We start from the raw sequence: 56,206 nt of genomic DNA, 5'->3' as shown, positions 1-56,206 counted from the left end.
GTCGGGTGCGGGCGAGTCCGTGGCCGCCGGGGGGCCGACGGGGTGGGCGGGCGCCATGGGGCTCCACGCGGCCGCCTGCGCGCGCCCGGCGGACACGGCGGAGCCACGAGGGACGGATGCGGCGGCAGTGCGGCCCTCGCCACGGCGTCCGGCAGGCACGGGCGAGCCTGCGGAGCTCCGGGGCTCCGGCGCGGCGGGTACGGACGTGGCGCGGGCGCTCCGGGGCTCGGCGGATCCGGTGACCGGCCGGAGCCGGGTCGTGGTCTCCGCGGCGGTGACCGGCCGGAGCCGGGCGGTCGTCTCCGAGGAGGTCTCCGCCGGCGCTCCCGATCGCCGGGACGCCGGGCCGGGGACCTCCCGCCCCGTGCGGGGCGGAGTGTCGGGGAACCGGGCCGAGGCGGGCGGCGGAGGCGGACTCGCGGGCTGGGCGACCTCGGGTACCACAGGCTTGCGGCCGGCCCCGCCGACACGGTCCCCCAACTCCCCGCCCGACGCCCGCCCGTCGGGCACGGCCCGCCCACCGTCCGGCACCTCACCACGCCCGAAGCCACCACCGGCCGACCGGCCGTCGCGCACCGTACGGCCGGCGGAGGGCCGATCGTCGGCGCCGCCCGCGGAGAGCGGACCGTCACCCGTCGATCGCCCGGCAGAAGCCGAACCGTGACGCGCGGACCCCGCGTCACGCGTGGGGCCGCCTCCGGTGAAGGGCGCACCCTCACGCGCGAGGTCTCCGGTAGGGCGCAAGCCGCCGCCCGCCGGACCCCGAGCAGGTGCCGAGCCATGGCCCACCGTGACCCCGTTGCCGGACGCCGCACCGCCCGCGGACGGACGGTCGAGGCGCGGTGAGCCTCCGGCAGACGGGCGGGAGGTGCGGGGTGCGAAGACCGACGGCTCGTCGTCGGGGTCCTCGGGGGGCGCAGTGACGGGGATGCGGGCGGGAGCGGGGTGCGGCGGAGCCGGGGCGGGGACCGGCCGGTGCTGGGATGTGCCCTGTGCGGGCGGCTCGACGCCGGTGTCTGCCGGGCGGCCGGGCGGAGCCGAAGGGCGCGGTGGGGCCGAGGGGCGCGGGGGGATGGGTGCGTGGCGCGCTTCCGTGCTCATGCACCCCCCGTTTCCTCGTGCCCGGGCCGTCCTCACGTACGCGGGCCGCTGCGCTGCTCGGCCGCGCCCGGGGCAACAGCTCCGTCCCGGGCACGCATACCCGTACGTCCGGACCGGCATCCCGGTTCAGCGATGCGGCCGGGGGCGTTCCGCCGTACGTGCGCGTCACTCTACGGGTTGTCCGGGCCAGAATCAGAACCAGTCCGCGGCGCCGGGGCATCTGCCCGGAACGTCCCCCTACCCTGCGGTAATCCCGTCTGGCAGGCTTCCGTCATGACTGCGCGCGCCGCCGACCGGGCCCGTTACGACCGGGCCACCGCCCATCTCGACGCCCCTCTCGCGATCGTGGACCTGGACGCCTTCGACGCCAACGCCGCCGATCTCGTCCGCCGGGCCGCAGGCAAGCCGGTCCGGGTGGCCAGCAAGTCCGTGCGCTGCCGGGCGCTGCTGGAGCGCGTCCTGGCCAGGGACGGCTTCCGGGGCATCATGTCGTTCACGCTGGCCGAGTCGCTGTGGCTCGCGCGTTCCGGATTCGACGACGTCCTGCTGGCCTATCCGTCCGCCGACCGGGCCGGATTCGCGGAGCTGGCGGCCGATCCCAAGCTCGCCGGTGCGGTGACCGTGATGGTGGACGATCCGGCGCACCTCGATCGCATCGACGCCGCCCGTGACGGTGGACGTGAAGTGGTGCGTGTCTGCCTGGAGTTGGACACCTCGCTGAGGCTGCTGGGCGGTCGTGTCCGGGTCGGGGCGCTGCGCTCTCCGCTGCGCTCCCCCGCCCAACTCGCCATGCTGGCCCGCGCGGTGGCCCGGCGGCCGGGCTTCCGGCTGGTGGGGATCATGGCGTACGAGGGGCACGTCGCCGGTGTCGGGGACGCGGTGGCCGGGCGGCCGCTGCGGTCCCGGGCGATCCGGCTGATGCAGGCCGCCGCCCGCCGTGAGCTGGCCGAGCGGCGGGCGGCGGTCGTACGCGCGGTGCGGTCCGTCGTGCCGGACCTGGAGTTCGTCAACGGCGGCGGCACGGGCAGCGTGCAGCACACCGCCGCCGAGGACGCCGTGACGGAGATAGCAGCCGGTTCGGGGCTGTACGTGCCGCGGCTCTTCGACAACTACACGTCGTTCACCGGCCGTCCGGCGGCGCTGTTCGCCCAGCCCGTCGTACGGCGGCCGGGGGTCGGGGTCGTCACCGTGCTCGGCGGTGGCTATCCGGCCTCCGGCGCCGCCGGTCCCGACCGGCTTCCGGTGCCGTACCTGCCTCAGGGACTGACGTACGACCCCCAGGAAGGCCCCGGCGAGGTGCAGACCCCGCTGCTCGGCTCGCCCGCCGACGACCTCCTCGTCGGGGACAAGGTGTGGTTCCGGCACGCGAAGGCGGGCGAGCTGTGCGAGCGGTTCGACGCCCTCCACCTGGTCGAGGGGGACACGGTCACGGCGACCGTGCCCACCTACCGGGGTGAGGGGCACACCTTCCTGTGACGCGTCCTACAGGGGTGTGACGTACGCTCCCGCGATTCCGCCGTCCACCAGGAAGTCGGTGGCGTTGACGAAGGAGGAGTCGTCGCTGGCCAGGAAGGCGACGGCGGCGGCGATCTCCTCGGCCTCGGCGAACCGCCCGACCGGGATGTGCACGAGCCGGCGCGCCGCCCGCTCCGGGTCCTTCGCGAACAGCTCCTGCAGCAAAGGGGTGTTGACCGGGCCCGGGCACAGGGCGTTGACCCGGATGCCCTCCCGGGCGAACTGCACACCCAGCTCGCGGGACATGGCCAGTACGCCGCCCTTGGAGGCGGTGTACGAGATCTGTGAGGTCGCCGCGCCCATCCGGGCCACGAAGGACGCGGTGTTGATGATGGACCCCTTGCCCTGGCGGCGCATGTAGGGGATGGCGGCCTTGCAGCACAGGTAGACGGAGGTGAGGTTGACCTCCTGGACCCGCTTCCAGGCCTCCAGGCCGGTCTCCAGGATGGAGTCGTCGTCGGGCGGGGAGATGCCGGCGTTGTTGAAGGCGACGTCGACGCTGCCGTAGGTGTCGTACGCCGTCCTGAACAGCGCCTCGACCTGCTCGGGGTCGGTGACGTCGACCTTCACGAAGAGTCCGCCGACCTCGTCGGCGACGGCCTTGCCGCGGGCTTCGTCGACGTCCGCGCAGACGACGTGGGCGCCTTCGGAGGCGAGCCTGCGGGCGGTGGCGAGGCCGATGCCGCTGCCGGCTCCGGTCACGACGGCGGTACGGCCGACCAGGCGGCGGCAAACACTGTTGTCGGTCACTGTGCGGGGCCCTCCGTGCTGGGGGAGACGTTGCTGATGAAGACGTTCTTGGTCTCGGTGAAGGCGGTCAGGGCGTCGGGGCCGAGTTCGCGGCCGAGGCCGGACTGCTTGAAGCCGCCGAACGGGGTCCAGTAGCGGACGCTGGAGTGGGAGTTGACGGACAGGTTGCCCGCGCGGACGGCCTGGGAGACGCGCAGGGCTCGGCCGAGGTCCCGGGTCCACAGGGAGCCGGAGAGGCCGTAGGGGGTGTCGTTGGCGAGGCGGATCGCGTCCTCCTCGTCGGTGAAGGGGAGCAGGACGGCGACGGGGCCGAAGATCTCCTCGCGGGCCGCCCGGCCGTCGGGCCGCTCCCCGGTCAGGACCGTCGGCGGGAACCAGAAGCCGGGGCCGTCGGGGGCGCTGCCGCGCAGGGCCGGAGCGTCGTCGGGGACGTAGGACCGTACCCGCTCCAGCTGCTGCCCGGAGATCAGCGGACCCATCTGCGTCTTCTCGTCCGCCGGGTCGCCCACGACGACGGAGGCGAGGGCGTCGGCGAGGAAGTCCCGGGCCTCCTCCAGCACCGTCTCCTGGACGAGGATGCGGGTGCGGGCGCAGCAGTCCTGGCCGGAGTTGTCCAGGAAGGAGAAGGGGTCGAGGGCGGTCTTCAGGTCGGCGTCGGCGAAGACGATGTTGGGGCTCTTGCCGCCGAGTTCGAGGGTGACCGGCTTGACGAGGCGGGCGCAGCGCTCCATGACCTCGCGGCCGGTGCGGGTGGAGCCGGTGAACACGATCTTGGCGACGTCCGGGTGGTCCACGAGCGCGCGTCCGGCGGTGTGGCCGTAGCCGGGCAGCACCTGGAAGACATGCTCGGGCAGGCCGGCCCGAAGGGCGAGTTCGGCGAGGCGGAGCGCGGTGAGCGGGGTGGTCTCGGCGGGTTTGAGGACGACCGCGTTGCCGGCCGCGAGCGCCGGGAAGGAGCCCCAGGCGGCGATCGGCATCGGGAAGTTCCAGGGGGCGATGACGCCGACGACACCGAGGGGCTCCTGGAAGGTGATGTTCCAGCCGCCGGGCACCGGGATCTGCCGGCCGAGGAGGCGCTCGGCGCCGCCGGCCGCGTACAGCAGCAGGTCGCGGACGTTGCCGGCCTCCCAGCGGGCGTTGCCGAGGGTGTGGCCGGCCTCGCGGACCTCCAGCTGGGCCAGCTCTTCGACGTGGGCGTCGACGGTGTCGGCGAAGCGGCGCAGCAGCCGGGCCCGGTCGGCCGGGGCGAGGGCGGCCCACCCGGTCTGGGCGCGCGCGGCCCGTACGACGGCGGCGGCCACGTCCTCCTCGCTCGCGGCGGGGACGGTGGCGACGACCTCTTCGGTGGCGGGGTTGAGTACGACGAGCTCGTGCGGGTCAGTCAACGGTTGACCTTTCACAGGCGTTCGAAGGAGCGGCGCAGCTCCCAGTCGGTGACCGCGGCGTCGAAGGCGTCCAGTTCGACGCGCGCCATGTTGCGGTAGTGGGCCACGACCTCGTCGCCGAAGGCGGCCTTGGCGATGGGGCTGTTCTCCCAGAGTTCGGCGGCCTCGCGCAGTGTGGTCGGCACATGCTCGAAGTCCGCGGTGTAGGCGTTGCCGGGGCAGGGTTCGGGGAGTTCGAGCTTCTGCTCGATGCCGTACAGGCCCGCCGCGACCAGACCGGCGACGGCGAGGTACGGGTTGACGTCGCCGCCGGGGAGGCGGTTCTCGAAGCGCAGGGAGCGGCCGTGGCCGACCACGCGCAGCGCGCAGGTGCGGTTGTCGTGGCCCCAGGCGACGGCGGTGGGGGCGAAGGAGCCCGGCTGGAACCGCTTGTAGGAGTTGATGTTCGGCGCGTAGAGGAGGGAGAAGTCGCGCAGGGCTGCGAGCTGTCCGGCGAGGAAGTGCCGCATGACGTCGGACATGTCGTCCCCGTCGGCCATGGCGTTGGTGCCGTCGGCGTCGGCGAGGGAGAGGTGGATGTGGCAGGAGTTGCCCTCGCGCTCGTTGTACTTGGCCATGAAGGTGATCGAGACGCCCTCCTGGGCGGCGATCTCCTTGGCGCCTGTCTTGTACAGCGCGTGCTGGTCGCAGGTGACGAGTGCCTCGTCGTAGCGGAAGGCGATCTCGTGCTGGCCGGGGTTGCACTCGCCCTTGGCGGACTCGACGGTGAGGCCGGCGCCGGCCATGTCGTTGCGCAGCCGGCGCAGCAGGGGTTCGATGCGGCCGGTGCCGAGGACGGAGTAGTCGATGTTGTACTGGTTGGCCGGGGTGAGGCCCCGGTAGCCCGCGTCCCAGGCCGCCTCGTAGGTGTCCTTGAAGACGATGAACTCCAGCTCGGTGCCGACCTGGGCGGTGTAGCCGAGTTCGGCGAGCCGCTCCAGCTGGCGGCGCAGGATCTGGCGGGGCGCCGCGACGACCGGGGAGCCGTCGTTCCAGGCGAGGTCGGCAACGAGCAGGGCGGTGCCGGGGTGCCAGGGGATGCGGCGCAGGGTGGCGAGGTCGGGGTGCATGGCGAAGTCGCCGTAGCCGCGGTCCCAGGAGGACATCGCGTAGCCGTCGACGGTGTTCATCTCGGTGTCGACGGCGAGGAGGTAGTTGCAGCCCTCGGTGCCGTGGTGCAGGACCTCGTCGAGGAAGAAGCGGGCGGCGAACCGCTTGCCCTGGAGGCGCCCTTGCATATCGGGGAAGGCCAGGACGACAGTGTCGATCTCACCGCTCGCGACGAGGGCGTGCAGTTCCTCGACGCTGAGCGGGGGTGTGCGGTCTGCCACGGGAGAGCCTCCTTCGGCGCCTTCGCGCTTTTTCGGCCGGGCCGGGAGCCATAAGGTATTGCCAAGAACCATTGCTTGGGAAGGGGGTACGGCGGATGTCGCAGGACATCGGTACCGACGGGCTGGGTGACCGGCTCGCTCCGGTGCTGCGGCCGGTGCGGGCGGGCAACGGCTTCGAGGAGGCGTTGGAGCAGATCCTCCAGGTCGTGCGGCTCGGCCTGGTGCCGGGCGGGGAACGGCTGCCGGCCGAGCGGGAGCTGGCGGAGCGGCTCGGGATCAGCCGGGTGACACTGCGCGAGGTGCTGAAGGTGCTCCAGGACCAGGGGCTGGTGGAGGCACGGCGCGGGCGCTACGGCGGAACGTTCGTGCTGCCGCGCACGGACGCCGGCGGCGAGGACGAGCTGCGCCGCCGGATCACCGAGGTCGACATCGAGGACGTCCTGCGGTTCCGCGAGGTCCTGGAGGTGGGGGCGGCCGGGCTGTGCGCGGCGCACGGACTGACGCGGGAGCAGGCGGACCGGCTGCGCGAGGCACTGGACCGCACGCACGAGGCTCCGCTGGCCGACTACCGCCGGGCGGACACCCTGCTGCACCTGACGCTGGCCGAGCTGTGCGGCTCCCCCTCCCTGACCGCGCAGTACGCGGCGGTCCGGGCCACCGTCAACGACCTGCTCGACTGCATCCCGCTGCTGGTGCGCAACCTGGAGCACTCGCAGCGGCAGCACACCGCCATCGTGGAGGCGGTGCTGGACGCGGACGCGGACGGCGCACGGGAGATGATGCGCGAGCACTGTGCGGGCACGGCGGCACTGCTGCGGGGCTTCCTGACATGACCCCGCTCTGCAAAGGTATCGGCGGACACCTTTGGAAGACTGGGAGGGCGGCGTGACCGGACGGCCGTTGATCGGTGTGAGCACATATCTGGAGACCGGTGCCCGCTGGGGCGTGTGGGAACTGGAGGCGGCCCTGCTGCCCGCCGCCTACCCGCGGCTGGTGCAGCGGGCGGGCGGGCTGGCCGCACTGCTGCCGCCGGACGCGCCCGAGCAGGCGGCGGCGACGGTGGCCCGGCTCGACGGGCTGGTGATCGCGGGCGGCCCGGACGTGGACCCGTCCCGGTACGGCGCCGAGCGCGACCCCCGCACCGGGCCGCCCGCCCCGGCCCGCGACACCTGGGAACTCGCCCTGATCGGGGCCGCCTTGGCCGCGGGGACGCCGCTGCTGGGCATCTGCCGGGGCATGCAGCTGCTGAACGTGGCGCTCGGCGGGACGCTGGTGCAGCACCTGGAGGGGCATGCGGAGGTGGTCGGCGTGTTCGGCGGCCACCCGGTGAAGCCGGTGCCGGGCAGCCTGTACGCCGGGATCGTCCCGGAGGAGACGACCGTCCCCACCTACCACCACCAGGCCGTGGACCGGCTCGGCACGGGACTGGTGCCGTCGGCCCACGCGGCGGACGGCACGGTGGAGGCGGTCGAGCTGCCGGCGGACCGGGGCTGGGTGCTCGGCGTGCAGTGGCATCCGGAGATGGGCGAGGACCTGCGGGTGATGCGGGCGCTGGTCGCTGCCGCGGGCTGAACACGGCCGAACGGCCGGGCGCGGTCGATCTTGCGACCGTCTGCCGGCTGCGGGCACGTCGTGGCCGGTCGCGCGGCCGTCTGCCGGCTGCGGACACGTCGTGGCCGGTCACGCGGCCGTCTGCCGGCTGCGGGCACGTCGTGGCCGGTCACGCGGCCGTCTGCCGACTGCGGGCACGTCGTGGCCGGTCACGCAGTTCCTCGCGCCCCTGGGCGGGTCGCAGTAACGTCGGCTTCCGCCTCTGTGACCGCGACGCATCGCGCCTCGGGCGGCGCGGCCCGGAGGGCCGTGGTGCGCGACGTCGTCAGAGCCGTTTCCTGAGCCACTCCAGGGCCGCCTCGCCCTGGGCCCGCTGGAAGGGGCGCAGGGTGGGCAGGCCCGGGGGCGGCGGGTTCAGGGAGCTGCGCAGGAAGTAGCCCGTGAGGGCGGCCAGCGCGGCGGTCACGGCGTCCCGGTCGGCGTCCCGGCCCAGCGGGTGCGCGGTGAAGACCTCCTCCGGGTCGGGGCCGCCCTGCGCCCGCACGCACGGCAGCATGACGAGCAGGTCGAACCAGGGCGCGGCGCGCAGGGCGTGCGGCCAGTCCACGAAGGCCACGCCCCCGTCGGCCGTGAGCAGCACGTTGTCCGCGCGCAGGTCGCCATGGGCCAGCGTGTCCCCCGAGGCGCCCTCGGCCCAGTGGGCCTCCAGCGCGGCGAGTTCGGGCAGATGGTCGGCGACCCGGGCACCGAGCCGGTCGCGTACGTCACCGGCCTCGCCGTCGAGGAGCCGGCGCCAGCCGCTGAAGTCCTCGGCCAGGCTCTCGGCGACGGGCGGGACGTCGATGGGGCACGGCGTACCGGTACGGCCCAGCACGGTCACGGCGTCGAGCACCCGGCGCAACTCGTCCGGCCGCCAGGGCACGTGCGGCTGACGCCCCGCCACCTCCTCGAAGACCAGGGCCACCCAGGTGCCGTCGTCGTACGTCCCGAGCAGCCGCGGCGCGGGTACGGCGGCGGGGAGCGCGGCGGCGGTGCGTGCCTCGCGGCGGTGCAGGTGGGGGCTGTGCGGATTGGCCTCGGCGCTCACCGCCTTGACGAAGCCGGTGCCGCCCGCCGCGGTGCGCACCCGTGCGGCCACGCCGGGCGAGAAACCGCCGCGCTGTGTCTGCGACCGTACGACCGGCGCGCCGAGCACCTCGCCCACGGCGTCACGCACCGCGGCGGGGAGGTCTTCCCAGGGGGCGCGGACGCCTGCGGCGGGCGGGGCAATATGAGTCATGGGCAGCATGGTGCCGGTCCGCTGCGCGGCTTGGCCAAGGGTTTTCGGCGCGTGGGGGTCGGACGTCATGGCCGGCGTCGGCCAGGTGAAGGCGCCTAGGGGGTGCCGATGCCGGGATGGTCCAAACGACACCCTAACCCCGGGTCAGCGACAGCAACTCCCGTGCCGGTCCCGTCGGCCGGTGCCCCGTCGGCCAGACCGCTCGCAGTTCCCGGCGCAGGGAGACGCCCTCCACCGGGATGCTGACCAGGCGCCGCATCGACAGCTCCTCCCCCACCGCCAGCTCACTGAGGACCGAGGGTCCCGCGCCGCTGACCGCCGATGCCTTGACGGCCGTGGTGGAGGACAGCTCGATCAGGGGGCGGGCCAGGCCACCGAGCGCCGCGTCCAGGACCTGGCGGGTGCCGGAGCCGCGCTCACGCAGGATCAGGGGCGTGGCCGCCAGCTCCTCCGGTGTCAGGGGACGCCGGCGGCGCGCCCACGGATGGCCGGGGGCCGTGACGACGATCAGCCGGTCGTGGGCGATGACGGCGGAGTCCAGGCCGGTCGGTACCGTCAGCCCCTCCACGAAGCCGAGGTCCGCGTCGCCGGACAGCAGTAGTTCCGCGACCTTCGCCGAGTTGCCGGCGAGCAGGGACACCGCCGTGTCGGGCCGTTCGGCGTGCAGCGCGAGAAGCCAGCCGGGCAGCAGGTACTCGGCGATGGTCATGCTCGCCGCGACCCTGAGACGTGAGTCCCGCCGGTCGCGCAGCGCCCGCGCACCCGCGTCGAAGGCCGCCGCCGCCTCCACGACCCGCCGGGCCCAGTCCGTCACCAGCGCGCCGGCGTCCGTGAGCCGGGAGCCGCGCGGCGAGCGGTCGACCAGGGCCACGCCCAGCTGCCGTTCCATGGAGCGGATCCGGCTGCTGGCGGCGGGCTGGGTGATGCCCACCTCACGCGCCGCCGCCCCGAGGCTGCCCAGCCTCGCCACCGCCAGCAGCAGCTCCAGTGCGGCCAGGTCGGGCACCCGGTGGGCCAGTGATTCCATGCGCTCCCGCTCCCCCTGCACCTCACTCATAAGCCCAGCTTATGCCCCCATAGGCGGGAACCTCCTGGTCAGGGGCGAGTGGCGGCGCGACCGTTGAGGTGTGGTCACCGTAACCGAGCCCCTGTCCCTCACCTCCGCCCAGCGCGTCGCCCGGGTCCGCCATCTCGGCCCCAACTGGTACGCCTCCGTCATGGGCACCGCCATCCTCGGCTCGGCCGGCGTCGCGTTGCCCGTGCGCGGGCCAGGGTGGCGCGATCTCTTCGAGGGTGCCTGGGCACTGTCCCTGATCATGCTCACGGCCCTGCTGGCGGCCCGGGCCCTGCACTGGGCCCACCACCGCGACCAGGCCCGTGCCCATCTCCTCGATCCGGCCGCGGCGCCCTTCTACGGCTGCCTGTCCATGGCCCTGCTGTCGGTGGGCGGCGGCGCCCTGACGGCCGGGCGGGACCTGCTCGGCACCGGCACGGCCGTCGCCCTGGACACCGTGCTGTTCACCGCCGGTACCGCGGTCGGGCTCGCCGCTGCCGTGGCCGTGCCGTACCTGATGGGCGTACGGCATCGCGTCCGGCCCGCGCAGGCGACCCCGGTGTGGCTGTTGCCGCTGGTCGCGCCCATGGTGTCGGCCGCGCTCGGCCCGCTGCTGGTACCGCATCTGCCGTCGGGCCAGCCCCGCGAGACCCTGCTGCTGGGCTGCTTCGGGCTGTTCGGGCTGAGCCTGTGCGCGACGCTGCTGATGCTGCCGCTGGTCTTCGCCCGGCTGGTCACCTCCGGCCCGCTGCCGCTCGTGCTCACCCCGACCCTGTTCCTGGTCCTGGGTCCGCTCGGGCAGTCCACCACCGCGGCCGGCCGGATCGCGGACGCGGCTCCCGGGGTCGTACCGGCGCCGTACGACCGTGGCCTCGGCGTCTTCGCCGTGCTGTACGGGGTGCCGGTCATGGGGTTCGCGCTGCTGTGGCTGGCGCTGGCGACCGTGCATGTGGTGCGGGCCCGCCGGCACGGCATGGGGTTCGCGATGACCTGGTGGGCGTTCACCTTCCCGGTGGGTACATGTGTCACCGGCGCCGCGGTGCTCGCCCGGCACACCGGTCTCGCGGTCTACGACGGGCTGGCCCTCGGGCTGTACGCCGTGCTCGCGGTCGCCTGGTCGGCGGCCGCCACCGGCACCGTGCGCGGCCTGCTCAGCGGCGAGCTGCTCGCAGCGCCTCGGCCAGCACCCGCGGCGCCTCGGCCAGGGACGGGCCGTACCAGGTCAGGTGCCGCCCGCTGACCAGAGCGCAGGGCAGTCCGGGAAAGGCCTCCGGGCCGTCGTCGGCGGTGAAGCGGTAGGGCTCGTCGGGCAGGACCACCAGGTCCGGGGCCGCCGCACGCAGCTCCGCCGGCGGCACCCGGGGGTAGCGCTCGGGGTGGCCGGTGTACAGGTGGTCGACGCCGAGCCGGGTCAGGACGTCACCCGCGAAGGTGTCCCGGCCCAGGACCATCCAGGGCCGGCGCCAGATCGGTACGACGGCCGTGGCACGGGCCTGAGGCTGCGGCAGGCGGGCCCAGGCCGCCTCCGCCTCCGCCAGCCAGCGCGGGCGTCCCGGTGCGCCGCACGCGGTGAGCACCCGTTCCAGCTCGGCGAAGGCCTGCGACACGCTCCGCACCTCGGTGACCAGCACGGCACACCCTGCGGCGCGCAGCGCGTCCAGGTCGGGGGCGCGGTTCTCCTCCTCGTTGGCGACGACCAGGTCGGGGGCGAGGTCCAGGATGCGGTCGAGCTCGGGGTTCTTGGTCCCGCCGATCCGGGCGACGTCCAGGTCTCCCGGATGGCTGCACCAGTCGGTGGCACCGACGAGGGCCTTGGGCAGCGTCACCGCCACGGCCTCGGTGAGTGAGGGGACCAGGGAGACGACGCGCACTGTGCGACCCCCCGCGAGGGAACCGGTCACGCCGCTCATCGCCTCCCGCTGGACTCTCAGCGAGACCTGTCCTGGACGGCCTCGATATGTTCCGCCACCGCCACCACGATCACCCGCGTGTCCGGCACCGTCGCCCGCCATCGGTGCCGTACCCCGCCGGTCAGGTACAACGTGTCGCCGCGGCCGAGGCGATACGCGCGCCCCTCGGCCTCTATCTCCACCGCGCCGTCGGCGACATACATCAGCTCGTCGTTGCGGTGCTGGAACTCGCGGCCGGCGTCGTGGTCGCCGGTGAACTCGGAGGCGTGCAGCTGATGGTGGCCGCGCACCAGGGAGCGGGTGCGGGGCTCGAAGTCGTCCGGGTCGGCCGGGTCGGCGCGGACGACGTCCACACTGGCCGCCGGGTCGGCGGCGGCGAGGAGTTCGACGGCCGTGGTGCGCAGGGCGTCGGCCAGCTTCTCCAGTGAGGTGCGGCTGGGGCGGGCCCGGTCGTTCTCGACCTGGCTGAGGAACGGCACCGACAGACCGGTGCGCTCGGCCACGACGGCGAGGGTCAGTTCCAGGGTCCGACGGCGCCGCCGGACGGCCGCGCCCACCCGCACGGGCTGCTCTTTGTGGTCGCCCATCGCTCCGGCTCCCTCCCTCGCTCGTCGTGCCGCTGTCCGGGGGCCCGGGTCGGGGCGGACCCTCTCTGATGACTTCTCTGCACCCTACGCATGTTCGGCAAACCGTTTCACGACCCTGTCACATCCCCGACATGCCGCGAAGCGCTCACCCTCACGGTTCGCGCCACGGTGACGGGGCTCCGGGATCCCTTGGGACCGAGTACCCACAGGGGGTGAATATGCCGACCAGCTGGGCCGAGCGACTCTGCACGGGCCAACGGCCATCACGTACAGTGATTGGCCGGATTCTTGCCGTACACCGCGAACGCCGCGAGGGGCGGGCGCACCGGACGCACTGTGGCGTACGGCGGCGCCCGCCCCTCGGGGGGCGGTCCGGGCCGGTCAGGTCACCCGGCCGCCTGACTGTGGGGGTCCTTCTTGGCGACCGGGGCCCACTTGTCCACCAGGCCGGGGTGCTTGCGCAGCCAGTCGCGGACGGCGTCCTGCTCCTGGCCCTTGCCGGCCTTCTGGATCTGCGACTCCAGGCCGGTGAGCTGCTCCTCGGTCATGGAGAAGTCCTTCAGCCAGCGGCCGACCTGCGGATTGTCGCCGGTGAAGCCCTTGCGGGCCAGGGTGTGCACGCCGTCGCCCTTGCCCCAGGCACCCCGGGGGTCCTGGAGCTTCTTCAGGTCGTAGTCGCTGTAGGCCCAGTGCGGGGACCAGAGGGTGACGACGACCGGCTGGTTCCTGGTGTAGGCGCGCCTCAGCTCGGAGAGCATGGCCGACGTGGAGCCGTCGATCACGTCGTAGCTGCCCTGAAGGCCGTACTCCTTGAGGACCTTGCTCTTGAGCAGGCCCATCATGCCCGCGCTGGGCTCGATGCCGACGATCTTCCCGCCGAACTCGGAGGCATGGTCCTTGAGGTCCGCCAGGGAGTTCACGTCCTTGACATAGGACGGGACGGACAGCTCCAGGGAGGTGGGGCCGTACCACTTGCCGAGGTCGTCGAGCTGCTTGCCGTACTTCTTCCAGTACTCGGCGTGGGTCGTGGGCAGCCAGGAGTCGGTCTGGAAGTCGAGCTGGCCGGTGGCGAGGCCGGTGTAGAGGGGGCCGGCCGTGTACTGGGTGGTGGTGACCTTGAAGCCGCGTTCCTCCAGGATCTCCTTCCAGAGGAAGGTGGAGGCGATGCCCTCGTCCCAGGGGATGTAGCCGATCTTGATCTCCTTGCCCTTGCCGACGTCCGGTCCGGAGGCCTCGGAGGTGCCGGCGGACGGGCCGAAGACGGTCATCCCGCCCGCGACCAGGGCGAGCACGACCATCCCGACGACCGCGACGGCCGGACGCGGGCGGTACGACCACGCGCGCGTGCGGGCCTTCGCGGCGGCCCTGCGGCCGAGGGGTGAGAGCTGGGTGCCGAGCGCGCCGGTGACCCGGTCGAGGTAGATGGCGAGCACGACGATGCCGACGCCGGCCTCGAAGCCGTAGCCGATGTCGAGTTGGCCGATGGCCTCGTTGACGGCACCGCCGAGGCCGCCGGTGCCGACCATGCCGGCGATGACGACCATGGACAGGCCGAGCATGATCACCTGGTTGACGCCGGCCATGATCGTCGGCAGGGCGAGCGGCAGCTGGACGCGCCAGAGGATGCTGCGCGGGGTGGTGCCGAACGCCTCGGCGGCTTCCACCAGTTCGGCGTCGACCTGGCGGATGCCCAGCTCGGTCATGCGGACGCCGGGGGCGAGCGCGAAGATCAGGGTGGCGACGACGCCGGGGGCGGTGCCGAGGCCGAAGAACAGCATGGCCGGGATCAGCAGAACCATCGACGGCATGGTCTGCAGCAGGTCCAGAACGGGCCGTACGGTCGCGCTGACCGTCCTGGAGCGGGCCGCCCAGATGCCCAGCGGAACGGAGATCACCAGCGCGATCACGGTGGCCACGAGGACCAGCGAGAGCGTGGACATGGCCTCGTCCCACAGGGCGAGCGAGTCGACCAGCGCGAATCCGGCGAAGGCGAGGACACCGGCGGTGAGGCCGCGCAGCCACCAGGCGAGCACCGCGAGGATGCCGGCCATCAGCAGCGGCTGGGGCGCGCCGAGCACGGCGTCGATGCCGTTGTACATGCTCTCCATGACCGCCTTGATGGCGTCGAAGAGCCAGGAGAGGTGGTCGAGCAGCCACTTGACGCCGGAGTCGACCCAGTCGCCGAGGTGGATCCTAGGCACGGCTGATCACCTTCCCGTCCGGGTTGTCGCAGGGGGCGGGGTCGGCCGTCTCGTCGCCGAGGAGAGCGACCAGCCGCTGCCTGGGCACGACACCGATGACCCTGTTGGCCTCGTCCACCACGGAGACACGGTGGGACAGCCGGGCGCTGATCGCGCACAACTGCGCGAACGGTGTCTCGCGGGTCGCGGTCTCGCAGCCGCACAGCGGCGCGTCGGCCGTGACCGAGGTGTCCATGAGGGCGCCCGCCGTCAGCACGCGGGAGCGGTCGACGTCCTGGATGAAGGAGGCGACGTAGTCGTTCGCGGGGCGCAGCAGGATGTCCTCGGCGGTACCGGTCTGCACGATGCGGCCGTCGCGCATGACGGCGACGCGGTCGCCGAGCCGCATGGCCTCGTTGAGGTCGTGGGTGATGAAGACGATGGTCTTCTTCAGGGTCTTCTGCAGCTCCAGCAGCTGGTCCTGCATGTCCCGGCGGATCAGCGGGTCCAGGGCGCTGAAGGACTCGTCCATGAGGAGCAGGTCGGCGTCGGTGGCGAGGGCACGGGCGAGGCCGACGCGCTGCTGCATGCCGCCGGACAGCTCGTCGGGCCAGGACTTCTCCCAGCCGGCCAGGCCGCACAGGGCGAGCGCCTCGTCGGCGCGGCGTTCGCGCTCGGCGCGGGGCACGCCCTGCACTTCCAGGCCGTAGGCGGCGTTGTCGCGGACGCTGCGGTGCGGGAACAGCGCGAAGTGCTGGAAGACCATGCTGATCTTCCTGGAGCGCAGTTCGCGCAGTTCGCGGGCGGTGAGCGCGGTCAGGTCCTGGCCGTCGAAGCGGACGCTGCCCGCGGTCGGCTCCAGCAGGCCGTTGAGCATGCGCAGCAGGGTGGACTTGCCGGAGCCCGACAGGCCCATGACGACGAAGATCTCGCCGGCCTCGACGCGGAACGAGGCGTCGATCACGGCGGCGGTGGTGCCGTCGGCGCGCAGTTCCTTCCGGTCGGCGCCCTGCTGCAGGCGTGCCACCGCGTCGTCCGGTCGTCTGCCGAACACCTTGAACAGGTGCTCGGCCTCAAGCCTCGATTGCACGCGTACCTCTCGTCTCGGCGGTCGGAACAGAGGCCGCGCCTGCCCAGGTCAAGCGGGGGCAAACCCGCACGTGGCCGGGGTCACGGCACTGCGCGTCACGCAACGCGTTCCGGCGCGGAGGTGGCTGTCAGTGCCGTACGGCATGATGCGAGCGTGACCGGACGACTCATGCTCCTCGACACCGCTTCGCTGTACTTCCGCGCCTACTTCGGCGTCCCGGACTCCGTGAAGGCCCCGGACGGCACGCCCGTGAACGCCGTGCGCGGGCTGCTGGACTTCATCGACCGGCTGGTCAGGGACCACCGCCCCGAGCAGCTGGTGGCGTGCATGGACGCCGACTGGCGGCCGGGTTGGCGGGTGGACCTCATCCCCACCTACAAGGCGCACCGGGTCGCCGAGGAGCACGCGGGCGCGCCGGACGAGGAGGAGGTGCCGGACACCCTCTCCCCGCAGGTGCCGGTCATCGAGGAGGTGCTGGACGCGCTCGGCATCGCGCGGGTCGGCGTCGCGGGGTACGAGGCGGACGACGTGATCGGCACGTACAGCGCTCGCGCCACGGGCCCGGTGGACATCGTCACCGGCGACCGCGATCTGTACCAGCTGGTGGACGACGCGCGCGGGATCCGGGTGCTGTACCCGCTGAAGGGCGTCGGCACGCTGCAGCTGACCGACGAGGCCGTGCTGCGCGAGAAGTATGGGGTCGACGGGCGCGGGTACGCGGATCTCGCGCTGCTGCGCGGCGACCCCAGCGACGGCCTGCCGGGCGTGGCCGGGATCGGCGAGAAGACGGCCGCCAAGCTGCTCGCCGAGTTCGGCGACCTGGCCGGGATCATGGCGGCGGTCGACGACCCGCGGGCGAAGCTCACGCCGTCGCAGCGCAAGCGGCTCACCGAGGCCCGGCCGTATGTCGCGGTCGCGCCGAAGGTGGTGCGGGTGGCAGGCGACGTCCCGCTGCCGGACGTGGACACCGCGCTGCCGCACGCCCCGCGCGACCCGGCGGCGCTGGAGTGGCTGGCCAAGCGCTGGGGGCTCGGCGGCTCGCTGCAGCGGCTGCTGACCACGCTCGCCGAGTGACCCGGCCCGGAATATTCCGGCAAAGTGCTGTCATCCCGCGCCCAGGAAAGAGGTGTTGACTCCGAACGAGATGGTAAGTTAGGTAAACCTAACCAATCCGCAGGAGGTCGTGATGGCAGAGCGTCCGGGACGAAAGCCGCGCAAGGCCCGTATCGCCCATGTGATCCGCACCGAGCGACTGACCCCGCACATGCAGCGGGTGGTCCTCGGCGGCGAGGGCCTGGCCGACTTCACGGCGGACACCTGCACCGACCACTACGTCAAGCTGCTCTTCGGCCCCGACGGCGTGACCTACCCGGAACCCTTCGACCTGGAGCGGATCCGTGCACAGTTCCCGCGCGAGCAGTGGCCGGTGACCCGGACCTACACCGTGCGCGCCTGGGATCCCGAACACAGGGAGCTGACCCTGGACTTCGTCGTCCACGGCGACGAGGGCCTGGCCGGACCGTGGGCCACCCGGGTGCAGCCGGGCGAGACCGTGCGCTTCATGGGCCCCGGCGGCGCCTACGCCCCCGACCCGGCCGCCGACTGGCATCTGCTCGTCGGTGACGAGAGCGCGCTGCCCGCCATCGCACGGTCGCTGGAGGCGCTGCCCGCCGGCGCCCGCGCGCACGCCTTCGTGGAGGTGTCCGGCCCCGGCGAGGAGCAGAAGATCGACTCCGAGGTGGAGGTCGTCTGGCTGCACCGCGGCGACCGGCCGGTCGGCGAGGCGCTGCTTCAGGCCGTACGCGCGCTGGAGTTCCCCGACGGCCGGGTGCACGCGTTCGTGCACGGCGAGGCGGGCTTCGTGAAGGAGCTGCGCCGGCTGCTGCGGGTCGAACGGGGCATCCCGCGCGAGGACCTGTCGATCTCCGGCTACTGGCGCCTGGGGCACAACGAGGACGGCTGGCAGGCCTCCAAGCGGGAGTGGAACGCCCGCATCGAGGCCGAGCAGGAGAGCGGCGCGGCCGCGGCCTGACCGCTGCTCAGGTCGGCACCTCGTTGATCTTGCCGAACGGGATGTGGACGCTGGGCGTGGTCCGGGACGTGCTGCGCAGGTGCGTCACCTGATCGTCGAAGAAGATGTGCGGGTCCAGCACCTTCATGACCGCGCCCTTGTCTATCCCGCCGAGGAAGAAGGCGTCGTTGACCCGCACGCCCCACTGCTTGAGGCTGTTGACGGCACGCTCGTGGGCGGGGGCGTTGCGCGCGGTCACGATGGAGACGTGGACCCGGACCGCGTAGCCCGGGTCGCTCGTGCGCCGCTCCTCCTCCCGTCGCTGTATCCGGTTCACCCCGGCGAGGAAATCCCGCAGCGGCCCGGGGTCGTGCGGCGTCGCCGCGTTACGGGCCTCGTGCGCGCGGAACTCCTCCAGTCCGTCGGCCTGGTACACCTGCTCGGCGGCGTCACTGGCGAGCACCCCGTCGAAGTCGAACGCGATCCGCAGCTCCCGGTCGGCGGGGTCGTCCGGGTACGCCGCTCCGAGCACATGCCCCGCGGGCAGTCCCGCGGCGACGGCCTCCCGCACGTCGTTGCCGTTCGCCGACAGGAACAGCGACATGTTCAGCGCGGGCATGAACTTGTACGGGGACCGGCCCTGCATGAAGACCGCCCGGCTGATCGGCAGCCCGTGGGCCTGGATCGACCGCATGACCCGCAGCCCGGTGTCGGGGTCGTTGCGGGAGAGGATGATGACCTCGACGAGCGGATCTCCGGGCTCGCCGAGATCGTTCAGCGACAGCAGCCGTCGGATGAAGGCGAAGGCGATGCCCGGCCGGAGAGTGGTGTCGCGGTTCTCCTCCTGATAGGCCCGGTAGGCCTCCTCGCCCTGCTCGCGGAAGACCGCGTCCGACTCCCGCAGGTCGAACAGGGCGCTGGAGGCGATGCCGACGACGAGTCGGTTCGCGAGATCGTAGGCGGGCATGCCCTACATCTTCACACCGATGCTCAGTCGCCTTGTACGCGTGCGTGGAGGTGCATGTCGTGCCAGCCGTCGGCGTGCAGCAGCGCGCTGCGCTTGGTGCCCTCAAGGGTGAAGCCGGCCTTCACGGCAACGCGGCAGGAGGCCTCGTTGGCGGCAGCATGCAGGAGTTCGAGGCGGTGGAAACCGATCTCGTCCAAGGCCCAGTGGCTGAGCGCGGTCGCCGCGCGGGCAGCCACGCCGAGACCCCGGGCCTGTGCCACCGTCCAGTACGCGATCTCGGCACATCCGTCACCGAGCACGAGTTGGCGCAGCGCCATCCGGCCCAGCAGTTCGTCCGTCGTCTCGTGGACGACGGCCCACTGGGCGCTGTGTTCGGCGGCCCAGTACGCCTGCCACTGCTCGATCCAGCCGGCGACCTCCGCCACGGACTCGGCGGACCTCAGGTGCCACTGCTGCATGACCGGATCCTGCATGGCCGCGTACACGGCGGGCGCGTCCTCGGCCCGCCACGGGCGCAGGACCAGACCGTCACGGGTCGACAGGGTCGGCTGGGGACGACGGGCGAGGGTTCCGGCGGGCAGTACCGGAGTGGTGAGAAAGGGCATGATCCACATCCTGACGGCCACCGGCCCGTGGGCGCACCCGGTTTCCGCCTCGTACCCTTGACCCCGATGAGACGCCGTACCCCGCCCCCGCCCGCCCCGCTCCCCCAGATCGACGGTGTCGACCCCGTGCGGGTGCGGCTGCCGCACGACGGGACGTGGGCCACCGTGCGGGAGCATCTGGTGGCGCGGCTGACGGGCGCCGGACCCGGGATGGTCGAGTCGATGTTCGACGCGGGGCGGGTCGTGGGCGCCGACGGACGGGCGGTGGCGCCGGACGCGCCGTACCGGCCGGGGATGTTCGTGTGGTTCCACCGCGAGTTGCCCGCCGAGGTGCCGGTGCCGTTCCCGGTGGAGGTGGTGTACCGCGACGACCACATCGTCGTCGCCGACAAGCCGCACTTCCTCGCGACGACCCCGCGCGGCACACATGTGGCCGAGACCGCGCTGGCCCGGCTCCGCCGCGAGCTGGACATACCGACGCTGACCGCCGCGCACCGGCTGGACCGGCTCACGGCGGGGCTGGTGCTGTTCACCGTGCGCCCCGAGGAGCGCGGTGCGTACCAGACGCTGTTCCGGGACCGGCGGGTGCACAAGGAGTACGAGGCGGTCGCCCCGTACGACCCCTCGCTGGTCCTGCCCCGGACCGTGCGCAGCCGGATCGTCAAGGAACGCGGGGTGCAGCAGGCCCGGGAGGTCGAGGGCGAGCCGAACGCCGAGACCCATGTGAAGCGGACCGGGCACCGGGGCGGGCTCGCCCGGTACCGGCTCCTCCCGGCGACCGGGCAGACCCACCAGCTGCGGGTGCATCTGAACGCGCTGGGCGTCCCCATCCTCGGCGACCCGCTGTACCCGGAGGTGACCGCCCCGGTGCCGGCCGGCGACTTCCGACACCCGCTGCAACTGCTCGCCCGCAGGCTGGAGTTCACCGACCCGGTCACCGGGGCGGAGCACTCGTTCGTCAGCGAGCGAGTGCTCCGCGCCTGGGCCGACGTGGACTGAGTGCGCCCCCGAAGGAACGCGGCGCCCTTTCGATCTGCGGCTCCGCCGCGATGTGGCTCCCCGGGTGCGAACGAAGCCGGCGGATCGCTAGGTCACTCCCCGCGCCACCAGTGCAGCAGCCGCCGCCACACGCCCCGCGGCCGCGCCGCCGGCGCGGGTGCCGGACGGTAGGGCTCGGGTGCGACGGGGCGGGCAGTGGTGGTGCGCGGCTCGATCGTCGAAGGCTGCTGCTGCGGGATGGCCAGGGGCCGGGGCGGGCCGTCGACGTCCTGCTGCGGCTTCGGCTCGAAGCGCACGGGCAGGGACACCAGGTGCCGGGAGGCGATGGACGAACGCCAGCGCAACTCCTCTTCCGCGCAGTCGAGCTGGACGTCGGGCAGCCGCATCAGCAGCGCGTCGACGCCGACGTCGGCGATCGCACGGCCGATGTCCTGGCCGGGGCACTCGTGGGGGCCGCCGCCGAAGGCGAGGTGGGAACGGTTGCCCTGCATGCTCGCGGACAGGTCCGGGCGGATGCGCGGGTCGAGGTTGCCCGGGGCGGGCGCGAAGAGCAGGCCGTCGCCCTTGCGGATGCGCTGCCCGCCCAGCTCGGTGTCCTGCTTGGCGTAGTAGCCGAGGACGGTGCTGAACGGCGGCTCGTCCCACAGGGACTGCTCGATCGCCTCGGGCACGGTCATCTGTCCGCCGCTGAGCTGAGCGCGGAAGCCGGGCTCGGTGAGGACCATGCGCAGCGCGTTGGCGAGGAGGTTCGCGGTGGCCTCGTAGGCCGCGAAGAGGACGAGCCGCAGGTGTTCGCGGACCTCGTCGTCGCCGAGTCCGGCCGGGTGGGTGACGAGGTGACTGGTGAAGTCGTCCTCGGGCCGGGCGCGGCGCCGGGTGGTGAGGCGGCTGAGCGCGTCCATGACATAGGCGTGGCTCTGGATGGCGGTCTCGGTGCCCTTCAGGGCGTCCCGGGCGGCCTGCACCATCCGGTCGTTGTACTCCTCCGGCATGCCGAGGATCTCGCACATGACGGCCATCGGCAGGTGCTCGGCGAACTGGGAGACCAGGTCGGCCCGGCCGCGTTCGCAGAAGCTGTTGACCAGGCCCTGGGTGTAGCGGCCGATGTGGCGGCGCATGCTGCGGTGGTCGATGGTGGCCATGGCCGCGGTGACCGCCGCGCGCAGCCGCTGGTGCTCGTCGCCCTCGGCGTGCGAGCAGATCGGCTGCCAGGCGATGTGCGGCATGAGCGGGTGGTCGGGCTTGACCATGCCGTCGGCCAGCGGGCTCCAGATCCGGCTGTCGCGGGTGTACAGGGAGGGGCTGCGGACCATGTGCAGATTCTCGGCGTGCCCGAGGACCACCCACATGGGTACGTCGTCGTGGAGCAGTACGGGCGCCACGGAGCCGTGCTGCTCCCGCAGCCGCTCGTAGAGGTCGCCCAGGTCCTGCGCGTCGGGGCCGTAGAGCCGGTGCAGCCCGCCGGGACCGAGGCCGTGCGCGGGACAGCCCGGCGGCGGGAAGGAGGTGGGGTCGGTGTCGGTCAGGGAGGGTTCAGACGTCACGGTGTCGCTCCGGAACAAAAAGAATGCGGGGGTGGTCGGTGGGCTGCGGGTCAGGTGAGGGCGCCGGTCAGGGCGATCGAGTGCAGGAAGCGCATCAGGGTCATCAGGACGTCCTTGCTGGAGGCCCGGCGGCGCACGTCGCACTCGATGATCGGGATCTCCGGGGTCAGATCGAGTGCGGTGCGCAGTTCCTCGACGGGGTAATGGGGAGCGTCCGGGAAGGAGTTGACGGCGACGACGAAGGGCACGCCGCGTTCCTCCAGCCGGCCCATGACGTCGAAGCTGACCTCCAGACGCCGGGTGTCGACGAGGACGACCGCGCCGAGCGCGCCTTCGAACAGGCCGTTCCACAGGAACCAGAAGCGCTCCTGGCCGGGGGTGCCGAAGAGGTAGAGCACCAGCTTGTCGGTGATGCTGATGCGGCCGAAGTCCATGGCCACGGTGGTGGCGGTCTTGGATTCGGAGCCGTAGTTGTCGTCCACGCCGATACCGGCCTGGGTCATGGTCTCCTCGGTGGTCAGCGGTCTGATGTCGCTGACGGAGCCGACCATGGTGGTCTTGCCGACACCGAAGCCGCCCACGATCACGATCTTCACCGCGGCCTGGGCCGTGTGCGGCAGATGATCCTCGGTGCGCGGGCCGGGGATGGTGTCAGAGCCTTTGAAGTCCATGCATCACCGCTTCGAGGAGTGAACGGTCGGGTACGACCTGACGGACGATCGGGGCGCGTACCTGCACCAGTTCGGCCGTGATCAGCTCGGTGATCAGGACGGTCATCGCGCTGAACGGCAGGTTCAGATAGGCCGACAGCTCGGCCACGGACAGGGGGTTGGCGCACAGCCGCAGGACCGCGGCCTGCTCCGGTGAGGCGGCCGGCTGGGGGGCGTCGCGCGCCACGATCAAGGTCACGAGGTCGAGTTTGGCGCGGGCGCCGTCCTCGGATCCGGCGACGGTGTACAGCCGTTCGGGGTTCTTGGGCTCGGCCTCTGCGTCCTCCGGTTTCGGCGCGGGCGGCGGCGGAGGGGGCGGGGGCTTCGGCTCGCGCCGTTTGCGTCGTGGAGGAGTCATACGGTCTGCCCGTTCCGCCGGGGCGGACTGGTGAGATGGGCGCCGATCCGTACGACGAGGTCGCGCATCATGCCGCTCATCCGGCCCGGTTCGCAGGTCACGTCGGCGAGCACGGCGAGGTAGGCGTTGTCGCCGGCGTTCATGAGATAGAAGTAGCCGCCGTCGATCTCGAAGACGACGACCTGCATGTCGCCGGCGCCGGGGAGCTCCTTGATGATGGCGCCGGCCAGGCTCTGTACGCCCGCGCAGGCGGCGGCCACGCGGTCGGCGGCGTCGGGGTCGCCGCCGTAGCGGGCGATGCGCAGTCCGTCGGCGGAGAGGACCACGATCATCTCGATGCCCGGTACGCCGTCGTTGAGCTGCTTGAGCATCCAGTCGATGTTGCCTCGCTGCTGGATCACTTGAGGTCCCCCTCGTCGTCGGCCTCGGTGGCGCCCTCGACGGGCTCGTCCGCATAGTCGTTGAGCAGGTGCACGTACTTTTCCGGGTGCCTTGTGAAGTCGGTCAGTTCGGGCCCGGTGGCGCCCTCGGGCATGCCCTTGCGCAGGCCGTTCCAGAAGTCCTCGATCCCCTGGCCGATCGGCCGCTCCATGAGCTTCTTGCGCTCGGGGTCGATCTCGGGCTCCGGCTTCGGGGCGGTCCTGGGCTGCGACCAGACGGTGGGCCTGCCCTCGCGCTCGGCCCGCTCGACCTCCGCCTTCTCGGCGAAGCGCTGGCTCAGCGGGGTCTTCATCCGGCTGCGGCGCTGCGGCAGTCCGCCCGCCGTCCACTCCGTGACCTCGGGTACGTCGTCCTCCATGGTGATCCCGGCGGGGATCTTGGGGCTGGTGGGACGGCGCCTCTTCGGCGGGCGCTTGGGGCCCTCGACGGCGCCGAGCGCGGGCACGGGCGCGCCGGTGGCGCCGATGCCGTGGGCGGCCCCGACTCCGGGCTCGGTGGTGGTCATGACGCGCGGCACGATGAGGATCGCGCGGACGCCGCCGTAGGCGGAGGCGCGCAGCGAGACCTCCATGTCGAAGAACTTGCACAGGCGGCCGACGACGGCGAGGCCGAGGCGCGGGTTCTCGCCGAGGTTGTGGGCGTCGTCGCCGTTCTTGGCGTCCTCGATCATCTGCTCGATGCGGGCCCGGGACTCCTCGCTGAGGCTGACGCCGGCGTCCTCGATCTCGATGGCGATGCCGGCCTGCACCTCGGTGGCGTTGACGTGCACCTTGGTCGAGGGCGGCGAGTAGCGGGTGGCGTTGTCGAGGAGTTCGGCGGCGGCGTGGATGACCGGCTCGACGGCGGTGCCCTTGATGTTGATGTTGACGATCGAGTTCAGCTGGATGCGGCGGTACTCCAGGATGCGCGACATGGCGCCGCGCAGCGTGCTGTAGAGGGAGACCGGCAGGGGCCACTGGCGGCCGGGGCGGCCGCCGCCGAGGACGGCGATGGTGTCGGCGAGGCGGCCGATCAGCGAGGTGCCGTGGTCGATGCGCAGCAGGTCGTCGAAGACCTCGGGGTTGCGGCCGTGGTCCTCCTCCATCTCCCGCAGTTCATTGGACTGCTGGTGGACGATGGCCTGGACGCGGCGGGCGATGCTCACGTAGGAGCGCTCGGTGGCGTCGCGCATCGAGATCTCGTGGTCGGCGCCGCGCAGCGCGACCCGGTACATCTCGCGGTACATCTCGGGCAGACCGCGCAGTTCGGGGTCGGTGTCGTAGACGTTGACCAGTACGTCCCGCAGCGGTTCGCCGGCGCGCAGCCGCTGCAGGCCGTACGGGATGACGTCGGCGGCGAAGCGCGCGATCAGCTGGTCGTGGGCGGCGAGCCGGCGCTCCAGATACGCGGTGTGACGGGCGTACTCGGCCTGTTGCTCGCGGAGCCTGCGGCCGCGGCGGGCGGCCTCCGCACCCGTGGCGAGGACCAGCAGCAGGGCCAGCGCCCCGAGCGCGCCGACGGCCATGCGGGCCGACGCCGGCGCCAGGGCGACGGCGGCTCCGGTCGCGGCGGCCATCACTATGGCCGGGGGCAACAGCACGCGCGCATAGGGACGTTCGCGGCCGCCGGGAGGCTTCTGAACACTCACCATGGATGCCTTCTGAGACGAATCGGCTGGGTGTCGGGAGAGCTTTCGGGGGGAAGGTTCATGGAACTGTTGGGATCTGTCGCATGTTTGGGAACAAGCGCACGAATTACCTCAACTCGGTGCGCCGCGGGCGAGCTTAGTCCGACCGGATCATCGCCGTGTCATATTCGGCAAGCACCTGAAATCGCCTGCGCAACAGGAGTACGCTCGGATTATTTACACGCTGGGCTATCATTCGAACGCTTTCGGTAACGCAGCCCGGGCGTGCGAGAGCACCCCCCGTAATGAGTGAAGGGGCCGCAGAAGCAGCCCCTTCACAGCACCTCGCATCCGCGAGGCGACCGGTCACCCCACCGACGAGTAGGCGACGACCCCTCGCAGCAACTGATCCACGGCCTTGCGCGCGGCCTTCGCCACGGTCGATCCCTCGGAGGGCGCGGCGGCGGAAATCTGGCCCAGAACGTCAATGACCTGCTTGCACCACCGTACGAAGTCCCCCGCCGGCATCTCCGCCTCGCGCAGCACCTCGTCGAGCCCCTTGCCCGAGGCCCACATGTACGCGGCCCAGGCGAAGCCGAGGTCCGGCTCCCGCTGTCCGACGCCCTCGGTCTGGTTGATCCGGAAATCCTCCTCCAGACCGTCCAGCCGGCCCCAGATCCGCACCATCTCGCTGAGCGCGGCCTTCGCCTTGCCCGAGGGCAGCTTGGGCGCCATCGCGTCGTCGCCGACCCGTGCCTCGTACACCAACGCCGAGACGCAGGCCGCGAGTTCGGCCGGGCCGAGCCCTTCCCAGACTCCCTCGCGCAGGCACTCGCTGGCCAGCAGGTCGAGTTCGCCGTACAGCCGGGCGAGCCGCTTGCCGTGCTCGGTGACCTCGTTGCCGCGCAGATAGTCCAGCTCGGTCAGCAGGGCCACGATCCGGTCGAAGGTCCGCGCGATGGTGTTCGTACGGCCCTCGATCCGGCGCTCCAGCTGCGAGGTGTCGCGCAGCAGCCGGTGGTAGCGCTCGGCCCAACGGGCGTGGTCCTCACGGTCGTTGCAGCCGTGGCACGGGTGGGCGCGGATCGCGGTCCGCAGCCGGGCGATCTCGCGGTCGTCGGCGGCCTGCGAGCGCTTCTTGCGAGCCCGCTCCGGCGGGATGTGCCCGGCCTTGCTGCGCAGCGCGGAGGCCAGGTCGCGGCGGGACTGCGGCGAGCGCGGGTTGAAGGACTTCGGGATCCGCATCCGGTCCAGCGGCTCCACCGGCACCGGGAAGTCCATCGACGCCAGCCGCTTGACCTGCCGTTCGGCGGTCAGCACCAGCGGGCGCGGCCCGTCGTAGTGGTCGTAGCCGCGGTGGCCGTTGGACCGGCCGGCGGGCAGGCCGGGGTCCAGCACCAGGGCAAGACCGGCGTACTTGCCCGTGGGCACGTGGATGACGTCGCCCGGCTTGAGCCGCTCCAGGGCACTGGCGGCCTCGGCGCGCCGCTGGTTGGCGCCCTGCCGGGCCAGCTCGGTCTCCCGGTCCTTCAGCTCGCGGCGCAGCCGCGCGTACTCCTCGAAGTCGCCGAGGTGGCAGGTCATGGATGCCTTGTAGCCGGCCAGGCCTTCCTCGTTGCGCTGCACCTGGCGGGAGATCCCGACGACCGACTTGTCCGCCTGGAACTGTGCGAAGGAGGTCTCCAGCAGCTCGCGCGAGCGGTGCCGGCCGAACTGCTCGACCAGGTTGACCGCCATGTTGTACGACGGCTTGAAGCTGGAGCGCAGCGGGTACGTGCGGGTGCCCGCGAGGCCGGCGAGGTGCTCGGGGCTCATGCCGCGCTGCCACAGCACGACCGCGTGCCCCTCGACGTCGATGCCCCGGCGGCCCGCACGGCCCGTCAGCTGGGTGTACTCGCCCGGTGTGATGTCGGCGTGCTGCTCGCCGTTCCACTTGACGAGCTTCTCCAGCACCACCGAGCGGGCGGGCATGTTGATGCCGAGCGCGAGGGTCTCGGTCGCGAACACCGCCTTGACCAGGCCACGTACGAACAGCTCCTCGACGACCTCCTTGAAGGTCGGCAGCATGCCCGCGTGATGGGCGGCGATGCCCCGCTCCAGGCCCTCCAGCCATTCGTAGTACCCGAGGACGTGCAGGTCCTCCGGCGCGATGTGCGACGTGCGCTCCTCGACCAGGGCGCGGACCTGTTCCCGCGCCTCCTCGTCGTTGAGCCGCAGGCCCGCGTACAGGCACTGCTGGACGGCGGCCTCGCAGGCGGCACGGCTGAAGATGAAGGTGATGGCCGGAAGCAGGCCCTCGGCGTCCAGCCGCTCGATGACCTCGGGGCGGCCCGGCGTCCACACCCGGGCGCGCTGTCTGCGCTCCCTCTCCCGGTCGGCCTCGCGCATCGCACGGCCGCGCCGCCGGTCCTGGTACGACGGCCTCGTCGCCTCCATACGGGCCAGGCGGACCAGGTCGGGGTTGACGGCCTTCTTGTGGCCCTCGCCCTCCTCGAACAGGTCGTACATCCTGCGTCCGGCGAGCACGTGCTGGAACAGCGGCACGGGCCGGTGCTCGGAGACGATCACCTCGGTGTCGCCGCGGACGGTGTCCAGCCAGTCACCGAACTCCTCGGCGTTGGAGACGGTCGCCGACAGTGAGACCAGGGTCACCGACTCGGGCAGGTGGATGATCACCTCTTCCCAGACGGCGCCGCGGAAGCGGTCGGAGAGGTAGTGCACCTCGTCCATGACCACGTAGCCGAGGCCGAGGAGGGTCTGGGAGCCGGCGTACAGCATGTTCCGCAGGACCTCGGTGGTCATCACGACGACCGGCGCCTCGGAGTTCACGCTGTTGTCGCCGGTGAGCAGGCCGACCTTGCCGGTGCCGTAGCGACGGCACAGGTCGGCGTACTTCTGGTTCGACAGCGCCTTGATGGGTGTCGTGTAGAAGCACTTCTTGCCCTCTTGGAGGGCGAGGTGGACGGCGAACTCGCCCACGATCGTCTTGCCCGAGCCGGTGGGGGCGGCCACCAGTACACCCTTGCCCTCCTCGAGTGCCTGGCAGGCCTCGATCTGGAAGGGGTCGAGGCCGAAGTCGTACATCTCGCGGAAGGACGCGAGCGCGGTGGCCTGCTCGGCTGCCCGCCTGCGGGCTGCCGCGTACCGCTCGGCCGGTGAGAGGTCCTCTGTCATCGTGCTTCCGAGCGTACCGGGCGCCACTGACAACAGGACGATCATTATCCGGAAGTGGGCTGATCGACAAGGACGACCGGCACAGAGCGATGCCCCCGCCCTTGCAGGGCGGGGGCATCGTGCGCGGCTCGGTGCGGCGCGGGCTCAGGTCACGTCGTCGTAGCCGTTGACCCGGTCCGTGCCGGGCAGCTCGGGTGCGGTGCTCGCGGTCACCGCCTCCACATCGCCGATCTCCTCGGGCGTGAGGTCCAGTTCGGACGCCTCGTCGTCGCCAGGACCTGCGGCTTCGCGGCGGGCCCGGCGCCGGTCGTTGAGCAGCGCGATGGCCACGGCGATGAAGTAGAGCACCCAGATCGGCGCCGCCAGTGCCAGCATCATCGTCGGGTCGGGGCTGGGCGTGGCCACGGCCGCGAAGGCGGTGATGCCGACGACCATGCCGCGCCACCAGCCGAGCATGCGCCGCCCGGACAGGACGCCGGTGAGGTTGAGCATGACCAGCAGCAACGGCATCTCGAAGGCGAGGCCGAAGACGACGATCATGCGGGTGACCAGGTCCAGCAGGTCGTCCAGCGGCAGCAGGTTCTCCGCGCCGCTCGGCGTGAGGTTGATCATCACCCGCGCTGTGGTGGGCAGCACGTGGAACGCGAGGTAACCGCCGCCGAGGAAGAGCGGGAAGCCGAAACCGACGAACGCGTAGGCGTACTTCTTCTCGTGACGGTGCAGGCCCGGCGCGACGAACGCCCACAGCTGGTAGAGCCAGACCGGCGACGCGAGCACGACACCGGCCATCAGGGCGACCTTCAGGACCAGGGTGAACGGTGCCAGCAGCCCGCTGACGGTGATGTGCGCGCAGTGGACGTTCTTCGCCTTGGCCAGCTCACCGAAGGACTGGTCGCAGCCGATCTCCTTGAGCACCGGCTCGGTGATGAAGTTGACGATGTCCCTGTAGAAGAACGCCGCCACGATCGTGACGACCACGATCGCCAGGACACCCTTCGCGAGCCGGTTGCGCAGCTCACGCAAGTGATCCGCGAGCGGCATCCGCCCCTCGGGATCCCTCTCCTTGTTGCGGGCAGACTTGAGCAACCCACATCCTCATCTCGTGCAGTGGACCGGACCCCCGGCCCTCGCGTCAGCGCTGGGTCGTGTCTGTCGGCTCGTTGACCGGGCGGGAGCTGGTCACATCGCCGGGGGCGGCCTGGATCGTGCGCTGAGCCGGAGCGGGCTCCTCGGCGGACTGGGCGGTGCCGGCGGACTGCTTGCCGTCGTCCTTCATCGCCTTCGCCTCGCTCTTCAGGATGCGAGCGGACTTGCCGAGCGAGCGCGCCATGTCCGGGAGCTTCTTGGAGCCGAACACCAGGAGGATCACCAGAATCAGCAGCACCAGGTGCCACGGCTCAAGTCCGTTGCGGAACATAAATCTTCACCTTCTCACCGAGGCGGGGCGGCGGGGCATGTCCGACGGGCCGGACAAATGTCTGACCATCGTGCTGGCAGCGATCGTAACGCCCTGGGGTGAACGGTGGACAATCCCCGTGCGTACTCCTGCTCTGCGGACCGAGCCTCGTTCTCCGGGCCGCGACCAGCAGCGTACCTTCCTGGGCGGGCACGGTGACAGGGCGAAGTGCCCCAAAGCGCACAACATCACGCGATCACAGGGTGTCCACGGCCCGGGCCGCACTCACGGCCGCCCGCTCCAGGTCTTCCGCCGCCCTGTTGATACGGCTCGCGGAGTCCGCGACCTGCTGACCGAGGCGCCGCGCCTCCAGGAAGACCCGGACGGCGAGCACCCCCAGCACAGCGAGACCCAGGAAACCCAGCACTACCGCGAACATCGGCCAGAACATGACGTCGAGACTAGACGGTGGTGTGCAGCCTGAGCGTCCGGACCCCGCCGCCGGTGAGCAGCTCGACGATGCGTTCCCCGGCGGGCTTGCGGACGGCGGCACCGCACTCGGGGCAGGTGAAGGAGTAGAACGTCGTCCGTCTGCTGGCGCCGATGGCGAGACGCAGCGCGCTCGCGGCGAGCTCGAAGCGGCCCCGGCAGTCGGGGCAGCCCGCCTTGAACACCACGGGGGCCACTCTTCTCATCCCGCCGAAGGCGGCCGCCGCTGTCATCTCACCCGCACACTCGCTCACAGCCTGCTCCTCTTTCCTGCCGTGATGTGCCGTCGATCGTCTGCGGCGCCGTGGTGGCCGGTCGCTCCCCCGAGTGCCCGGCTTCGCTCGAACCCGGGCGGACCTCCAGCGCGGCGGAGCCACGTATCCGGCACAGCCCCGCGCCCTGCGGGTGCGCCCCTCGCCGGCCCTGCCGCAGCAACCCCGCCGGCTCACGCCGACGGCGCCGTGTCGTACGCCGCCAAGGCCTCCGCGGCTGCCCTCCGGGCGCTTTCGGCCAGCTCCGGCGGGGAGACGATCCGGCCGTCGCGGCCGAGCCGCAGCGCCAGCCGGCGCAGGGACGCCGGATCGGGGGTGCGCAGAGTGATACGCAGCCCGCCGTCGGGAAGCTCATCGGCGCTGTCGTGCGGGTAGTACTCCGCCACCCAGCGGCCGCCCGGGCCGACCTCGACGACGACCTCCGGATCCTCGGCGGCCGGCTGCACCAGGGCCTCGGACAGGTCCCGCAGTTCGATCTCGGGCGGCGCGGACGGCTCGTCCAGGATCCTGATCTCCGCGACCCGGTCGAGCCGGAAGGTGCGCCGGGCCTCGGAGCGGCGGCACCAGGCCTCCACATAGGTGTGGCCGACGCTGACCAGGCGGATCGGGTCGATCTCGCGCTCGGTGACCTCGTCACGGGCCGGGGAGTAGTAGCGGATCCACAGTCGGCGGCGCTCGGAGATCGCCCGGTCGACATCGGCGAAGACTCCGCCTTCGGACTCGAAGGTCACGGACAGCCGGGAACTCGCGCCGGCGGCCTCACCGGCGGCGGCCTCCACCTTGGCGGTGGCCCGCAGCAGGGCCTGCCGGTCGCCCTCACGCAGGCCCGGCAGCGTGGCCACCGCGCGGGCGGCGACCAGCAGGGCCGTGGCCTCATCGGCGGCGAGCCGCAGCGGCTCGGCCGCCTCCTCGCCGAGCGCGGCCGGATTGTGCCACCAGATCCGCTCGCCGTCGGTGTCGATGTCCAGCAGATCGCCGCCGCGGAAGCTGGTGCCGCACATGGGCAGCAGATCGAGATCGGCGACCAGTTCGTCCTCGGTGATACCGAAGGCACGCGCGACGTCCGCGATCCGCGCGCCGGGACGCTCCCGGAGATAGGTCACCAGGGAGAGCATCCGCCGGGTCTGGTCGATGGCGTTCACGGGCCTGACCGGTTTGCCTGCCACAGTCCTGCTCCCCCTCAGCCCTTCGCCACGGCACGCAGCCGGTCCACCACGTCGGCGCGCAGCTCGGCCGGCTCCAGGACCACCACGTCCGGCCCGAACTCCACCAGCCAGGCGTCCAGGCCGTGCCCGTACGGAATCTCCAACTCGTCCCAGCCGTCACCGAGTTCCCGGACCACGGCGGCCTTCGCCCGAAGGGGGTAACCGGCGCCGGAGCGCAGTCGGATCAGGGCCGTACCGTCGGCGATCTCGCCCGCCCAGCTCGCCACGGTCTCCCGGACGGTGACGACGTCGGGCACGGGAGCGGTGAAGCCCGTACCGCGCGAGCGGACCCGGCCGGTGATCCGGGAGAGCCGGAAGACGCGCTCGGCACCACGCTCCCGGTCGAAACCGGCCAGGTACCAGTGCCCGCGCCAGCACTCCAGCGCCCACGGCTCCACATGCCGGGGCTCGGGGTGGACGGCGGAGGCCTTGCGGTAGTCGAAGAGGACCGGACGGCGGTCCCGGCAGGCCAGCATCAGCGGCTCGAAGGCGGCCTCGTGCACCGGGATACGCGGTTCCAGCGCACCGTGCGCCTCGTACGGGTCGACGTCCTCGGGAAGTCCTGCCGCCCGCAGCTTCTGCAGGGCACCGCTGGCGGCACCGGCGAGGCGGGCCTGCTGCCACACCTTCGCGGCCAGCCCGAGCGCCGCGGCCTCCTCGGCGTCCAGGGTGATCGGCGGCAGGCGGTTGCTGTCACGGCGGGCCAGATAGCCGACCTCGCCGTCCAGGTTCTCCACCGTCTCGATGACCAGGCCCAGCTCACGCAGGTCGTCCTTGTCCCGCTCGAACATCCGGTTGAAGGAGTCGTCGGATCCTGCTTCGAGGTAGGCCTCGATGGACTCGCGCAGCTCGCGCTTGCTGAGCGGCCGACGGGTGCCGAGCAGACACAGCGCGAGGTTCATCAGCCGCTCGGCCTTGGCAATGGCCATCGACGCCCTTCGCCTTTCCTATGGTGCTTCCGAGCGATGACCGTACCGCTCCGCAGTGCGGTGGCAAAGCCGAGGGCCCACGCCCGAGCAGGCATGGGCCCCAGGTGATCGGATCCGGTCGCACCCGGCCGGTCGACCGGGAGCGGACCGGCGTGGATCAGACCGGCATCAGACGCCGAGCAGGTCCACCACGAAGATCAGGGTCTCGCCCGGCTTGATCGCCGGGGTCGGGCTCTGGTTGCCGTAGGCGAGGTGGGCGGGGATCGTCAGCTGGCGGCGGCCGCCGACCTTCATGCCCTGCACACCCTGGTCCCAGCCCGCGATGACACGGCCCGCACCCAGCGGGAAGCGGAACGGGGTGCCCCGGTTCCAGCTGGCGTCGAACTCCTCACCCGTGCTGAAGGCGACACCCACATAGTGGACGGTGACGGTCTGACCCGCCTGCGCCACCGGCCCGTCGCCCTCCCAGATGTCCTTGATCTCAAGGTCCGCCGGGGGCTCGCCGCCCGGGAAGTCGATCTCGGGCTTATCGATGCTCACGTCAAAAGCTCCTGCTTGTGTACGACACGAAACGTGGACAGTCTTTCATCTCCCCACGCCCGGCGCCCCCGCGGACACCGCCCGCTACAACGCCGCGAGGATGTCCACCGTGAACACCAGCGTCGCGCCCTTCTTGACCACACCACCACTCGGCGGAGTGTCGCCGTAACCCAGCTCCGGCGGCACCACGATCAGTACTCGGCTGCCCACCTTCTTGCCGGTCAGACCCTGTGCCAGACCCTTGACCGCCTGCTGCATCTGCTCCAGCGCGAACTGCGCGAGCCGACCCGAGCCATACGTCCGCTGGAAGGTTTTGCCACTGTCCCAGACCAGCCCCTGGAACTGGCACAGCACCGCCTGGTCCGCCCTCAGCTCGGGACCGTCCCCCTCCAGGACATACGTCGAGACCAGCTTCTTCGGCGGATCCGTCTTCGGTACGGTCACCTTGGGCACATTGCCGTCCGTGTTGGTGGCCACCTTCGGCAGCGCGGCGTCCGTCTGCGCGACCGGCTTGCCCTTGACCGAGCTCTTCGAGTTGAAGGCATCGATCAGATCGATGACGAACACCAGCGTGTCCGTCCCCTTGATGCCCGCCCGCGGCTCACCCGACTTGCCGTAACCCCAGGTGGGCGGCACCGCGATCTCGACCCGGCTGCCGACCTTCTTGCCCGCCAGCGCATACCGCCAGCCGTCGATGACCTGCCCCTGGGACAGCTGCAGCAACAGCGGCCGCTTCTTGTCGTAGGAGTTGTCGAAGACCTTGCCCGTGTCCCAGATCTGCCCCAGGTAGTCCGCCCGGACGAACTCGTTCTCCGCGATCGGACGGCCACTGCCCGCGATCACCGTCTTCGCCGCCAGGTTCTTCGACGGCTCACCCGGCCCCTTGGCCACGGTCGGCTTCTCCCCGAACTTCGTACCCGCCGTGATCGCCGGCAGCGGTCCTTCCACGATCTTCGGCGGAGGCGGCGCGGACACCGACGGCGACGGCGAGGCACTCGCCTTGCTGGAACCGGACGTGCCGTCACCGCAACCGGCAACAGTGACCAGTCCTGCGGGTACGGCAGCGAGGATGAGGGAGCGTCGGCGCACGGAAGAGCCTCGTAATCGGTCGGTCCTGTGATGGCGTGCGCGCAACTCTACGGCGAGAGAAGGGCGCCGTACGGGAAACGTACGACGCCCGTGTGGCGTTCCGGCATTGCACACCCGGAATGCTTGACTCGCCCGCTTTCCCCTACATTCCGGCGATCAGCTTCTCCACCCGGTCGTCCACGGAACGGAACGGGTCCTTGCACAACACGGTCCGCTGCGCCTGGTCGTTGAGCTTCAGATGCACCCAGTCGACCGTGAAGTCCCTGCGCTGTTCCTGTGCCCGCCGGATGAAGTCACCGCGCAACCGCGCACGAGTGGTCTGCGGCGGAACCGACTTGCCCTCGAAGATCTTCAAGTCGTTGCAGACCCGGGCCGCCTGACCCTTCTTCTCCAGCAGGTAGTACAGGCCACGACGACGGTGGATGTCGTGGTAGGCGAGGTCTATCTGGGCGACCCGCGGATGCGACATCGTCATGTTGTGCTTGGCCCGGTACCGCTCGATGAGCTTGTACTTCATCACCCAGTCGATCTCGGTGGCGATCCGGTCCAGTTCCTCGCTCTCGATCGCGTCCAGCGTACGGCCCCACAGCTCCAGCACCTGCGCGACCGTCCCCGTACGGATACTGCGGCGATCGCAGAAATCCACGGCCTTGTCGAAGTACTCCCGCTGCACCTCCAGCGCGGAGGCCTCCCGGCCGCTGGCCAGACGCACCTTGCGGCGGCCGGTGATGTCATGACTGACCTCGCGGATCGCCCGGATCGGGTTCTCCAGGGTCAGATCACGCATCACGGTGCCCGCCTCGATCATGCGCAGCACCAGGTCCGTGGCACCGACCTTCAGCAGCATCGTCGTCTCGGACATGTTCGAGTCACCGACGATGACATGCAGCCTGCGGTACCGCTCCGCGTCCGCATGCGGCTCGTCACGCGTGTTGATGATGGGCCTCGAACGGGTCGTCGCCGAGGACACACCCTCCCAGATGTGCTCCGCGCGCTGGCTGACGCAGTACACCGCACCGCGCGGCGTCTGCAGCACCTTCCCCGCCCCGCACAGCAGCTGCCGTGTCACCAGGAACGGGATGAGGATGTCCGCGAGCCGCGAGAACTCCCCGTGCCGGGCCACCAGATAGTTCTCGTGACAGCCGTAGGAGTTGCCCGCCGAGTCCGTGTTGTTCTTGAACAGGTAGACGTCGCCCGCGATTCCCTCCTCGTGCAGGCGTCGTTCCGCGTCCACCAGGAGTCCTTCGAGAATGCGCTCGCCGGCCTTGTCGTGGGTGACCAGTTCGATCACGTTGTCACATTCGGGTGTCGCGTATTCCGGATGTGAGCCCACGTCGAGATACAGCCGGGCACCGTTTCGCAGAAAGACATTGCTGCTGCGGCCCCATGACACGACACGGCGGAAGAGGTACCGCGCCACCTCGTCAGGAGACAGGCGCCGCTGTCCCCTGAACGTGCACGTGACGCCGTACTCGTTCTCCAGCCCGAAAATGCGGCGGTCCATGACTGAACATTACGCCCGATCCCCTGAGCTGAAACGGGGTTCGACAGCACGATTTGGATCAGTTTCCGATGAACACGCAACGACCCCGCCCCGCGCGGGAGCTGCGAGGACCCGCCCCGTGCCGAGCAGCACCAGCAACGACACCGCCCCCGCCGCACCCGGAACCGCGAAACCCCACACCGCACCACCGGCCTGGACCACCGGCCCCGCCACCCCCGTCCCCACCGAGGCACCCACCGTGAACGTCGTCACAAGCCAGGAGAAGGCCTCGGTGACCGTCCCGCTCGGCGCATGCCGGTCCACGATGATGAACGCACAGGCGATGCACGGCGCCAGGAACACCCCCGACACCACCGCCAGCAGCACCATCGCGACCGCACCCGGCGTCACCGTCAACGGCAGATAACACACCGCCAGAAGCGCCACCAGCACCCGCAGTCGCCGCTCCGGCACCCCCGCCCACTGGCGCGCCCCGTACACCGTGCCACCGACCAGCGCCCCCAGACCCAGCCCCGCCATCATCCAGCCGTACACCGCGTCACCACCATGACCGTCCGCGTACGACACCGACGCCACCGTGATCGAACCCAGCGCGATACCGACGAACAGAAACGCACCGAGCAGCGCCAGCAGCCCCGGCGAACGCAGAGCGCCCAGCCAGTGCGCCTCACGCGGAGCCGACCGCCACGCACGCGAAGGCGGCGACACCACCACCGAGAGGGCACCCAGCACCCCCAGAAGACTCAGCACCAGCAGGGCGGCCCGCTCGTCCCACAGCGACACGCACAGCGTCACCAGCAGCGGCCCCACGGTGAACATGATCTCCTGCGCGATCGCGTCCATGGCGTACGCCGTGTGCACCTGCTCCTCCCCGCGCAGCACCGACGGCCACAAGGCCCGCAGCCCCCCTTCCAGCGGCGGGGTGAACAGACCGGCCGCCGCCACCGCCGCATACGCCAGCGGCAGCGGATCAGTACCGCAGAACGCGAAGAGCGTCATCGACAGCGCCGCCAGCACGGCCGCCGGCAACTGGACCCGCGGCTGCCCGTACAGGTCGACGAGGCGCCCCAGCACCGGCTGACCCACGGCGTTCGCCACCCCGTAGACCGCCGCGAGAGCGCCTGCCAGGCTGTACGTGCCGCCCTCGGCGCGCACGAACAGCACCAGGGCGATCGCCGCGGTCGCATTGGGCAGCCGGCCCACCAACGTGCCGGTGAGCAGCCGCAGCGCGTGCCGCGCCCGGAGTATCTCCAGATATCCCGTGGCCATGTGCTGCCCTCCAGCGACTCGACCGGAACGCCTCGACGCCCCTACGTTTTACGTATAACTCCCGCTCCCATACGTACCATGTGCGCTGTTCACACGTCCACACGAAAGAGGCAGGCCCACGGTGGCACGCAGCAGCACGCGCCCGACCAGCCGGGACGTCGCCCAGGCGGCCGGAGTCTCCCAAGCCGCCGTCTCCCTCGTACTCGGCGACAAATGGCGCGGCCGCGTCTCCGAAACCACCGCCGAACGCGTCCGCGAAGCCGCACGCGACCTCGGCTACCGCCCCAACCTCGCCGCCCGAAACCTCCGCCTCGGCCGCACCCGCACCGTCCTGCTCGTCGTCCCCGCCCTCACCACCGAATTCTTCGCAGGCGTCTACACAGGCGCCGCTCGCGTCGCCGCCGAAAACGGCTTCGGCGTGGTCCTCTACCCCTCCCCCGAAGGCATCGGCCCCGCCCGCGACCCCTTCGCCTCGGCCCAGGCCGCCCTCGACGGCGTCATCGCCTCCTCCATGGCCGCCGACGCCCTCACCGCCATCCGCGGCGACCAACTCCCCCTCGTCATGCTCGACAGCGACCCCCGGGGCAGCCTGGGCGCCGCCACCGTCAACCTCGACATCACCGACGGCATCCGCCAGATCACCGAACACCTCCTCGGCCTCGGCCACCGCCGCATCCTGCACCTCGCCGCCGACGTACCCTCCTGGACCTTCGAGATCCGCGCACGCGAACTCGCAGCACGCATGGCGGCCGTACCGGGCACCGAGGTACGCACCGCCCGAGCCCCCATCTCCATCGAAGGAGCCCTCGCCGCCACCGAAACCGCACTCACCACACCCGGACCCCGACCCACGGCCGTCGTCTGCGACGACGACAAACTCGCCGCCGGCGCCTACAAGGCCCTCCGCCGCCTCGGCCTGCGCATCCCCGACGACATCTCCGTCACCGGCGTCGACGACCTCGGCCTCGCCACCGCCATCGACCCCGAACTGACGACCGTACGACTCGACGCCGAGCTGTTCGGAGAGCACGGCATGCGAGCCCTCCTCGCCGTCCTGGAGGGCCGGGAACCGGACAGCGGCGACATCCCCGTCCACCTGGTCGCCCGAGGCTCCACAGCCCCGGCACGCGCCACCTGAGGGTCCGGCCCGGCAGGCCCGCGCAAACGCCGTGTGCCCCGGCCGAGACAGACGGCCGGGGCACACAGGAGCAGGCGAACGGGCGCGTTCGGCGCGCTGACGGGTCACTCCTCCTCGGAGCTGTCCTCCTCGGCACTCTCCGCCTCGGTGGCCGCACCCTCCGCCGCCAGCAGACGAGACAGCTGACGGCCCACGATCCGCTTGAACTTACGCTTCTGCGGACGCGTACGATCCAGCACCGCGACCTCCAGACGCTCCGCCGGGATCTCCCGCTCACTGCCGTTGGTGTCACGCGACAGAGCCTGCACGGCCAGCTTCAGCGCCTCCGCGAGGCTCATCCCGTCACGGTGCCGCTGATCCAGGAAACTACTGATCTGCTCGGCATTGCCGCCCACCGCGACCGAACCGTGCTCATCCACGATCGAACCGTCGTGCGGCAACCGGTAGATCTGATCACCCTCGGGGATCTCCCCCACCTCGGCGACGACCAGCTCCACCTCGTACGGCTTCTCGGCCGCCGAAGAGAAGATCGTGCCGAGCGTCTGGGCGTAGACATTGGCGAGACCGCGAGCGGTCACGTCGTCCCGGTCGTATGTGTAGCCACGAAGATCGGCATAGCGCACACCGCCGATCCGCAGGTTCTCGTACTCGTTGTACTTGCCGGCGGCCGCGAAACCGATCCGGTCATAGATCTCGCTGAACTTGTGCAGCGCCCGGGACGGGTTCTCACCGACGAACACGATGCCGTCGGCGTACTGCATGACCACCAGACTGCGGCCACGGGCGATGCCCTTCCGGGCGTACTCCGCCCGGTCGGCCATGGCCTGCTGAGGTGAGACATAGAACGGCGTCGACACCGGTTATCCGTCCCTTTCTGTCATGGTCACTGGATCACCTTGATAAGAACCGGGGCCCGCACTCAGAGCAGCGCGGCCTTGGGACCGTCGGGCTCCTCCAAGCGGCGCTGGAGCACCGCACGGGACAGCTCGGACGACTCGTCCCCGGTGAGCCGGCGGAAACCGTCCTCGGTGATCACGGTGATGATCGGGTAGATCCGGCGGGCGACATCGGGACCACCGGTCGCCGAGTCGTCGTCAGCCGCGTCGTACAGGGCCTGCACCACGAGCGTGGTCGCCTGCTCCTCGGTCAGGTCGTCACGGAACAACTTCTTCATCGCACCACGCGCGAAGATCGAGCCGGAACCCGTCGCCGCGAAGTTGTGCTCCTCGCTGCGCCCGCCCGTGACGTCGTAGGAGAAGATCCGCCCCTTCTCCCGGTCCAGGTCATACCCCGCGAAGAGCGGCACGACCGCCAGCCCCTGCATGGCCATCCCCAGGTTCGACCGGATCATCGTCGACAACCGGTTCGCCTTGCCCTCCAACGACAGCTGCGCACCCTCGACCTTCTCGAAGTGCTCCAGCTCCAGCTGGAAGAGCTTGACCATCTCCACGGCGAGCCCGGCGGTACCGGCGATACCGACGGCCGAGTACTCGTCCGCCGGGAACACCTTCTCGATGTCCCGCTGGGCGATCACATTGCCCATGGTGGCCCGACGGTCACCGGCGAGCACCACGCCCCCCGGGAAGGTGACGGCCACGATGGTCGTCCCGTGCGGCGCCTCGATCACGCCCTGTGTGGGCGGCAGCTGCCGGTTGCCGGGCAGCAGCTCGGGCTGGTGCTCGGAGAGGAAGTCCATGAAGGAGGAGGACCCTGGCGTCAGGAAGGCAGCTGGTAGACGCCCGGTGCTACGAGTGTTGGCTTCCACAAGTTTCCTTCCAGATAGGCAACAGCCCGACGGCCAACGTCGGGGTCGTCCCTCAATTTGCCGATGGCCGAGTTGCGGTTGAAGCACAGTACGCCTCGGACCCTACCCGTCTTGTGGCAGTGATCCACATGCACGGGCGGGGCTTGCAGACAGATCGCACAGAGCCCGTACTGGGCAGCGATCATCGCGTCACGCTCGGCTTCCGTGATGCCGTGATTCCGCCGCACGGCAAGCCCTACAGCTCGTGGAGAGACCATCGGACGCCGTTGCGTTGCGATGCCACTGACTGTTCGCGCGAACGCTGCCCGCGGCTTGTGCTGCCTGCACCGCGAGCAGCGCTTCACGCCTTCTTCGCTTCCCAACTCCGCCCCCGGTAGCTACCCTCGATTTGAAGGAAGAAGCTACTCTCCACCCTTCTGAACGAAGGAGCGCACGAAGTCCTCTGCATTCTCCTCGAGGACATCGTCGATCTCGTCGAGCACCGAGTCCACGTCGTCGCTCAGCTTCTCGTGCCGTTCCTTGAGGTCCTCCGAGGCCTGCGCGTCCTGCGCCTGCTCCTCGACCTCCTCGGTGGACCGCGTCGCCTTCTGCTGGCCGCCGCCGGTGTCCTTGGTTGCCATAACCCTCACCCCGCTCAGTTCGCCTGCCGATCGGTGATGATCAGACCCTACAAGCCGGGTCCGACATCGGCCCCGCAGTTTCCACAACGTGCGGGGGCCACCTCGATGATTCCCGGGCGGGGGGATTTCCACCCTGTCCGCCCGGGTCGGGGCCGAGTACCCCCTGGCCCGCTCAGCCGCCCGACAGGACCCTGACCAGGTCTTCTGCGGTGCGGCAGCGGTCCAGCAGTTCCTTGACGTGATTTCGCGTTCCGCGTAGCGGTTCCAGGGTTGGAACGCGCTGCAACGAGTCCCGGCCGGGGAGGTCGAAGATGACCGAGTCCCAGCTGGCCGCGGCTACGTCGTCGGCGTACTGCTCCAGGCAGCGGCCGCGGAAGTAGGCGCGGGTGTCCTCCGGCGGCTTCGTACGGGCCCGGTCGACCTCGGACTCGGCCAGCAGGCGCTTCATGCGGCCGCGGGCGACGAGGCGGTTGTAGAGGCCCTTCTCGGCGCGTACGTCGGCGTACTGGAGGTCGACGAGGTGCAGGCGGGCGGCGTCCCAGTCGAGGCTGTCGCGGCGGCGGTAGCCTTCCATCAGTTCGCGCTTGGCGACCCAGTCGAGTTCGCCGGCGAGGCTCATGGGGTCGTTCTCCAGCCTGCCGAGGGTGTCCTCCCAGCGGGACAGGACGTCCTTGGTCTGCTCGTCGGCGTCCGCCCCGTAGCGTTCCTCGACGTACTTCCGCGCCAGCTCGTAGTACTCCATCTGGAGCTGGACCGCGGTCAGGGTCCTGCCGCTGCGCAGTGTGATCAGGCGCTTGAGCGAGGGGTCGTGGGAGACCTGGTGCAGGGTCCGTACCGGCTGGTCGACGGCCAGGTCGACGGCGATGAAGCCGTCCTCGATCATGGCGAGAACCAGTGAGGTCGTGCCCAGCTTGAGGTAGGTCGAGATCTCGGAGAGGTTGGCGTCGCCGATGATCACGTGGAGGCGGCGGTACTTTTCCGCGTCGGCGTGCGGCTCGTCCCTCGTGTTGATGATGGGGCGCTTCAGGGTTGTCTCCAGGCCGACCTCGACCTCGAAGTAGTCGGCGCGCTGGCTGATCTGGAAGCCGTGTTCGTGGCCGTCCTGGCCGATACCGACGCGGCCGGCGCCGGCGAAGACCTGGCGGGAGACGAAGAAGGGGGTGAGGTGGCGCACGATGTCCGAGAAGGGGGTTTCCCGCTTCATCAGGTAGTTCTCGTGCGTGCCGTAGCTGGCGCCCTTGTTGTCGGTGTTGTTCTTGTAGAGGTGGATGGGCTGGGCGCCGGGGAGCTGGGCCGCCCGCTCCGCCGCTTCCGCCATGATCCGTTCGCCGGCCTTGTCCCACAGGACGGCGTCGCGCGGATTGGTGACCTCGGGGGCGCTGTATTCGGGGTGGGCGTGGTCGACGTAGAGCCGTGCGCCGTTGGTGAGGATGACGTTGGCGAGGCCGATGTCCTCGTCGGTGAGCTGGCTTGCGTCGGCGGCCTCCCGGGCGAGGTCGAAGCCTCGCGCGTCTCGGAGCGGGTTTTCCTCCTCGAAGTCCCAGCGGGCCCGGCGGGCCCGGTGCATCGCCGCCGCGTAGGCGTTGACGATCTGGGATGAGGTGAGCATGGCATTGGCGTTGGGGTGGCCGGGGACGGAGATCCCGTACTCCGTCTCGATGCCCATTACTCGCCGTACGGTCATGCGGCCCTCCTTGCCCGGCGGCACCCTCGGTCGTGGGCGCCGCTCACGTACCGCTGGCGCTCCGGTGCGTGTGCGGTGCCCGTCCCCGCACTGCGCGACTCGGCGGTAGGAACGAGCCTAGAACGCCTTTGCGCTGGTGGGGAGATCATTTGCGTCATTGCCTGCTCCGGTCGTGGCCAGAAAAACAGTCGGCTGCGGGTACCCGGTGGGGCACCCGCAGCCGCCCTGCCGTTACAGGTACTGACCGGTGTTCGCCACCGTGTCGATGGAGCGTCCGGTGTCTGCGCCCTGCTTTCCGGTGATGAGGGTGCGGATGTAGACGATCCGTTCGCCCTTCTTTCCGGAGATGCGGGCCCAGTCGTCGGGGTTGGTGGTGTTGGGCAGGTCTTCGTTCTCCTTGAACTCGTCCACGCAGGCCTGGAGGAGGTGGGAGACGCGGAGGCCCTTCTGGTTCTTTTCGAGGAAGTCCTTGATCGCCATCTTCTTGGCGCGTCCGACGATGTTTTCGATCATGGCGCCGGAATTGAAGTCCTTGAAGTAGAGGACTTCCTTGTCGCCGTTGGCGTAGGTGACTTCCAGGAAGCGGTTCTCCTCGGATTCGGCGTACATCTGCTCGACCGCCGTCTGGATCATGCTCTGGACGGTGGTGGCCTTGTCGCCGCCGTGTTCGCCGAGGTCGTCGGCGTGCAGCGGGAGGCGTTCGGTGAGGTACTTGCCGAAGATGTCCTTGGCGGCTTCGGCGTCGGGGCGCTCGATCTTGATCTTCACGTCGAGGCGGCCGGGGCGCAGGATGGCGGGGTCGATCATGTCCTCGCGGTTGGAGGCGCCGATGACGACCACGTTCTGCAGGCCTTCCACGCCGTCGATCTCGGCGAGCAGCTGGGGGACGATGGTGTTCTCCACGTCGGAGCTGACGCCGGAGCCGCGGGTGCGGAAGAGGGATTCCATCTCGTCGAAGAAGACGATGACGGGGGTGCCCTCGCTGGCCTTTTCGCGGGCTCGCTGGAAGACGAGGCGGATCTGCCGCTCGGTCTCGCCGACGTACTTGTTGAGGAGCTCGGGGCCCTTGATGTTGAGGAAGAAGCTCTTGCCGGCGGCCTGGCCGGTGACCTCGGCGACCTTTTTGGCCAGTGAGTTCGCGACGGCCTTGGCGATGAGTGTCTTGCCGCAGCCGGGGGGGCCGTAGAGCAGGACGCCCTTGGGCGGGCGGAGCTCGTGCTCCTTGAAGAGGTCCGGGTAGAGGTAGGGCAGCTCGACGGCGTCGCGGATGGCTTCGATCTGGTTGCCGAGGCCGCCGATCTGTTCGTAGCCGATGTCGGGGACTTCTTCGAGGACGAGTTCTTCGACCTCGCTCTTGGGGACGACCTCGTAGACATAGCCGGAGCGGGGTTCGAGCAGGAGGGCGTCGCCGGCGCGGATGGTGACGTCCAGCAGCGGCTCGGCGAGCCGTACCACCCGTTCCTCGTCGGTGTGCCCCAGCACGAGGGCGCGTTCGCCGTCCTCAAGGATTTCCTTGAGGGTGACGATGTCGCCGACGCGCTCGAACTCCATGGCCTCGACCACGTTGAGCGCTTCGTTGAGCATGACTTCCTGGCCGCGCCTGAGGTCGTCGAGGTCGACGCTGGGGCTGACGTTCACGCGGAGCTTGCGGCCGCCGGTGAAGATGTCTGCGGTGCCGTCCTCGTTGGCCTGCAGGAACACGCCGAAGCCGGCGGGCGGCTGGGCGAGCCGGTCGACTTCTTCCTTGAGGGCCACGATCTGGTCGCGGGCCTCGCGGAGGGTGTTGGCCAGCCGTTCGTTCTGGGCGGACACGCCGGCCAGGTTGGTCTGCAGCTCGACGATCCGCTCTTCGAGAATCCTCGTGTGTCGCGGAGAGTCGGCGAGCTTGCGTCGCAGGACGGCGATCTCCTGCTCAAGGTAGGCGATCTGCCCGGCCGGGTCGTCGGACCCTCGTCCCGGGCGGATGCCGCGGTTCATGTCGTCGTCGTGGGCTGCCACGGTCCTCACCTCCTCCAAGGGGAGCTGGACGCTTCCAGACCCTACCTGGGTGGGTGTCGATTGAAACCCCTAGATCACCAAGACTGTCAAGGTGTGTCGTCGGTCACCCGGTGCGCTCTCCCTCGCACGGAGGGGATACCCACTCAACGTGATGGGGAAGCAGCTTGTTCCGGGCATTGCGTGGTCGAAACCCTTCAGGACTGGCTGGAGTTGTCCGGTCGGGCCGGTGGGGCGTTTCGCGGGCAGCACTCGGGGCGCTCCCACGATCGTTACGCAGAGCGACGGTTTGAGCGGGCGGTGTCACGGTCGGCACGGCTGGATGTGGTGGGTGCCGGGACGGGGACGCCGTTGTTCTGGTCGGGCGCTGGTACCCGAGGGGGTGGGGGTGGAAACCCGAGGCGGTGGAGCGTGGGTGGAGTGCGGGCGGAGGTAGGGTCGAGGGTGTTCAACAGCCGCTGGTGCGGACCCGGCTGGCCCGTGCGGTGCCGGTTCCGTCCGGCGAATCGACGGCAGGAGAGGTGACCGTGCAGCAGGAGGCCCCGGGCGGGGAGGCGCTGGAGGTCTGGATCGATCAGGATCTGTGTACCGGTGACGGGATCTGCGCCCAGTACGCCCCTGAGGTGTTCGAGCTGGACATCGACGGGCTGGCCTATGTGAAGGGCGCGGACGAGGAACTGCTGCAGGCCGCGGGGGCGACGGTGCCGGTGCCGCTGCCGCTGTTGGCGGATGTGGTGGATTCGGCGAGGGAGTGTCCCGGCGAGTGCATTCATGTGCGCCGGGTTCTGGACAAGGTCGAGGTGTACGGGCCCGACGCGGAGTGATTCCGGGCCGGGCCCGGTGTCAGACGCTGTGGGCGTCGGCGGGGGTGGAGCGGATGAACGCGCTGCCGTTCCAGTGCCATGTGACCGGGGTCTTCAGGTCGGGGCAGCAGTTGGGGACGGCGTCGGAGGAGTAGCCGAGGAGGGTGGCGCCGACTGTGCGGGTGTGGAGGGAGAAGTCGGTGACGGTGAGCCGGTCCTCGGGGTCGACGAGGGTGGCGACGATGCGGGGGGTGCCGGCGTCGGTGGAGCGGGTGAGGACGTAGACGCCGTCGGGTGGGGTTCCCATGGCGGAGTCGCAGTGCACGACGGCGACGGTTTCCGGTTTGCCGTCGCCGTCGAGGTCTCCCGTGGCTTTTTTGGCGACGACGGCTTTGACGGGGCCGCACTGGAGCGGGAAGGCCACGCCGGTGGTGCTGGGTGGTGCGAGGGCGGCGGGGGCGGAGTTCGTGTGTGTGCCGGTGGCGGCCTGGGCGGCTGTGGCCGATCCGGGGTGTACGACGGAGGAGAGGGCCACGACGCCGGCGACGGCTGTGGCGGTGGCGACCCAGTGGATGGGCCGGGTGTGGGTGTGGGCGAGCTCCGGAACGGCGGATTGCTGCACTAGGAGTGTCTCCCGTGAGGAGGGCTGTGCCGGTGGGGTGGCCAGCATGGTGCCACACGTCACAGTGCGGGGGAACGGCGGGGTGCGGGATTCCCGCAGGCGGGGGGCTCGCGTTGGGGGGTAGGGCCGTGAGGGGGGCGGGGTGTCCTGGTGTTGTGTCAACGTGCGGGCGCCGTGCCCGAGTTCCCGTGTGTGCGGGGAACTCGGGCACGGCGCCTTTGCGTTGTGTTCTGTGCGTGGTGCTCTGTGGGGGTCGGTCAGCGGGCGGCGCCGCCGTCGGCGTTGGGTCCGGCGTAGTCCTCGCCGTAGGCGCCCTTGGCGGGGCGGCGGCGGCGCATGGGCGGCTCGACTCCGTCGGCGAGGCGACGGGCGGTGAGCAGGAAGCCGGTGTGGCCGATCATGCGGTGGTCCGGGCGGACGGCCAGGCCCTCGATGTGCCAGTTGCGGATCATGGTTTCCCAGGCGGTCGGCTCGTTGAAGCAGCCGATCTCGCGGATGGACTCCACGGTCCGGGCGAGCTGGGTGGTGGTGGCCACGTAGCAGCACAGGATGCCGCCGGGGACGAGTGCCTTGGAGACGGCCTCCAGGCATTCCCAGGGGGCGAGCATGTCGAGGATGACGCGGTCGACGTCGGTGTCGGACAGGTTGTCCTGGAGGTCGCCGACGGTGAGCTGCCAGGCGGGGTGCGGGCCGCCGAAGTAGCGCTCGACGTTCTGCCGGGCGATGTCGGCGAAGTCCTCGCGGCGCTCGTAGGAGTGCAGCATGCCCTGGTCGCCGATGGCGCGCAGCAGGAAGCTGCTGAGCGAGCCGGAGCCGACGCCGGCTTCGACGACGCGTGCGCCGGGGAAGATGTCGGCGAAGGCGAGGATCTGCCCCGCGTCCTTCGGGTAGACGACGGCTGCCCCGCGGGGCATGGACAGGACGTAGTCGGGGAGCAGGGGGCGCAGCGCGAGGTAGGCGACGTTGCCGGTGGTGCGGACAACGCTGCCCTCGGGAGCGCCGATCAGTTCGTCGTGCGGGAAGGAGCCCTTGTGGGTGTGGAAGTTCTTCCCGGCTTCGAGCGTGAACGTGTAGTGGCGACCCTTGGGGTCGGTCAGCTGTACCTGGTCCCCGACCTTGAAGGGCCCGCGCCTGCGGGCGGCACCGGTCGGTTCGGACATGTGACCAGACTACCGGTTCCCTGCGGGGGGCTTCGCCGATGGAGGGTCGGGGCGCCTGTGCGTGGGGACGGGGCGGGTCGTCCGTGGCCGAGCGCGCCCTGGGGCAGGGCGCTATGAAGCCGGTCTTGCCATGGCCTTGACGAAGGCGCGCTCCACGTCTGCTGCGGACAGGACGCCGTAGATCTCGCCGGTCTCCTCGACCACCAGGTACTCCGTGGCCGGGGTGGCCCGGAGGACGTCGAGGAGTTCTTCCCCGGCGAGCTCGGCGGAGACGCGCATGCCGTCGGTGAGGTCATGGGCGAGGCCGCTGACGGGGACCCAGGGGCGGCGGTGTTCGGGTACGCCGACGATGGCGGACTCGCGGACCAGGGAGAGGGGGTTGCCGTGGGCGTCCACGACGACCAGGGCGCGGGCTCCGGCGGCGTTGGCGCGGCGCAGGGCTTCGGAGAGCGGGGTGTCGGTCTGGACGGGCACGGCGCGCCGGGTGAGGGTGCGGGCGCGGAGTTCGGGGAGGTGTTCGCGCAGGCGGGCCATGCGCAGGCTGTTGCCGGCGCCGGTCCAGATGATCGCGGCGAGGATGGCGGCGAGCAGGGCGTCGGTGACGGTGTCCATGCCGGTGGTGTCGGTGCTGTCGCCGCCGAGGGCGCCGGCCTGGTTGAGCAGGGGCAGGCCGATCAGGACGGCGACGGCGAGGGCGCGGCCGACCCAGGCGGCGGCGATGGTGCCGCTCATGGGTTTGCCGGTGATCTTCCAGACGACGGCGCGGAGCATGCGGCCGCCGTCGAGGGGCAGGCCGGGGAGGAGGTTGAAGATCGCCACGATGAGGTTGGAGATCATCAGGCCGGCCAGCAGGACGCCGGTGACGGTGCCGGGGTCGACGGGTTTCATGGCGAGGTAGAACAGCCCGGCGAGGACGAGGGAGAGCAGGGGGCCGACGAAGGCGAGGATGAATTCCCGGCCGGGGGTCTCGGCCTCTTTCTCGATTTCGGAGACGCCGCCGAAGAACTGCAGCTGGATGCGGCGGACCGGGAGCCTGAAGCGGATCGCGGCGACGGTGTGGGCCAGTTCGTGGACCAGGACGGAGGCGTAGAAGGCGACGGCGAAGAACAGGGAGACCAGGTAGCGGGCGGCGCCCAGCTCGGGCAGGACGCGGTCGAGCTGGCCGCCGAAGACCCAGGTGATCAGGGCGGCGACGAGGAACCAGCTCGGCGCGACGTACACGGGCACGCCGAACGGCCGGCCCATGAGGATGCCTCCCCCGGGTTCCTTGGGCCGCGGCTGCGGCGGCTCGCCCTTGGCGATGCCGGAGTGAGCGGGCGACCTGTGCTGGGGGTGCGGGTCGCTTGTGGTGCCGGCGCCGGGGCCTGGGGCGTCCTCGGGCGTGGCGCTGTCCGTGGCGCCGGGGTGGCCGGTCGTGGTGCCGGGCTCGGCGCCGTCGCTGGTTGCGTCGGCGGGTGAGCCGCTGTCGGTGCTGCCCGTCGCTTCACTGATGCCAGCGCCCTGCGAGTCGCGGGCGGGAGCCTCGGCGTCCGCGTCGGCGTGGGTGCCGGGGGTGTCCTTGGTGGGCTGAGCGGGGTGTGGGAGCGCCGGCCGGTCGGTCGCGTCGCCGGGGTTGTCGGGGTCGGGCCCGGCGGCTCGGGGGGCCGAGGGTTCTCGGGGCTCCGGGCCGGTGTGGTCGGTGGGGCCGGTCGTCGGGGCCGTTGGACCCGCGGGGTGCTCGGCCGGCTCTTCGTTGCCGGACCGCGGCTGCCCGCTCCCGCCGCTCACGTCCACGGTGTCCCCTCGTTCGAAGCGTCTTCCGTACCTGCCGGACGGAAGGGTCTCTGGTCGATGGTATGCGGCCGTGGTGGCGCGTTCCGCCCCGGCACCCCTTGTGTTTGTCCCATGGTCGCGTGGCCGGGGCGGGCGGCGGCTGGGTGACTGTCAGTGGCGGGCCGTAAGGTCTGTGGTCATGGACAGCAGCATGGAGGACGCGGGAGCCCGGTCGGGCCGCGCCGAGCAGACGGATCCGGGCGAGGTGCCGGCGGCGACGCCCACGACCGCTCCGGCGGCCCCCGTGCCGGTGCCGAGCCCGTCGACGGCCGCGGAGGCGACCGGGGCGCCCCGCTCTCCGGACGCTTCCCCCGCTCCCGAGGACTCACCGACTCCGACTGCCCGGACCTCCCCCGCTCCCGAGGACTCCCCCGCTGCCGAGGCGTCCCCGGTCTCGGAGGCGCGTTCCGCGTCCGGTGGGGTGGCCGGGGCGGAGGCGGTGGTGGGTGGCGTCGCCGGAGCCGGTGGGGAGCGTGTTGCCATGGCGCCCACGTCGTTGTCGCCTTCCCGGGCCAGCGATTTCATGCAGTGTCCGCTGTTGTACCGGTTCCGGGTGATCGACCGGCTGCCGGAGAAGCCGAGCGCGGCGGCGACGCGGGGCACGCTGGTGCACGCGGTGCTGGAGCGGCTGTTCGACGCGCCCGCGGTGGAGCGGACCGCGCCGCGGGCCAAGGCGCTGATCCCGGGTCAGTGGGACCGGCTGCGGCAGAGCAGGCCGGAGGTCACGGAGCTGTTCGCCGACGACCCGGAGGGGGAGCGGCTGGCCGGATGGCTGGCGGAGGCCGAGCGGCTGGTCGAGCGCTGGTTCACGCTGGAGGATCCGACGCGGCTGGAGCCGGCCGAGCGGGAGCTGTTCGTGGAGGCCGAGCTGGAGTCGGGACTGCGGCTGCGCGGGATCATCGACCGGGTGGACGTGGCACCGACGGGTGAGGTGCGGATCGTCGACTACAAGACGGGGAAGGCGCCGAGACCGGAGTACTCGGAGGGGGCGCTGTTCCAGATGAAGTTCTACGCCCTGGTGGTGTGGCGGTTGAAGCGGGTCGTGCCGCGCCGGCTCCAACTGGTGTATCTCGGTAGCGGTGATGTGCTGACGTACGACCCGGTCCTCGCCGATCTGGAGCGGGTCGAGCGCAAGCTGCACGCGCTGTGGGACGCCATCAGGCAGGCCACGGAGACCGGGGAGTGGCGGCCGCGGCCGACGAAGTTGTGCGGCTGGTGCGACCACCAGGCGCACTGCCCGGAGTTCGGGGGCACTCCGCCGCCGTATCCGCTGCCGGTGCGGGCGGCCGAGTCCGGGACGGTGTGAGGCCGAGAGGTCGGGCAGGGCAGAATGGGCCGGGACTAGCGAAGGAGTGTCACGTGGCCATCCGTGTCCTACTGGTCGACGACCAGCCCCTGCTGCGTACGGGTTTCCGGATGATCCTGGAGGCCGAGCAGGACATCGCGGTCGTGGGCGAGGCCGGTGACGGTCTGCAGGCCCTCGATCAGGTTCGGGCCCTGCAGCCGGACGTCGTGCTGATGGACATCCGTATGCCGCGGATGGACGGGGTGGAGGCGACCCGGCAGATCACCGGGCCGGGCCGGGACGGTCCGGCGAAGGTACTGGTGCTGACGACGTTCGATCTGGACGAGTACGTGGTGGAGGCGCTGCGGGCCGGGGCCAGCGGCTTCCTGCTGAAGGACGCGCCGGCCGACGAGTTGGTGCAGGCGATCCGGGTGGTCGCGGCCGGTGAGGCGATGCTGGCGCCGAGCATCACGCGCCGGCTGCTGGACAAGTACGCCACGCATCTGCCCTCCGGTGAGGAGCCGGTGCCGGACACGCTGAACACCCTGACCGACCGTGAGGTGGAGGTGCTGAAGCTGGTGGCGCGCGGCCTGTCGAACGCGGAGATCGCGGCCGATCTGTTCGTCAGTGAGACGACCGTGAAGACGCATGTGGGGCATGTGCTGACCAAGCTGGGTCTCAGGGACCGGGTGCAGGCGGCGGTGTACGCGTACGAGAGCGGGCTGGTGCGTCCCGGCGCGCAGTAGGCGGACGGTTCGGTACGACGCCGAAGGGCGCTCTTCCCGTGTGGGGAAGGGCGCCCTTGGCGTCTGCAACGTCTGCGACATCTGCGACGTGTGCGGCTGAGCAGGCGTCAGCTCTTGCTGAGTTCCCAGAACCGGAACACGGTGGAGGCGTCCAGGCAGTACTCCAGGCCGTAGACGCCGTCGCGGACGACCGCGTACTGCTTGGCCTGCCAGACGGGCAGGACGGGCAGTTCGGCGGCGACGATGTTCTGCAGCCGTCCGAAGTCCTTGTCGGTGGCGGCGCGGTCGCTCTGCGCGGCGGTGTCGGGGATGAGGGTGCCGGAGATGGTGCGGTTGGTGTAGTTGTTGTCCAGCACGTTGCCCTTGCCGAAGAACGGCGCGGTGAAGTTGTCGGCGTCCGGGTAGTCGGGCACCCAGCCCTTGACGTAGACGCCGTACTTGCCGGCCGCGATGTCCTTCTCGTACTGGTCGAAGGCGACGGACTTGACGTCGGCGTCGAACAGACCGCTGGCGTTGAGCTGTCCGGCGATGGCCTTCAGTTCCTCGTCGGTGGCGGGGCCGTAGCGCGACGGCGTGGACCACAGGGTGAGCTTGACCTTGCCGGTGATGCCGGCGGCGCGCAGTGCGGCGGCGGCCTTGGCCCGGGAGGGGCGGGCGCCGTAGGTGTCGAAGAAGGCGGTGTTGTGGCCGACGATGCCCGCCGGGATGATCGAGTACAGCGGGGTGGCGGTGCCCTGGTAGACGTTCTTGATGAGGGCGTCGCGGTCGATGAGGTAGGCCATGGCCTTGCGGACGCCGGCCTTTCCGGCGACCGGGTCGTGCATGTTGAAGACCAGGTGCTGGACTTCGGCACTGGTTCCCTCGATGACGTCGACGCCCTTGCTGTCGTTCTGCTTGTCGAGGCCGGCGACGTCGGAGGCGGACAGGCCTCGGTAGGCCAGGTCGATGTCGCCGTCGGTCAGGGCCGTCTTCAGGGCGGTGCGGTCGCCGTGGAAGAACTTCAGGGTGACGCCGGAGTTCTTGACCTTGGCGGTGCCCTTGTAGTTGCCGTTGACGGAGAAGACAGCCTTGTCCTTGTCGAAGGAGTCCAGCTTGTAGGGGCCGGAGCCGACGGCCTGGTGGTCGGTGCGCAGGCCGCTCGCGTCGTACTGGCGGTGGTCGACGATGGAGCCGGCACCGGAGGCGATCTTGCTGGGGAAGGTGGCGTCGGAGGTCTTCAGGTGGAAGACGACCGTCTTCGGGTCGGGCGTGTCGATGCCGCCGAGCATCGGGAACATGATCGCGGGCCCGGCGGGGTCGTTGATCTTCAGCATGCGGTCGAAGGAGAACTTCACGTCCGTCGAGGTGAGGGGGTCACCGTTGCTGAACTTCAGGCCGTCCTTGAGTTGGCACCGGTACTCCGTGGCGCGGGAGTCGGTGAAGGAGCACGCCTTCGCCAGTTCCGGCTGGGGCTGGGTCCCTCCCTTGGGGAAGCTGAGCAGCGACTGGAAGACGTTGTCGAACAACAGCCAGGAGCCGGGGTCGTAGCCGGATGCCGGGTCCGTGGCGAGGACGTCGTCGGACATCCCCATCACCACAGAGGAGCCGGTACCCCCGGAGTCACCGGTCTCCGAGCCGCAGCCGGTCAACAGGCCGGAGGCCAGCCCCGCCACAATGGGCAGGACTGGCCACTGGTTGCGCATGTTCACTTGAAATGTGCCTTGTCGTCGGTTCGTCATCCCGAAGCCGCCGTCCTGGCCCCGGGTTGTCCGGGGCCAGTGGTCCCTGGCCCCGGATAAGAGAGCCGTCAGCCGCTCACACCGCGGCCGAGCTCCCACAGCTGAAGCGTCGAGGAGGAGTTGAGGGCGTAGGCGACACCGGTGATGTCGTCCCGCGCGGCGACGTACTGCTTGCCCTGCCACAGCGGCAGAACGGGGACGTCCTCGGCGACGGTGTCCTGGATCTGCGTCAGGCTCTTCGCGGCGTTGAGCCGGTTGGCCTCGCGGCGGGACTGAGGGATCAGGGTGTGCTGGATGGTGCCGTTGGAGTACGGCGAGCCGAGGAAGTTGTCCTTGTCGAGGAAGGGCGCGAGGAAGTTGTCGGCGTCGGGGAAGTCGGGGAACCAGCCCATGCCGTAGACGTCGTACTGGCCCTTCCGCTCCGCCGGGCGGAAGGTGTCCCAGGTGTGGCCCTGGATGGAGGCGTCGAACAGGCCGCTGTTGTTGAGCTGCTGCTGCAGGACCTCGAACTCCTTCTTGGTGGCGGAGCCGTAGTGGTCGGTGGTGTAGTGCAGGGTCAGCTTGACCGGGGTGGTGATGCCGGCCTTGGTCAGCAGGTCCTTGGCCTTGGCGACGCTGGGGTTGCCGTACTTGTTGAAGAACGAGTTGGAGTGGCCGGTGACGGTGGCGGGGACGAGCGAGTACAGCGGCTCGGCCTGGGTGCCGTAGACCTTGGAGATGAGGGCCGCGCGGTCGATGAGCTGGGCCATGGCCTGGCGTACGGCCTTGGACTTCACCGTCGGTGCGTCGGTGTTGAAGGCCAGGTAGCGGATCTCCAGGCCCGGCATGTCGACCAGGTCGGCCTTGTCGTCGCTGCCGGCGTCCAGCTTCTGGATCTGGGCGGGCGTCATGGTGCGGGTCATGACGTCGATGTCACCGTTGTCGATGGCGGCGCCCATGGCGTCGGCGTCGCTGAAGGAACGCAGTTCGACCTTGTCGTTGTTCACCTTCACGGCGCCCTTGTAGGCGGGGTTCTTGGTGAAGGTGGCGGCGGTCATGGTGTTGCCGCTGACGTCGGCCTGGAAGGTGTAGGGGCCCGAGCCGTCGACGTCGAAGCCGTCGCGCAGCTTGTCCTTCTGGTAGTCCTTCGGGTTGATGATGCCCGCGACCGGGGTGGACAGCTTGTACGGGAAGGTGGCGTCGGCGGTCTTGAGGTGGAAGATGACCTCGCGCTCACCCTGGGTCTCGATGGTGTCGATGGTGTTCAGCAGGGCGGACACACCACTGTCGGCCTTGATGTGCAGGGCGCGCTCGATGGAGAACTTGACGTCCTGGGCGGTCACCGGATCGCCGCTCGCGAACTTCAGGCCGTCGCGGAGCTTGCACGCGTAGCGTTCGCTGCCGCTGTCGGTGAAGGAGCAGCTCTCGGCGGCGTCCGGGATGGGGTCGCCCTCGCCCTTGGGCTGCGCCATCAGCGTCTGCACGGTCTGACGCAGGATGTTCCAGGTGCCGACGTCGTAGGCGTAGGCGGGGTCGACGGGCGCGGGAGCGTCGCTGGTGGCGGTGAACCGGTCCGTGGTGCCGACGACGATGGCGTCGCCGCTCTTGCTCCCGCTGTCGGATCCGCCGCACGCGGCGAGAACCGGGGTGAGCAGGCCGGCCACCGCCGGCAGCACCAAAGTCTTGCGGTTCATCGGGGGGTTTCTCCAGAGCTGTTCGAGTCCGTGTATCCGGCATGCATGGGTGGTGCGGCGGATCACGGGGGGTTGCGGCGATGTTCTCGCGATGAGATTAGTCCGAGCCCGCAGGCGGGTTCACAGCCCCGCGAGTTGACCCGCCATCACGCAGTGAAACCAGGTGCCGACACACCGAAAACCCGACAGTGGCAGGATTAGTGCAGCTTCCCACCAATCGGGACACAAAGACACGACAGTTGGGCCCGAGGAAGGGGGATCAGCACATCCCGGCCGGGTTGTCGAGCCCCTTGGCGGTGGGGAACGTCACACTTTCAACTGTGTGACGAGTCAGCAGAATTCAGCCGCGCGGCCTGACCGGAATTCCACTCGGGTGTACTTCCCCGGAAATTTGTCCAACCAGGCCAATGGACATGGCACTCAGTGTGAACGGCTAGCGCATTTCCGTCATCAGGCCGCGCAGAAATGCCAGGTCGACCTCTTCCAGAGAGGTCACGACGGTGCGTCCCTCGGCCGGGGTGATGGTGGCGACGGAGGGTACGGCGACCACGCGGCAGCCCGCGGCCTCGGCGGCGGCGACACCGGTGGCGGTGTCCTCCACCACCGCGCATCTGTCCGGTTCCGCACCGAGCCCGGCGGCGGCGAGCAGGTAGGGGTCGGGGAACGGCTTGGTGCGCGTGACCTCGTCGCCGGCGATGGACAGGGCGAAGTGGTGCGGGCCGAGCACGCTCAGCACGCGGTCGATGATGCGCCGGTGGGAGGCCGAGACCAGGGCCGTGGGGATGGCGTGCTCGTGGAGTTCGGCCAGCAGGCGGGCGGCGCCCGGCATCAGCGGCAGGGCACGGTCGATGCGGTCCTCGAAGCCCTCGTTCAGCAGCACGGTGAGTTCGGCGAGGGTGATGTCGGCGCCGGTGGCCTCGATGAGGAAGGCGGCGCTGCGGGTCATGGGGCCGCCGACGACGACGTGCCGCCAGGAGTCGTCCAGGGTGTGGCCGAGGCCGGCGAAGATCTCGACCTCGACGTCCCACCAGAAGCCCTCGGTGTCCACCAGGGTGCCGTCCATGTCCAGCAGCACGGCCTGCAGTGCTGAGCCTTCCGCCGTACGGGTTCCTGACGCGGGGACCGTGCTGGTCATCCGGGCGCACCTCCTTGAGGGACGAGCAGGCCGGTTCCCGGACAGGGAACCGGCCTGCAGTGGGCCGACAAGTGTACGCCGCCGACACCGGAAACGCCTCGTTTATCACTCACGTCCGGGGGTATCTCTTGAAACACCCCTGGCGCAGCCCGGAGGGCCTCAGGCGTGCCCGCGCCCCGAAGGGCGCGGGGAACTGGTCGGCCTCACCGGGCGTTGAAGTACTTCGCCTCCGGATGATGGATCACGATCGCGTCCGTGGACTGCTCCGGGTGCAGCTGGAACTCCTCGGACAGGTGGACGCCGATCCGCTCCGGCCGGAGCAGGTCGGCGATCTTGGCGCGGTCCTCCAGGTCGGGGCAGGCGCCGTAGCCCAGGGAGAAGCGGGCCCCCCGGTACTTCAGGGCGAACATGTCCTCGATGTCGGCCGGGTCCTCACCGGCGAAGCCGAGTTCGGAGCGGACCCGGGCGTGCCAGTACTCGGCGAGCGCCTCGGCCAACTGCACGGACAGGCCGTGCAGTTCGAGGTAGTCACGGTAGGAGTTGGCTTCGAAGAGCTTCGCGGTCTCCTCGCCGATGCGCGAGCCGACGGTGACGACCTGGAGGCCGACGACGTCGGTCTCCCCCGACTCCTGCGGGCGGAAGAAGTCGGCCAGGCACAGCCGGCGGCCGCGGCGCTGGCGCGGGAAGGTGAACCGGGTGCGTTCGTTGCCGTGCTCGTCCAGGATGATCAGGTCGTCGTCCTTGGAGACGCAGGGGAAGTAGCCGTAGACGACGGCCGCTTCGAGCAGGTTCTCGGTCTGCAGCCGGTCCAGCAGGCCGCGCAGCCGCGGCCGGCCCTCGGTCTCCACCAGTTCCTCGTACGACGGGCCCTCGCCGGTGCGGGCCTGCTTCAGCCCCCACTGGCCCTTGAACAGCGCGCCCTCGTCGAGCCAGCTCGCGTACTCCTTGAGCTGGATGCCCTTGACGATCCGGGTGTCCCAGAACGGCGGCGTCGGTACCGGGTTGTCGGTGGCCACGTCGGAGCGGACGTGCCCCGCCTCGGGGTGCTCCTCGACCTCGGCAGCGGCGGTGGGTCGCACCCGGCGCTGGCGCAGTTCGGGCAGTTTGGCGCCGGGCAGGCCGCGCTTGACGCCGATGAGGGCGTCCATCAGGCGCAGCCCCTCGAAGGCG

Annotated in this window: 53 protein-coding genes (1 of these 53 cut by a window edge); 11 read left to right on the top strand and 42 right to left on the bottom strand. The window is 70.7% G+C overall.

The window, feature by feature from the left end:
- Positions 1-57: the beginning of a hypothetical protein gene (locus tag ACIGXP_RS23465; RefSeq protein WP_399771168.1), read on the bottom strand. The gene continues 840 nt to the left of window position 1, outside the view; only the first 57 of its 897 coding nucleotides appear in the window; it begins with the start codon at positions 55-57; the stop codon falls past the left edge of the window.
- Positions 58-1,374: 1,317 nt separating this feature from the next.
- On the opposite strand from ACIGXP_RS23465, the gene ACIGXP_RS23460 reads away from it, so the two are divergent.
- The gene (locus ACIGXP_RS23460) at positions 1,375-2,577 is read left to right on the top strand and encodes an amino acid deaminase/aldolase (protein ID WP_399771165.1); all 1,203 of its coding nucleotides are present in this window, start codon (positions 1,375-1,377) and stop codon (positions 2,575-2,577) included.
- Between the two features lie 6 nt (positions 2,578-2,583).
- On the opposite strand, the gene ACIGXP_RS23455 is transcribed toward ACIGXP_RS23460, so the two are convergent.
- Genes ACIGXP_RS23455 through ACIGXP_RS23445 form a run of 3 tightly spaced genes read right to left on the bottom strand, consistent with a single transcriptional unit; the run spans position 2,584 to position 6,121 of the window.
- Entirely contained in the window at positions 2,584-3,366 is a 783-nt protein-coding gene (locus ACIGXP_RS23455) for a 3-oxoacyl-ACP reductase (protein WP_351206556.1), read from the bottom strand.
- Positions 3,363-4,751, bottom strand: a complete 1,389-nt coding sequence (locus ACIGXP_RS23450) for an aldehyde dehydrogenase family protein (protein WP_399771161.1) — start codon at positions 4,749-4,751, stop codon at positions 3,363-3,365. The genes ACIGXP_RS23455 and ACIGXP_RS23450 overlap by 4 nt, the downstream gene beginning before the upstream one ends.
- Positions 4,752-4,762: 11 nt before the next feature.
- Positions 4,763-6,121 carry a glutamine synthetase family protein gene (locus ACIGXP_RS23445; protein WP_399771158.1) on the bottom strand — a complete coding sequence of 453 codons (1,359 nt, stop codon included), beginning with the start codon at positions 6,119-6,121 and terminating at the stop codon, positions 4,763-4,765.
- Between the two features lie 95 nt (positions 6,122-6,216).
- Here ACIGXP_RS23445 and ACIGXP_RS23440 point away from each other — a divergent pair, with 95 nt between their 5' ends.
- Positions 6,217-6,954 (top strand): FadR/GntR family transcriptional regulator, encoded by a 738-nt coding sequence (locus ACIGXP_RS23440; protein ID WP_399771156.1) that lies wholly within the window; start codon positions 6,217-6,219, stop codon positions 6,952-6,954.
- Positions 6,955-7,006: 52 nt separating this feature from the next.
- Positions 7,007-7,693: a gamma-glutamyl-gamma-aminobutyrate hydrolase family protein gene (locus ACIGXP_RS23435; RefSeq protein ID WP_399771154.1), complete on the top strand. Its 687-nt coding sequence runs from the start codon at positions 7,007-7,009 to the stop codon at positions 7,691-7,693.
- Between the two features lie 304 nt (positions 7,694-7,997).
- On the opposite strand, the gene ACIGXP_RS23430 is transcribed toward ACIGXP_RS23435, so the two are convergent.
- Both ACIGXP_RS23430 and ACIGXP_RS23425 read right to left on the bottom strand, forming a co-directional pair.
- Entirely contained in the window at positions 7,998-8,951 is a 954-nt protein-coding gene (locus ACIGXP_RS23430) for an aminoglycoside phosphotransferase family protein (RefSeq protein WP_399771152.1), read from the bottom strand.
- Positions 8,952-9,084: 133 nt separating this feature from the next.
- Complete coding sequence (locus ACIGXP_RS23425; RefSeq protein ID WP_399771150.1) at positions 9,085-10,008, bottom strand: LysR family transcriptional regulator; 924 nt, start codon at positions 10,006-10,008, stop codon at positions 9,085-9,087.
- 70 nt (positions 10,009-10,078) lie between these two features.
- Here ACIGXP_RS23425 and ACIGXP_RS23420 point away from each other — a divergent pair, with 70 nt between their 5' ends.
- Positions 10,079-11,245, top strand: coding sequence for a TDT family transporter (locus tag ACIGXP_RS23420; protein WP_399771148.1), 1,167 nt, complete (start codon positions 10,079-10,081; stop codon positions 11,243-11,245).
- Here the strand turns inward: ACIGXP_RS23420 and ACIGXP_RS23415 are convergent.
- The 4 genes from ACIGXP_RS23415 to ACIGXP_RS23400 form a co-directional block, all read right to left on the bottom strand.
- Positions 11,157-11,915 carry a helical backbone metal receptor gene (locus ACIGXP_RS23415; protein ID WP_399771146.1) on the bottom strand — a complete coding sequence of 253 codons (759 nt, stop codon included), beginning with the start codon at positions 11,913-11,915 and terminating at the stop codon, positions 11,157-11,159. The genes ACIGXP_RS23420 and ACIGXP_RS23415 overlap by 89 nt on opposite strands.
- 17 nt (positions 11,916-11,932) lie before the next feature.
- A complete protein-coding gene (locus tag ACIGXP_RS23410) occupies positions 11,933-12,502 on the bottom strand; it encodes an XRE family transcriptional regulator (protein WP_363216687.1) in 570 nt (189 codons plus the stop codon).
- Positions 12,503-12,888: 386 nt separating this feature from the next.
- Entirely contained in the window at positions 12,889-14,703 is a 1,815-nt protein-coding gene (locus ACIGXP_RS23405; protein WP_399771144.1) for an ABC transporter permease/substrate binding protein, read from the bottom strand.
- Complete coding sequence (locus ACIGXP_RS23400) at positions 14,696-15,772, bottom strand: glycine betaine/L-proline ABC transporter ATP-binding protein (RefSeq protein WP_363216685.1); 1,077 nt, start codon at positions 15,770-15,772, stop codon at positions 14,696-14,698. The genes ACIGXP_RS23405 and ACIGXP_RS23400 overlap by 8 nt, the downstream gene beginning before the upstream one ends.
- A gap of 153 nt (positions 15,773-15,925) precedes the next feature.
- Here ACIGXP_RS23400 and ACIGXP_RS23395 point away from each other — a divergent pair, with 153 nt between their 5' ends.
- Both ACIGXP_RS23395 and ACIGXP_RS23390 read left to right on the top strand, forming a co-directional pair.
- Positions 15,926-16,846, top strand: coding sequence for a 5'-3' exonuclease H3TH domain-containing protein (locus tag ACIGXP_RS23395; RefSeq protein WP_399771141.1), 921 nt, complete (start codon positions 15,926-15,928; stop codon positions 16,844-16,846).
- A gap of 112 nt (positions 16,847-16,958) precedes the next feature.
- Positions 16,959-17,804 (top strand): siderophore-interacting protein, encoded by an 846-nt coding sequence (locus ACIGXP_RS23390; RefSeq protein WP_363216683.1) that lies wholly within the window; start codon positions 16,959-16,961, stop codon positions 17,802-17,804.
- Positions 17,805-17,811: 7 nt separating this feature from the next.
- On the opposite strand, the gene ACIGXP_RS23385 is transcribed toward ACIGXP_RS23390, so the two are convergent.
- Positions 17,812-18,750 (bottom strand): 5'-nucleotidase, encoded by a 939-nt coding sequence (locus ACIGXP_RS23385; protein ID WP_399771139.1) that lies wholly within the window; start codon positions 18,748-18,750, stop codon positions 17,812-17,814.
- Positions 18,751-18,773: 23 nt separating this feature from the next.
- Complete coding sequence (locus ACIGXP_RS23380) at positions 18,774-19,355, bottom strand: GNAT family N-acetyltransferase (protein ID WP_399771136.1); 582 nt, start codon at positions 19,353-19,355, stop codon at positions 18,774-18,776.
- Positions 19,356-19,421: 66 nt separating this feature from the next.
- Here ACIGXP_RS23380 and ACIGXP_RS23375 point away from each other — a divergent pair, with 66 nt between their 5' ends.
- Positions 19,422-20,354 (top strand): pseudouridine synthase, encoded by a 933-nt coding sequence (locus tag ACIGXP_RS23375; RefSeq protein ID WP_399771133.1) that lies wholly within the window; start codon positions 19,422-19,424, stop codon positions 20,352-20,354.
- Positions 20,355-20,446: 92 nt separating this feature from the next.
- Here the strand turns inward: ACIGXP_RS23375 and ACIGXP_RS23370 are convergent, their stop codons facing one another.
- From ACIGXP_RS23370 to ACIGXP_RS23295, 16 genes are all read right to left on the bottom strand, one after another.
- On the bottom strand, positions 20,447-21,898 hold the full coding sequence (locus ACIGXP_RS23370) for a cytochrome P450 (RefSeq protein ID WP_363216679.1): 1,452 nt from the start codon (positions 21,896-21,898) through the stop codon (positions 20,447-20,449).
- A 50-nt stretch (positions 21,899-21,948) separates the two neighbouring features.
- The gene (locus tag ACIGXP_RS23365) at positions 21,949-22,569 is read right to left on the bottom strand and encodes an ATP/GTP-binding protein (protein ID WP_363216678.1); all 621 of its coding nucleotides are present in this window, start codon (positions 22,567-22,569) and stop codon (positions 21,949-21,951) included.
- Positions 22,550-22,966, bottom strand: coding sequence for a DUF742 domain-containing protein (locus ACIGXP_RS23360; RefSeq protein WP_363216677.1), 417 nt, complete (start codon positions 22,964-22,966; stop codon positions 22,550-22,552). The genes ACIGXP_RS23365 and ACIGXP_RS23360 overlap by 20 nt, the downstream gene beginning before the upstream one ends.
- Positions 22,963-23,367: a roadblock/LC7 domain-containing protein gene (locus tag ACIGXP_RS23355; protein WP_351242683.1), complete on the bottom strand. Its 405-nt coding sequence runs from the start codon at positions 23,365-23,367 to the stop codon at positions 22,963-22,965. The genes ACIGXP_RS23360 and ACIGXP_RS23355 overlap by 4 nt, the downstream gene beginning before the upstream one ends.
- Positions 23,364-25,037: a sensor histidine kinase gene (locus ACIGXP_RS23350; RefSeq protein ID WP_399771128.1), complete on the bottom strand. Its 1,674-nt coding sequence runs from the start codon at positions 25,035-25,037 to the stop codon at positions 23,364-23,366. The genes ACIGXP_RS23355 and ACIGXP_RS23350 overlap by 4 nt, the downstream gene beginning before the upstream one ends.
- Positions 25,038-25,379: 342 nt before the next feature.
- On the bottom strand, positions 25,380-28,232 hold the full coding sequence (locus ACIGXP_RS23345) for a DEAD/DEAH box helicase (protein ID WP_363216675.1): 2,853 nt from the start codon (positions 28,230-28,232) through the stop codon (positions 25,380-25,382).
- A 99-nt stretch (positions 28,233-28,331) separates the two neighbouring features.
- Positions 28,332-29,273 carry a twin-arginine translocase subunit TatC gene (gene tatC, locus ACIGXP_RS23340; protein WP_399771125.1) on the bottom strand — a complete coding sequence of 314 codons (942 nt, stop codon included), beginning with the start codon at positions 29,271-29,273 and terminating at the stop codon, positions 28,332-28,334.
- A gap of 46 nt (positions 29,274-29,319) precedes the next feature.
- Positions 29,320-29,604 carry a Sec-independent protein translocase subunit TatA gene (tatA, locus tag ACIGXP_RS23335; RefSeq protein WP_363216673.1) on the bottom strand — a complete coding sequence of 95 codons (285 nt, stop codon included), beginning with the start codon at positions 29,602-29,604 and terminating at the stop codon, positions 29,320-29,322.
- Between the two features lie 235 nt (positions 29,605-29,839).
- Positions 29,840-30,034: a hypothetical protein gene (locus ACIGXP_RS23330; protein WP_363216672.1), complete on the bottom strand. Its 195-nt coding sequence runs from the start codon at positions 30,032-30,034 to the stop codon at positions 29,840-29,842.
- A gap of 10 nt (positions 30,035-30,044) precedes the next feature.
- Complete coding sequence (locus tag ACIGXP_RS23325; protein ID WP_399771569.1) at positions 30,045-30,305, bottom strand: hypothetical protein; 261 nt, start codon at positions 30,303-30,305, stop codon at positions 30,045-30,047.
- A 212-nt stretch (positions 30,306-30,517) separates the two neighbouring features.
- Positions 30,518-31,510 (bottom strand): WYL domain-containing protein, encoded by a 993-nt coding sequence (locus ACIGXP_RS23320; protein ID WP_363216671.1) that lies wholly within the window; start codon positions 31,508-31,510, stop codon positions 30,518-30,520.
- A 14-nt stretch (positions 31,511-31,524) separates the two neighbouring features.
- Entirely contained in the window at positions 31,525-32,478 is a 954-nt protein-coding gene (locus ACIGXP_RS23315) for a helix-turn-helix transcriptional regulator (RefSeq protein ID WP_399771120.1), read from the bottom strand.
- A gap of 168 nt (positions 32,479-32,646) precedes the next feature.
- The gene (locus tag ACIGXP_RS23310) at positions 32,647-33,018 is read right to left on the bottom strand and encodes an FKBP-type peptidyl-prolyl cis-trans isomerase (protein ID WP_351206614.1); all 372 of its coding nucleotides are present in this window, start codon (positions 33,016-33,018) and stop codon (positions 32,647-32,649) included.
- Positions 33,019-33,102: 84 nt separating this feature from the next.
- Complete coding sequence (locus tag ACIGXP_RS23305) at positions 33,103-34,107, bottom strand: FKBP-type peptidyl-prolyl cis-trans isomerase (protein WP_399771117.1); 1,005 nt, start codon at positions 34,105-34,107, stop codon at positions 33,103-33,105.
- Between the two features lie 142 nt (positions 34,108-34,249).
- Entirely contained in the window at positions 34,250-35,611 is a 1,362-nt protein-coding gene (gene pafA, locus ACIGXP_RS23300; RefSeq protein ID WP_351242663.1) for a Pup--protein ligase, read from the bottom strand.
- Positions 35,612-35,620: 9 nt separating this feature from the next.
- Positions 35,621-36,880, bottom strand: coding sequence for an MFS transporter (locus ACIGXP_RS23295; protein ID WP_363216668.1), 1,260 nt, complete (start codon positions 36,878-36,880; stop codon positions 35,621-35,623).
- A 121-nt stretch (positions 36,881-37,001) separates the two neighbouring features.
- Here ACIGXP_RS23295 and ACIGXP_RS23290 point away from each other — a divergent pair, with 121 nt between their 5' ends.
- Positions 37,002-38,018, top strand: coding sequence for a LacI family DNA-binding transcriptional regulator (locus ACIGXP_RS23290; protein ID WP_363216667.1), 1,017 nt, complete (start codon positions 37,002-37,004; stop codon positions 38,016-38,018).
- 104 nt (positions 38,019-38,122) lie between these two features.
- Here ACIGXP_RS23290 and prcA read toward each other — a convergent pair whose 3' ends face one another.
- The 6 genes from prcA to arc all read right to left on the bottom strand — a co-directional run bounded on the left by prcA (position 38,123) and on the right by arc (position 44,085).
- Positions 38,123-38,875, bottom strand: a complete 753-nt coding sequence (gene prcA, locus ACIGXP_RS23285) for a proteasome subunit alpha (RefSeq protein WP_363216666.1) — start codon at positions 38,873-38,875, stop codon at positions 38,123-38,125.
- Positions 38,876-38,937: 62 nt separating this feature from the next.
- A complete protein-coding gene (gene prcB / locus ACIGXP_RS23280) occupies positions 38,938-39,783 on the bottom strand; it encodes a proteasome subunit beta (RefSeq protein ID WP_399771112.1) in 846 nt (281 codons plus the stop codon).
- Positions 39,735-39,968 carry an endonuclease VII domain-containing protein gene (locus tag ACIGXP_RS23275; RefSeq protein WP_399771109.1) on the bottom strand — a complete coding sequence of 78 codons (234 nt, stop codon included), beginning with the start codon at positions 39,966-39,968 and terminating at the stop codon, positions 39,735-39,737. Before ACIGXP_RS23275 ends, prcB begins: the two co-directional genes overlap by 49 nt.
- Before the next feature lie 216 nt (positions 39,969-40,184).
- On the bottom strand, positions 40,185-40,403 hold the full coding sequence (locus tag ACIGXP_RS23270; RefSeq protein WP_020939002.1) for a ubiquitin-like protein Pup: 219 nt from the start codon (positions 40,401-40,403) through the stop codon (positions 40,185-40,187).
- A gap of 172 nt (positions 40,404-40,575) precedes the next feature.
- Positions 40,576-42,087 (bottom strand): depupylase/deamidase Dop, encoded by a 1,512-nt coding sequence (gene dop, locus ACIGXP_RS23265; RefSeq protein WP_399771106.1) that lies wholly within the window; start codon positions 42,085-42,087, stop codon positions 40,576-40,578.
- A 231-nt stretch (positions 42,088-42,318) separates the two neighbouring features.
- Complete coding sequence (arc, locus tag ACIGXP_RS23260) at positions 42,319-44,085, bottom strand: proteasome ATPase (protein WP_351242649.1); 1,767 nt, start codon at positions 44,083-44,085, stop codon at positions 42,319-42,321.
- 518 nt (positions 44,086-44,603) lie between these two features.
- Here arc and ACIGXP_RS23255 point away from each other — a divergent pair.
- On the top strand, positions 44,604-44,906 hold the full coding sequence (locus ACIGXP_RS23255; RefSeq protein ID WP_363216662.1) for a ferredoxin: 303 nt from the start codon (positions 44,604-44,606) through the stop codon (positions 44,904-44,906).
- A gap of 19 nt (positions 44,907-44,925) precedes the next feature.
- Here the strand turns inward: ACIGXP_RS23255 and ACIGXP_RS23250 are convergent, their stop codons facing one another.
- The 4 genes from ACIGXP_RS23250 to ACIGXP_RS23235 form a co-directional block, all read right to left on the bottom strand.
- A complete protein-coding gene (locus tag ACIGXP_RS23250) occupies positions 44,926-45,507 on the bottom strand; it encodes a hypothetical protein (protein WP_363216661.1) in 582 nt (193 codons plus the stop codon).
- A 257-nt stretch (positions 45,508-45,764) separates the two neighbouring features.
- Positions 45,765-46,667 (bottom strand): tRNA (adenine-N1)-methyltransferase, encoded by a 903-nt coding sequence (locus ACIGXP_RS23245; protein ID WP_142196364.1) that lies wholly within the window; start codon positions 46,665-46,667, stop codon positions 45,765-45,767.
- Between the two features lie 111 nt (positions 46,668-46,778).
- Positions 46,779-48,440, bottom strand: a complete 1,662-nt coding sequence (locus ACIGXP_RS23240; RefSeq protein ID WP_399771100.1) for a site-2 protease family protein — start codon at positions 48,438-48,440, stop codon at positions 46,779-46,781.
- A gap of 150 nt (positions 48,441-48,590) precedes the next feature.
- Positions 48,591-49,004, bottom strand: a complete 414-nt coding sequence (locus tag ACIGXP_RS23235) for a hypothetical protein (RefSeq protein ID WP_399771597.1) — start codon at positions 49,002-49,004, stop codon at positions 48,591-48,593.
- Here ACIGXP_RS23235 and ACIGXP_RS23230 point away from each other — a divergent pair.
- Both ACIGXP_RS23230 and ACIGXP_RS23225 read left to right on the top strand, forming a co-directional pair.
- Positions 48,919-49,785 carry a RecB family exonuclease gene (locus ACIGXP_RS23230; protein WP_399771567.1) on the top strand — a complete coding sequence of 289 codons (867 nt, stop codon included), beginning with the start codon at positions 48,919-48,921 and terminating at the stop codon, positions 49,783-49,785. The two genes, ACIGXP_RS23235 and ACIGXP_RS23230, sit on opposite strands and share 86 nt — an antisense overlap.
- A 53-nt stretch (positions 49,786-49,838) precedes the next feature.
- Positions 49,839-50,510 (top strand): response regulator transcription factor, encoded by a 672-nt coding sequence (locus ACIGXP_RS23225; protein ID WP_351242639.1) that lies wholly within the window; start codon positions 49,839-49,841, stop codon positions 50,508-50,510.
- Positions 50,511-50,617: 107 nt separating this feature from the next.
- On the opposite strand, the gene ACIGXP_RS23220 is transcribed toward ACIGXP_RS23225, so the two are convergent.
- From ACIGXP_RS23220 to ACIGXP_RS23205, 4 genes are all read right to left on the bottom strand, one after another.
- Positions 50,618-52,198 carry an ABC transporter substrate-binding protein gene (locus tag ACIGXP_RS23220; RefSeq protein ID WP_399771095.1) on the bottom strand — a complete coding sequence of 527 codons (1,581 nt, stop codon included), beginning with the start codon at positions 52,196-52,198 and terminating at the stop codon, positions 50,618-50,620.
- 98 nt (positions 52,199-52,296) lie between these two features.
- Positions 52,297-53,901, bottom strand: a complete 1,605-nt coding sequence (locus tag ACIGXP_RS23215; protein WP_363216657.1) for an ABC transporter substrate-binding protein — start codon at positions 53,899-53,901, stop codon at positions 52,297-52,299.
- A 433-nt stretch (positions 53,902-54,334) separates the two neighbouring features.
- Complete coding sequence (locus tag ACIGXP_RS23210) at positions 54,335-55,036, bottom strand: HAD family phosphatase (RefSeq protein ID WP_363216656.1); 702 nt, start codon at positions 55,034-55,036, stop codon at positions 54,335-54,337.
- 203 nt (positions 55,037-55,239) lie between these two features.
- Positions 55,240-56,206: vitamin B12 dependent-methionine synthase activation domain-containing protein (locus ACIGXP_RS23205; protein WP_399771090.1), on the bottom strand; the 967-nt coding region annotated here is incomplete at its 5' end.

Origin of the sequence: Streptomyces sp. NPDC053069 (assembly GCF_044546895.1) — a bacterium.
GTDB lineage: Bacteria > Actinomycetota > Actinomycetes > Streptomycetales > Streptomycetaceae > Streptomyces.
The sequence above is the reverse complement of the archived record's forward strand: the minus strand, read 5'-3'. Positions and strand labels throughout refer to the sequence as shown.

What these genes read in the sequence shown, in the direction of transcription:
- ACIGXP_RS23460 (WP_399771165.1), top strand. Translation starts at nt 1,375, where the DNA reads ATGACTGCGCGCGCCGCCGACCGGGCCCGTTACGACCGGGCCACCGCC.
- ACIGXP_RS23440 (WP_399771156.1), top strand. Translation starts at nt 6,217, where the DNA reads ATGTCGCAGGACATCGGTACCGACGGGCTGGGTGACCGGCTCGCTCCG.
- ACIGXP_RS23430 (WP_399771152.1), bottom strand. Translation starts at nt 8,951, where the DNA reads ATGACTCATATTGCCCCGCCCGCCGCAGGCGTCCGCGCCCCCTGGGAA.
- ACIGXP_RS23425 (WP_399771150.1), bottom strand. Translation starts at nt 10,008, where the DNA reads ATGAGTGAGGTGCAGGGGGAGCGGGAGCGCATGGAATCACTGGCCCAC.
- ACIGXP_RS23415 (WP_399771146.1), bottom strand. Translation starts at nt 11,915, where the DNA reads ATGAGCGGCGTGACCGGTTCCCTCGCGGGGGGTCGCACAGTGCGCGTC.
- ACIGXP_RS23410 (WP_363216687.1), bottom strand. Translation starts at nt 12,502, where the DNA reads ATGGGCGACCACAAAGAGCAGCCCGTGCGGGTGGGCGCGGCCGTCCGG.
- ACIGXP_RS23390 (WP_363216683.1), top strand. Translation starts at nt 16,959, where the DNA reads ATGGCAGAGCGTCCGGGACGAAAGCCGCGCAAGGCCCGTATCGCCCAT.
- ACIGXP_RS23385 (WP_399771139.1), bottom strand. Translation starts at nt 18,750, where the DNA reads ATGCCCGCCTACGATCTCGCGAACCGACTCGTCGTCGGCATCGCCTCC.
- ACIGXP_RS23380 (WP_399771136.1), bottom strand. Translation starts at nt 19,355, where the DNA reads ATGCCCTTTCTCACCACTCCGGTACTGCCCGCCGGAACCCTCGCCCGT.
- ACIGXP_RS23375 (WP_399771133.1), top strand. Translation starts at nt 19,422, where the DNA reads ATGAGACGCCGTACCCCGCCCCCGCCCGCCCCGCTCCCCCAGATCGAC.
- ACIGXP_RS23365 (WP_363216678.1), bottom strand. Translation starts at nt 22,569, where the DNA reads ATGGACTTCAAAGGCTCTGACACCATCCCCGGCCCGCGCACCGAGGAT.
- ACIGXP_RS23360 (WP_363216677.1), bottom strand. Translation starts at nt 22,966, where the DNA reads ATGACTCCTCCACGACGCAAACGGCGCGAGCCGAAGCCCCCGCCCCCT.
- ACIGXP_RS23350 (WP_399771128.1), bottom strand. Translation starts at nt 25,037, where the DNA reads ATGGTGAGTGTTCAGAAGCCTCCCGGCGGCCGCGAACGTCCCTATGCG.
- ACIGXP_RS23345 (WP_363216675.1), bottom strand. Translation starts at nt 28,232, where the DNA reads ATGATCGTCCTGTTGTCAGTGGCGCCCGGTACGCTCGGAAGCACGATG.
- tatA (WP_363216673.1), bottom strand. Translation starts at nt 29,604, where the DNA reads ATGTTCCGCAACGGACTTGAGCCGTGGCACCTGGTGCTGCTGATTCTG.
- ACIGXP_RS23330 (WP_363216672.1), bottom strand. Translation starts at nt 30,034, where the DNA reads ATGTTCTGGCCGATGTTCGCGGTAGTGCTGGGTTTCCTGGGTCTCGCT.
- ACIGXP_RS23325 (WP_399771569.1), bottom strand. Translation starts at nt 30,305, where the DNA reads ATGACAGCGGCGGCCGCCTTCGGCGGGATGAGAAGAGTGGCCCCCGTG.
- ACIGXP_RS23315 (WP_399771120.1), bottom strand. Translation starts at nt 32,478, where the DNA reads ATGGCCATTGCCAAGGCCGAGCGGCTGATGAACCTCGCGCTGTGTCTG.
- pafA (WP_351242663.1), bottom strand. Translation starts at nt 35,611, where the DNA reads ATGGACCGCCGCATTTTCGGGCTGGAGAACGAGTACGGCGTCACGTGC.
- ACIGXP_RS23295 (WP_363216668.1), bottom strand. Translation starts at nt 36,880, where the DNA reads ATGGCCACGGGATATCTGGAGATACTCCGGGCGCGGCACGCGCTGCGG.
- ACIGXP_RS23275 (WP_399771109.1), bottom strand. Translation starts at nt 39,968, where the DNA reads ATGATCGCTGCCCAGTACGGGCTCTGTGCGATCTGTCTGCAAGCCCCG.
- ACIGXP_RS23270 (WP_020939002.1), bottom strand. Translation starts at nt 40,403, where the DNA reads ATGGCAACCAAGGACACCGGCGGCGGCCAGCAGAAGGCGACGCGGTCC.
- dop (WP_399771106.1), bottom strand. Translation starts at nt 42,087, where the DNA reads ATGACCGTACGGCGAGTAATGGGCATCGAGACGGAGTACGGGATCTCC.
- ACIGXP_RS23245 (WP_142196364.1), bottom strand. Translation starts at nt 46,667, where the DNA reads ATGTCCGAACCGACCGGTGCCGCCCGCAGGCGCGGGCCCTTCAAGGTC.
- ACIGXP_RS23235 (WP_399771597.1), bottom strand. Translation starts at nt 49,004, where the DNA reads ATGAAATCGCTGGCCCGGGAAGGCGACAACGACGTGGGCGCCATGGCA.
- ACIGXP_RS23215 (WP_363216657.1), bottom strand. Translation starts at nt 53,901, where the DNA reads ATGAACCGCAAGACTTTGGTGCTGCCGGCGGTGGCCGGCCTGCTCACC.
- ACIGXP_RS23210 (WP_363216656.1), bottom strand. Translation starts at nt 55,036, where the DNA reads ATGACCAGCACGGTCCCCGCGTCAGGAACCCGTACGGCGGAAGGCTCA.